This is a genomic window from Bacteroidales bacterium (assembly GCA_021648725.1).
In the GTDB taxonomy this organism is placed as follows: domain Bacteria; phylum Bacteroidota; class Bacteroidia; order Bacteroidales; family JAADGE01; genus JAADGE01.
The window spans coordinates 173,014-230,684 of record JAKISF010000001.1 but is presented as its reverse complement, the minus strand read 5'-3'; the positions used below and the strand labels follow the sequence as shown (position 1 = coordinate 230,684).

Sequence of the window (57,671 nt, the reverse complement as noted above, 5' to 3'; positions counted from 1 at the left end):
AGCAATTAAATATCTGTCGATAAAAACAGGGTAAGTAACAGGTTTTTTTAAGGTTATTACCAAAAAGCAAAAATCAATATTTGCGGCAATAATATGAGACTGTTTAGAAAGATTGGTTGATTTTCTTACCAAAAAGTTCTTCCTTTCATATATCTTTTTAATAATACCTTTTATATTATCATCCTGATATTCAAAACCTACATAATCACCAACCGCAACCGGATTTGTTGTTCTGAAGCCTTTTGTCTTGAAAATTCCTCGCAATTTACACTGAATAACTTTATTGTCATATTTAACATGATACCAACTTCCTGTTGATTTTATGATGATTCCTTTATTCATTAGGGCAAAAATAGAACTCTTTACTTAAAGTTTTGTATTTTTGAAATAAAAAATGCAAAAAACAATAAACATCAGAACAAAGCAAAAATGCGAAATGATTGATATTACTGAAGATATAAAAATGATTTTGCAAAATGCAAATATAAAAAACGGTATATTAAATGTTTATGTTCAAGGGGCAACAGCAGGGATTATGATTCAGGAAAATTGGGATTATTCCGTTCAAGAAGATGTTTTGGATTTATTGGAAAACCTAATTCCGAAAGGAGTTTGGAAACACGATGCACAAGACGGAAACGGAGATTCTCATTTAAAATCTGGTTTAATTGGTCCGAGCGAATGTATTCCCGTAATTAACGGAGAACTCGGCTTATCAACTTGGCAAAACATTTTTTTATGCGAATTTGACGGTCCGAGAATTTCAAGAAGTATTGTCGTAACAATTTTGAAAGTTTAATTTTTCCCTTTCAGCATAGGAACAAAAACAAACTTCCCGAAACTTTCTTTTTTAAATTTATGCTCATTAATTTTTGTAACTTTAATCATGTCTTGTGTATGACGAGGACCTATGGGAGCAACTAAAATACCTCCTGTATTCAGTTGTTTTAAAAGCTCTTCGGGAATTTTTTCGGCACCTGCCGTAATTAATATTTTATCAAAAGGAGCATAAGTCGGAAGTCCTTTGTAACCGTCTCCGTAGTAACAATAAGGATTATAATTGAGTTTTTTTAGAATAATTTGTGATGATAAAAACAGTTCTCTTTGTCTTTCAATGGTGAATAATTTTACGCCTAATTCTGACAAAACAGCCGCTTGGTAGCCTGAGCCTGTTCCTACTTCTAAAACCTTATTGCCTTTTTCAATGTTAAGCAAACTTGTTTGAAAAGCAACGGTGTAAGGTTGTGAAATTGTTTGGTCGGCAGCAATCGGAAATGCGTTGTCCTGATATGCTCTTTCTTCAAAACCTTTTGCCATAAACAGATGTCTCGGAACATTCATAATTGCATCTAAAACTTCTTGATTTTTTATGCCTTTATTTTTTAAGGTTTCAACAAGCCTTTTCCTTAAACCTTTATGTTTGTATGAATCAGTCATTTGAATATTTATGAAATTTTGCATAAAAGTAATTCTTTTTTTAAAACTTTATTATTTTAATGATTTCAATTTCTAATAACCCAAAATATGAAGTTCAAAAGGTTTTGCTTGAGCATCAAAAATCATTTTGTCTGTAACAAAAAGCAAACATGCAAACGAAACCGATTTCCTATACCGTAACCGATAAGTTTATAAAACAACAATGAAAAATAAAATAAACAGCAGGACAAGAAAGAGATTTAATTATGAAAACCCTATATTTGTACAAAAATGAATTATTAACAAAAGAAAAAGTTGCATTCGTGACTTGAATTCTGCAAATCAAAATATCAAAAAATGAAAAAAATAACATTCCTCTCAATTGCAATATTTTTTGCAAGTACGTTTTTTGCACAAGTAAAAACCGACAAAGCAACATTCAAATCTTATGAACCCGGTTATTATCAAAATTCAATTCTTAAAGATGTAAGGCACATTAATGAAAATTTGGAGAGAAAAGAAATTGATAAAAGGTTTCAAATGGACCAATCAAATTATAATATTCCGAACAAAGTCAGTAATTACAAAAGAGAATGGGCAAAGCCCGTTATTTCACAAGGCAATGCCGGTTCTTGCTGGGCATATTCAACAATTTCTTTTTTAGAATCGGAAGTTTACCGAGTTAATAAAAAGAAAGTTAAACTTTCGGAGATATATACGGTTTATTGGGAATATGTTGAAAAAGCAAAAGGTTTTGTAAAAACAAGGGGCAAATCTTTATTTTCGCAAGGCTCAGAAGGAAATGCCGTTTCAAGAATATGGAAAACATACGGCACTGTCCCCTACTCTGCTTATACAGGCTTGTTACACGAAAGAAAACATCACACACACGATAAAATGTTTAACGAAATGAATTCGTATCTTCAATCTTTGAAAAAAACAAATGCATGGAACGAAGAAGAAGTTATTGCAACAATTAAAGATATAATGAATCATTACATCGGAAAACCGCCGGTTGAATTTACGGTTGAAGGGAAAAAATATACACCACAATCTTACCTTAAAGATTACATTAAAATAAATCCTGATGATTATGTGGAAATTCTTTCTTACAAACAAGAACCGTATTGGAAACAGGTAGAATATAAAGTTCCGGACAACTGGTGGCACAGTGAAGATTATTACAATATTCCTTTGGATGATTTTATGAAAATTGTTAAAAGTTCAATCAAAAAAGGTTACACAATGAGTATTGGCGGCGATGTATCGGAAGCAGGCTTTTTAAGAAGTACGCAAACAGCAATGATTCCGAAATTTGATATTCCTTCTGAATATATTGATGAAAATGCACGTCAATTTCGTTTTTCAAATAAAACAACAACCGATGACCACGGAATGCACCTTGTAGGTTATACCGAAAAAGACGGTATTACATGGTATTTAATAAAAGATTCAAGCTCGGGTTCAAGAAATAACGATGAAAATGCTCCCGAATTCGGTTATTATTTCTTTCATGAAGATTATGTAAAACTTAAGATGATGGGATTCACAATTCATAAAGATGCCGTTAGAGATATTTTAAAAAAGTTTTAAACGAAGTCAAACAATAAGTCAAGCAGAGGTCAAATAATTATCGAAAAACACAACTTTTGAGCATCGTTCTTGACAATTCCGTTAACTGTCTTTTGCTAAATCTTCTGTAATTAAGTCACACATAAGCCGCAACAAAGAAAATACAAATAAAATGCTCTCCGTTCTGATTCCCATATACAATTTCGATATCAGGCAGTTTATTAATGAACTACACTCACAAGCTGTTCATAATAAAATTGATTTTGAAATTATTTTGGCAGATGATGCTTCCGATTTAAATTTCAGAAAAATAAATATTGAAACAGATAAGTTGGAAAATGTAAAATACATTCAACTTACAAAGAATATCGGTCGTTCGGCAATCAGAAATTATTTAGCCGAACAAGCAAAATATGATTACTTACTTTTTGCTGATTGTGATTCTGAAATTCAAAATAAAGATTTTATAAAAAAATATATTTTTGATTGTAAAAATGAAGTTGTTCTGTGCGGGGGGAGAACATACAAAAAAGACAAACCGTTTTGTAATAAAGAGTATTTCAGATGGTATTACGGCACAAAACGAGAAGTTAAAAATGCCGAAGAACGCAATAAATTTCCGAATCGTTCTTTCATGACAAATAACTACATCATATCAAAATCAATACATAATTTAATTAAGTTTGATGAAAAAATAGCTGAATACGGACACGAGGATACTCTTTTCGGAACAGAACTTAAACGAAAAAACATAAAAATAAAACATATAGACAACCCACTTATTCACATTGGTTTAGAAACTTGCACCGATTTTATTTCAAAAACAAAAAACGGAATAGAAAATTTAGTTTATTTATTAAAAAGCTATGATTACCCCGAATTATTTGAAGATATTAAGTTGTTAAATATTTATAAAAAAACATCAAGTTTATCATTTTTGTTTAGGTTATACTTTAAAATCTTCAGAAAATTAACCGAAAAAAATCTTTGCGGAACACACCCTTCTCTCAAACTTTTTGATTTATATAAACTTGCGTACCTTCATAAAATCAACAGGAAAAAATAGCTTGCAATAAACATAAAATGCAACCATCCGGCAAGCTTTTTGGTCTGAATATAACAAATAAAGGAAACAAACGTTTAACAAAAAACAAGGACAAGAAATGAAAAAAGTTATTTTATTATTTGCTTTTACTGTTTTTGCATCGGGCAGTATTTTTGCCCAATGGGGAACAAACAGCGGTACGTTAAGTTCAGGAAAAGATGCGGAAGTTGTATGGGAAACCATGAATGTTGATTTGGGAGAAATCAAGCAATACAATCCTACGGAAGCAGTTTTCAAATTTACGAATAAAGGCGGAAAACCGATTATTATTACCAATGCAAAAGGTTCATGCGGCTGTACGGATATTGAGTATTCAAAAAAACCGATTTTACCGGGGCAATCAACCGAAATTATTGCAACTTATGATGCCGAAGACCTCGGCGTTTTTAACAAAACTGTTACACTTACAATGAATATTGAAAAAAGTTCGCAAGTGCTTCATTTAAAAGGCACGGTTATCAAATAGTTTTTTGATGAGAAAATCTTTATCATTACGGTTGTATTCTTGTTAGGAATATTCGCAAAAATAATAACAGCCATATTTTTAACGTATCTATAATGCGTGAAAAAGGTAAAATTACCTCATTTTGGAATAAAAATACATGATACAGGAAGTGGTTTTTATGCCCTGACTTTCGTTGTTTTTATATGAAAAGTTGCTTTTTCCGGAAGCCCCTTGCTATATTTTCGTTAAAAAAACAGTAAGCCTTTTTCTTAATCCCACAATTGCTTCCGACATTGTCATCATATAAAAAACCTGTTTTTTGTTTTTGTCAATTATATAAACTTTCTCTTTTTTGCCTATAGGAAGATGTTCGTTATTATAGTTTAAAATATCCCCGAGATAAAGACCTTGTAGTTTTTTGTCAAGCTCCGGTAAAATTATTTTTGTTTCTTTCCCTTTATATTCCTCTCCTTTCACAGAAAATAAACTCATTGCTTTGTTATTTAGAAATGCAAGTTTGTTTTCATTATTAATTGAAATAATTGCATCAGGCAGTATTTTAAGTGTTTTTTCAAAGAAGATATTGTCAGTTTCAATATCAATATACATTTCTTTCATTTCTTCTTTTGCTTGCTCAATTCTTTTTGCTGAACGCTCTTTTATATTCTCTAACTCTGAGGTTTGTTGTTCAATTAATTTTTCAAGTTCGGCAATTTTTTCATTTGCAAAATGTTCTTGCGAATGGTCGTAAGCAATTATGTTAATTGCTATTACATTGTCATTTAAATCCTTTTCTTGAAATATGCTTCCGTAAAGCCAAATTATTGTTCCTTCCGAATTTATGATACTGAATTCACCTTCATATTTTTGTCCGGTATTATTAATATTTTCAATGATATTTCTGAAAGATTGAATTTCGTCTTCATGTATAAATTCTGTAATTTCTTTTTCCAAAACATCTTCTTCGCCGAACAGAGTCAGGTTTAGAAGATTATTATTAATTTTTTTGATTTTATTATCAACAGAAAGTTCAATTTTAAATAATGTGTTGTCAACTGTTTCAATTTTTCGTTTTAAGTTCTCAATGTTTTGGTTTAACTCACTTGCATCAAAACCTAAAAAAAGAATTTTCTCGACTTTTCTGTTATCATTTTGGAGTCCGATGTATGAAGATTTAATCCAAAGGTCTTTACCTGTTTTTGTAATATGTTTTAATAATCCCTCAAAATGTTTGTTATTAATAATATCTTTACTTACGGATTCAAACCAATTTACTTCATCGGGATTAATAAATCTTGTGATACTTTCATTTTGTATTTCAGAATTTGATTTATACTCGAATAAATCAATAAATTTTCTGTTTGCAAAAAGAAGTTTTCCGTCATTTGAATATTCTGCTCTGATAAGTGCTTTATTTGTGGAATCTTGATATGCTCTAAAAGCAACACTCTGCATATCAGCGTTTTCTTGAAGCCGCTGCATGTCAGAAATTGTTTTTCTTAATTCATCTTCTTGTTTGGTCATCGCTTTTGCTTGTTCTTTTGATTCTTCAAGCAACCTACCGGTTTCAGCATTAATTTTTAAAGTTGAAATTGTAGTTGCAATACTTTCTGCAATTTGTTCGGTAAATTTTATTTCAAATTCTTCATAAATTTTAAAAGAGGCTAATTCTAAAGCACCGTGAATTACTCCTTCCTCGGTCATTATCGGAACAATTAAGATGCTTCTCGGCTTTGCTTTTCCTAATCCGGATTCAATTTCAATATATGCTTCCGAAACATTATTTAAAAAACTTGTTTTTTTCTCAATTATTGAAGCTCCGATTAAACCTTCGCCCCATTTTAATTTTTTATTTGCCAAACGTTTTCGGTCGTATGCAAAATTGGCAATTTCTTTAATGTACTTATTGCCCTCATCATTTTCTTCAATAAGATAAAAACCTGCCTGCTTTGCATCGGTGTATTTAACTAATTCACTTATTACTTTTGCGGCAAGAACTTCAATACTTTCGTTATATTCACGAAGGATTGCTCCGAAAAGTGCCAAACCTTCAGCTGTCCAGTGCCTTTGAAGATCTTCTTTTTGTCTTGCTTCATCTTCTTCTTTGGTTTTTTGAATTTCTCTGTTAAGGTTTATCAACGAAAGCCTAATTTTATCATCATCCCCGATTACATCCTCTTTAATATCAATGTTGCCTTTTCTTATTTCTTCAATTAAACCGTGAATATTATTAAAACTTTCTTTGGCAGTTTCGATGTCTTCATTTCTTTCTGCAATTAAGTTGTCGTAGGGTATTCCTGCAAAAAAACCGACAAGTGCCAAAACAATTACCGGAGAAACCAAGAGTAAAAGAATTATCGGTTTTTCTTTATTCATTTGAATAACCGAGCCTATCGATAAGGTGTAATTATTTATTATTATAATTATTATCATTATAATAATGCTGATAATAATTCCGGCTGCTGTTCCGCCTATTGTATATTTTAACTTCGTATTTGCAAGTTGTTTTGCCACTTTTATAAGATATTTATTTAATGTGCTAATTTACAAAAAAAAATATATTTATCGGTATTGCATTGTTTTTTTACGATTATAAAAAAAGAGATACTCAATATAGAATATCTCTTTTTTATAATTTAAATGCTTAAATAGTGTTATTCAGAAACTACTTCAAATTCTAATTCTACCTTTACGTCTCTGTGTAATTTAATAACTGCATTATATTTTCCTACTTCTTTAACTTCTTTTTCAACAATAGAAATTTTCTTTCTGTCAATATCAAATCCTTTTTTATTTATTGCATCAGCTAATTGAATATTAGTAACCGAACCAAAAATTTTTCCTTTAGAACTTGTTTTTGCACCTACTTTAACTTCTTTATTTTGAAGCGAATCGGCAATTGTTTGAGCATCTTGCTTTAATTTTCCTTCTTTATGTGCTCTTTGTTTTAAATTTTCTGCCAATACTTTTTTTGCAGATTTTGTAGCTTTCACAGCTATTCCTTTAGGAATTAAAAAGTTATTTGCGTATCCGTTTTTAACTTCAACAACATCATTTTTATAACCTAAATTATTTATATCTTCTTTTAAAATGATTTCCATTTTTGTCAATTTTTAAATGTAATAAAATTATTTCATTAAATCAGTTACATAAGGCAAAATTGCAAGTTGTCTTGCTCTTTTTACTGCTTTTGAAACTTTACGTTGATATTTTAAAGATGTTCCTGTTAATCTTCTCGGTAATATTTTTCCTTGCTCATTTAAAAATTGTCTGAGGAAATTAGCATCTTTATAGTCAACATATTTAATTTTATGTTTTAAAAATCTGCAATATTTTTCTTTTTTTGTATCAACCGCTACGGGTGTAAGATATCTAATGCTTTTGTCTGCCATTTTTCAGTTCTCCTTTTTTTAGTTAGTTTCTTCTTTTTTTAATTTTTTCTTTTTATCAGAATATGCAACAGCATATTTATCCATTTTAAAAGTTAAAAAACGGATAATTTTTTCATCCCTTCTGAATTCTGTTTCTAACTTGTTAACAAGAGCACCTTCGGCTTTGAACTCGATTAAGTTATAAAAACCTGTTGTTTTGTGTTTAATGGGATAAGCTAATTTTCTTAAACCCCAATTTTCTTCAACTGTAATTTCTGCACCTCCGTCGGTGAGAATTTTTTTGAATTTAGTGACCGCTTCCTTTACCTGATCATCAGATAAAACGGGAGTAATAATGAAAACGGTTTCGTACTGATTCATCATAATTCGTTAAATTTTAATTAATTTGTTTTTAAATTTTAGCCTGCAAAAGTAATGATTCTTTTTGAAGATGCAAATGTTTTGAGGATAAATTATTTAGAGAATATTTAATTCTATTCTAAAGTTATTTTGTTGCCGTTAATATTGAAAACAGGAGAGAAGTCATGAAATTCAAAACTTCTTGAACCTTCCATATTATTGTCGTGGAAGTATTTATTCAGAAAAATAATTTTTCCGTTTTCTTTATATGCGGCTCGATAAAAAACTCTGCCTGAACTTGCCATAGCAAAGTTGTCTTCATATTCGGTATAAAACAATATTTCTTCGTTTGCATATAAATATGAGATTGTTATTTGATTGTCGTAATCATTTTTATACGAAGAAGAGAAATTAATGTCATTTATATCTATTTCGGAAATATCTTTGGTTTTTTTCTTAAATAGAATAGCCTTTGGTTTTTTTGTAATATCTAAATCATAATTTTTAAACATTTGTTTTGCAGAATCTAATTGTTGTTCGGATAATTCATGATTGTAACAATTCTTTAACTCATAGCAAGATTCATAGATAGTAAATGTCTTTAAATAAGTTCCTTTTTCTAAATCATATATTCCTAAAACTACACCGGCTTTCGGGTATGTTTCCATTCCTGCATATTTACAGTCTACGGGAACATTTATCACTTCTCCTTCCGTGTCATAGAATAATTCCGTTTGTAATTCGTATATATGCTTAAATGCAACAAGTTTTTTATCAAAGTTAATATCTAAAACTTTAAATTTAATTGTTTTCACATTTGATTTGCACGAAAAAAAGTCATATCCTATGTGCTTTTGCCCAACTGATGACAATGAAATTGCCAGGAATATTAATGTATAAAAAGATTTTTTCATTTAATAAAAGTACAACTTTTTTAAATGAATTCTAAGATAATTTATTAAAAAAATATTCCGCTTGGTTTGTCGCTTATGTTTATTTGTATGTTTTTTTGTTTTATATTGTTTTTCAAATATACGATTTTTCAGGTTAAATCAGAAAGCTGAAAGGTAAAAGTTGAAAGTTATTGTTTTTTATATTTATGTTAAATATTCCTTTTGCGGGGTTGGGGTAAACTGTTATGTTTTCGGTTTCGGACAATTCTATATTGCTTGTTGTATTTTTATTTTTGTATGTTTTGTTTTGTTACTTAGCTGTTTTTTGTTTGCCTGGTTTAGTTAATTATCAGTTTTTTTGTTTGTGAAAATTGATTGCCGGTTATGGGGCTTACATCAAATGAAATGCTAATGTCAAAATAAATACTTATACATGTATCAAAAATAGTTAGAGGTTCTTTCGAAAGGTATCCATCAGTACATGTTGCAATGTTATCTAATCTTGCAGCTCCAAAATACTTTACACTGTCAATTTCAAAATACTCTTTATCACATTTATTTACGCGTTTACAAGAAAACAAAACACTAATAATTAAAAATGTGGTTATTGGTATATTTAGCTTTTTCATAATTATGGTGTTATATAAATCGATAATGTTTTATTGATAAAAGTAGTATCTTGTAGTTCTATTTTTACGGTAAATTCATGTAAACGTGTACTGTCCGGTATTTCGTTTAATAAAAGATGGAAACGTATTTGAAATAAAAAATTATAGTAAAGTAATTGATTTAGGCTAGTAGGACAGCAAATTTCCTCCTCATTATCATTATAAATAAATATATTAAATATATCATTTAAACTCTCTCCTTTTTTATAATTTTCATTAAAATCATTTGATGATGTTATCTCAATATTTTTAAAAGTATCTACCAAAATATATTCTTTACAAGGTACTTCCATACCTCTTACAAGAAACATAACATAAACTGAAAATAATTTACTTTCTGAACTATCCAATGCTGTCAACTGGGTAGTAGAAAGACCCTGATTAGTACATTCAGCAGGTTTTATTAATTTTGCAGTTGTAAAACTATACAAATCTTCAATTACCATATTTTTTTTTTCACACTTAACAACACGTTTACAAGAAAACAAAACACTAATAATTAAAAATGTGGTTATTGGTATATTTAGCTTTTTCATAATTATTGCTTTATATAGATTGGTAATGTTTTGTTGATAAAAGTAGTATCTTGTAGTTCTATTTTTACGGTAAATTCATGTAAACGTGTGCTGTCGGGTATTTCATTTAATAAAAGATGGAAATATCCCGGACTTGCCGATTTACTGTTTAAAAATTGATTTAATTTAACAGGACAATTTATACTGTCTGTATTTTCGTTATAAATAAAAATATCAAAAATATCATTTAGAATTTCTCCTTTTTTATAATCTTCCGAATAATTATTTGTAGAAGTGATTTCAATATTTTCAATTGTGTCAATAATATCTTTCCCACAATAAGTACGACCGGAAAAAAGTTTAACACTAAACGATGTATTTATAACAAAAAAACAACTTTTGCAAGTATCTGCTTGGTTTAAAGTTTCATTAAAAAGATATTTTTCAGTACATGTTGCAATTTCTTTTAATTTAGCAATTTCAAACTTTTCTATACTATCAACTTCCCAATATGTAGGTTCGTCACATTTATTTACACGCTTACAAGAAAATAATACGCTAATAAGTAAAAGTGTTGTTATTAAGATATTTAGCTTTTTCATAACCTACCTATTTTCAAGTTCAACAATTCTGTCTTTTAATTTATCATTTTCTTCTTTTAAGTCAATGATATATAAAGTAAGTTCTTCAATTTTTTGAAGCATAAGTGCTTGATTTTGGGCAAGTTTTATTCCTTCTTTTTTTACGTCTTCGGAGGTTGGGATGTTTGGGAGATGCCCGTTTTCTTTTATGTAATCTTGAAGTTGATTCAGTGGCATTAGTTTGTAGTTGTCTTTAAATACAAAATCGGGCCAAGGGTTTGTAGCTTGTACGGCAATTTCATCTGCAACCCAAAGTTTATCATGTATTTCAACTACTCCGGTATTCGTAATTTTAAACGGGACTTTATTGTTTTTTATATCCTTAATCCAAAAACCGTCTCCTGCGCTTGAAGAGCTTATAGCAGCAATAACCCAATGTTGCAAGTTGGTTTCAAAGCCGAATGCTGCTAAATCAGAATTTGTCGGTTTTTTGACTTTGATAAAAGGTGTATTCCAATAACCGCCTGAAGATTTACTTATTTCTAATTCTTTGCATAAAATTTTACCGTCTTCTCTGATAACTGCGACATAATCTTTATCTCCGTTATCGTATCTTGTCATAAAATACCAGCCGCTGTGTGTCATCCCCAATCCGAGATAATAATCGCCGAGGCTTGATTTGTTTGTTGATGCCCAAACCGTTCCGAGTTTAGTTTGTATTCTGGGGCTCCAACCGTTGTTTGTCCATGCTTCCATTTCATTATCCAAAATAATCGGTCCGTTTAGTTCGATATTTGTTAAACCTGAGCCGTCCCCGGCAAATTTCTCAGCAGTAAAAGTTCCGTCGTTCGAAAATGAAAAATTCTTTTCTGTTATTTCTCCCACTTGAACAATGTAGCCTTTATAATTTATATTTAAAGTATCATTCGCATTTTCAAAATCCCATAAATTTACATCCGTAACACTAAAACCTACATCAGAAACACTTGTGCGGCGATTTTCAAGCCTGAATACAGAATAATTGTCTGCTGTATTTCCTGCCAGAGGCTCTATTCCTCCTCCGCCTGTCTCGGTATAAGACGAAAAAATGTGAAGCGGTTTTAAAGGTATGTTTGTTCCTATTCCTACAAAATCATTTGCAAAACTAAGAAAAACAGAATTGTTTATCGAATCTCTTATCCAAGTATCCGCAGCCGTTTTTTCAGACCAGGTTAACAAACCGGCTCCGTCGGTTGTTAATACTTGTCCGCTGTCACCCTTAACATTCGGCAGTTGCCATAAAATATTTTCATCAATAGTGTCAGGTGCAATAAAACCGACATAATTGCTGTCGTCCTTATCGGTAAATTGTATATTTGCCGAAATTCCTGTTTTGGAAGTTAGTATCCTGAGAGCATCGTTTCCTTTAGGCTTAATTTCAAAAGAGGCATTCGGGTTTTCTGTTCCTATTCCGACATTATCGTCAATATTTAAGAGAAAGGTAATTCCTTGTTTTGAATTATCTCTGTTCCAAAGTTTTTCAGCATTGCTTGTGCCTTCAGATGCCATAAGGGTTCTCCATTGCAAAATCGCTTCATCATAAAACATAAACATATTTTCGGTAGTATTAAAAACAAGTAAACTGTTTGCAGGGTTTTGAACGGCAGAAATTTGTCGAGAACTTAATCTCGGTATTAAAATTCCTTTTTCTGTTGAGTTAATATCAAGCAAAGAAGAGCTTGCGGGTGCATCTGTTCCTATTCCTATTGCTCCGCCGAGATGGTAAATGTCTCCGTTTACTCGGGAACCTCGCACCGAAATATTTTGTGCATTTAAATTAAAAGCGAAAAAAACTAAAAATATTACTGCAAAAGGCATTAATCTTGTAGGGGGGGGGATTTTTTGTATTTCATATTGAGTTTTTTAAAATTAAAATGATAAAAATAATAAAATAAAATAAGTCATGAAAATTTTCATGACTTATTTAGTATATTCAAGAAAAGAAAGTTTAAACTAAACCTCCGTCTGCATTAAATCGTTCATTTTTTGCAAAGAAAAAAGATGCTTCAGTTTCTGCATTTTCGTCACTGTCGGAACCGTGAACAGCATTTTCTTGAATGTTTGTTGCATATAATTTTCTGATTGTTCCTTCTTCCGCATTTTCAGGATTTGTTGCACCAATTAGTTTTCTGTAATCTTCAACGGCATTATCTTTTTCTAATACGGCAGCTACAATAGGTCCTGAACTCATAAAATCGGTCAGTTCACCGTAAAAAGGTCTTTCTTTATGAACTTCGTAAAATTTTTCGGCTTGTGCTTTGCTCAGCTGTAAGGTTTTCATAGCTTGAATTCTGAAACCTGCATCTGTTATTTTTGCTAATATGCTTGCTGCAAATCCTTTTTTATATGCAGTAGGCTTAACCATTGTTAATGTAATGTTTCCCATTGTTCTTAATTTTTAAGTTTCCGCAAAAATAAAATAATTATTGAATAAATTTATCTTCAAAAGATAATTGATTTAACTTTGAAGTTTTAAATTAAACAAAGTGAGAGATTTTTTTAAAAATAATATAAATAAGTTTAACGAATTATTTCAGGTAAGCAAAAAGATTGTAATTATAGGGCATCATAATCCTGACGGTGATGCCTTGGGAGGTTCTTTGGGTTTATATAATACATTGTTGAATACGAAACATGGTGTTTCTGTAATTATGCCTTCGAAACCGACAGATTTTTTATTGTGGATGCCGAATTCGGAAGAAATAATTGTTTTTAATGAGAAAGAGGAAGATGCAACAGTAAAATTGAATGATGCCGATATTATTTTTTGCATTGATTTTAACGAAGCAAGCAGAACGGAACGAGCAGAAGATATATTGAGAGACGCAAAAGGCATAAAAATTTTAATTGATCATCATCCCGGACCGCAGGTTGATGCAGAATTCATACTTTCTGATACATCGGTAAGTTCGGCTTCCGAACTTGTTTATGAGTTTATTAATAATACAGTTTTAAAAGATTTTTTCGAAAAAGATGCTGCAACATGTATTTATACAGGAATAATGACTGACACTTTAAATTTTTCAGTAAATTCTTCAAGGCAGGAAACATTTAAAATAGCAGGAAAATTGTTGTCATTCGGAATTGATAAAGATTTTATTTATGATAAAGTATATAATAATTTTTCAATTAATCGTTTAAAACTTGTGGGTTACCTTCTTTATAAAAAGATGGAAGTTATTGAAAAACACAATATTGCATACATTGTTTTCACAAAAGAAGAGCAGCAAAAATTTAACTTTACTGAGGGCGACCATGAAGGAATCGTGAATATGCCTTTATCGGTTTCAGGAATAAGGGCTTCGGTTATTGCAATTGAGCATGATAATTTTATCAAATTGTCTTTGCGTTCAAAAGGTGATGTTGATGTTAATAAGTTATCACGAAAATACTTTAACGGAGGAGGACATAAAAATGCTGCAGGAGGAAAGATTTATAAGCCAATTGAAAAGGCAGAAACTTATTTAAATAAATCAATCGATGAATTCTATTCTTAAAATAAAAGCACTGCTATTTTTATTAATTATTGTTTTTTCGGCATGTAAGCCGGAAGATGCTACAAAGCAACCCGTTAATAATAAAAATCGAGTTGAAGATACTTTAATAAAAGCAAATCGTTTTTTGTTGGAAAGAGACAAAGAGCTGATAGATAGTTATGTAAAAAGAAGAGGGTGGAAGATGCAAACTGCAGAATCCGGTTTGTGGTATGATATTTATAAAAAAACGGCAGGACAAAAAATAAAAGCCGGAGATATAATAAAATATAATTACAGTATTGAATTGCTTGACGGAACTTTATGTTACAGTTCGGATTCTACCGGTTCGGCACAGGTTAAAATAGGTCAAACCGGAAAAGAGAGCGGTTTAGAAAAAGGTTTTTTAATGATGCGAACAGGAGAAAAGGCACATTTTATTTTACCTCCGCACATGGCACACGGGCTAATAGGAGATATGGAGAGGATTCCTTCACGCTCAACAATTGTTTATGATGTTGAGGTTTTGGAATTGATTGATTTTTAGCCGATTGAGATTATGGCATTAATTTTGAATATTCTTATATTGAATATTTAAAATCAAACGCTATGAAACTATTTAAATTCAAATTACTTTTAGTTATTTTTGCTTTACCTTTGATGTCGTGCATTAATGAAATTGTGCCGCCTGCAAGTGAGCAGGAAATTATTTCGGAGATTTCAAGAACATGGACGGGAGATATGAATGAAGACGGATTTCCTTATCAAGAATTTACAGCTACAATAACTGCTGATACCGGAAATTCAAGCCAAATATTAATATCAAATTTTCATAATTCGGGTAAAGTTGTTTCTGCAACAGTAAGTGTGGATTTGATGATTACTATCCCGGAGCAAACAGCAGGAACGCAAACATTTAAAGGAACAGGCGAAATTTCAAATGATTATTCACAAATTTCATGGGATTATACAATTGAAACTGCCGAAGGCACCGTTCAGGTTACCGGAACTTATACATACGGAAGTCCTGTATAAAATATTTTCAGATAATATTAATTCAAAGAAATTGCCGGTTTAAAATTTACCGGCTTTTCTTATTTTAACAATCGTATAATCAGTATTTCGGCAAGTAAAAAGAATAATGCAAAAATTAAAAACATTTTCCACAATTGCTTTCCTATGCTTTGCTCTTTAATTATTTCAGAAAAAAGTTCTTCATTTTCATCCGTTACGGAAAAACTTGATAAAGAATTTTCGTTAATTGCATTTTTTATTTCAGAACTTGTATAATATGCTAAATCTGACTCGGCTCTGTTGTAATTAAATGAAAGCCCTTTAATATCTTTATTGTCAGATGAAACTGTATAATGTCCTGCTTTTTGAATGCTGTTATTTAAAAATAATTTTATTTTTGAATTATCGGTTATGAAAACTTGAGGAATAATATCAAATGTTCTTTTTTTATTAATAATATGCAGGGCTTGTTCTTTATTTTCAAGTTGATTGTTAAATTTAACAACTTCGTCTTTACCTATCGTATAATAAATTTTATTGCTTGTGTTTTTATAAAAAGCCATATTATAAATCATAGGTGCCCAAATTGGATGAAATACCAAATTCCCCGCTTTTTTATCTGCTGTTTGTGAAAATACATAAACTTTTCCTGCACCGTATTCGGAAGAACTTATTAATTTATCGTTTTTTTCTGAGAAAAGTATTGTTTCCTCATCGGTAAATGTTTGTTTGCTGAATTTTACTCTTCTTAAAATGTAAGGTAAATCAAGATTTTTTTCTTTCTTTTTAAATACATTTCGGAATATATCGGCATTATAGTTAATACGTCCCGCATAAATTTTTGAAGTATCAATTCCCGTAATATAGTTAAGATTTAACTTGTTAAACAACTCATTGTAAGATTGTATGTCTGAGTTAATCCCCGGAAAAATAATGCATGTTCCTCCGTCGGATATGTACATGTATGTTGCTTGAATTAAATTCGGGGAAAGTTTATTTATTTCATCATTTATTACTACATCGTAGTTGTTTAATTTTTCAAAATCAGTTGTTTTTTCAGTTTTGTAAATAATTTTGACTTCAGGAATATCGGAAAAGACATCTTCTATATACTTATTCCTTGTTTTATTGCTGATAATCAATATATCAATTTGTTTTTCAATATTAAAATTAAAGAAAAAATTATTATCATAAGTAACAGGAAAATCAGTTATCTCAACTCTTCCGTTAATAATACCGGTTTTATTGTTTGTGAAACTTAATGTTTTTGTAATTGATTCATTCGGTTCAATATTATAACTTCCGGTTGCTTTTAATGTATCGTTTAAAAACAGGTTTAACGGCATCTCTTGAAAAGCTTCATCCGATTTATTAGTAATTTTTATATTTATTTCATCAGTTTGAAAAAGCGGTCTGCTTGGTGAATTGAACCATACCGAATCTATAAATAAATTGTTTGTGTTTTCGGTTTCTAAGGGAATAAAAACATAATTGATGTTGCTGTCATTTTGCAGTTTATTTATGTCTGTGCTTGTTTTCTGGAAGTCGGAAATTATATATGCTCTTTTTATATTTTCTTCAAAATCAGCATTAAAAAAGTCTGAGATTTTATTTGTAATATTGCTTATAGTTTTAACCGCAGGAGATATTTTTATGTCTTGAATAAATTCTTTTACTTGTTCTTTTGAAACAAAATGTTGGTGTTTTTGTTCGAAATCGTTTGTAATAAAATAGAAGTTTGTGTTTTCAGGATAAGCATCTGCAATTTGTAAAGCTTTCTTTTTTGCAATTTCTGATATTTTTCCGTATTTGCTTTCTGCTTCGGTGCTGAAAGAATTATCGATATATATTCCTATTTCATTTATTTGTGCAGATTTTTGCTGGCTTCCTGAAGGTATATAAGGTTGGGCAAAGGCAAAAACTAATGATATAATTGCTAAAATTCTCATTAACAAAACAAGCAAGTGTTTTAATGTAGATTTTGATTTAGTTTCTTGTTTAATATCTTTTAAAAATTGGACATTGCTGAAAAAAACAGTTTTATATGTTCGAAAATTAAACAGATGTATAATAATCGGAATAAGAACGGCAAAAAGTGCAAATAAAAATGTCGGATACAGAAAGTTCATAAATATTCAATAAATCAAAAAACCAAAAATAGAAAAAAAAATGAAGCCTTGTATAATTAAATTCTTAATGTAAACTTCAAATTGAATCTTCTTCCCGTAAGTTTAACAGGAACAGGATAACTGTTATTTACATTATTTGCGGCAACTGATGTATTCGGCACAACATGTATCCACCGATATGATATTGTATTTTGAATGTCCAGCATATTAAATATTTCAACAGTTAACCATAAAGATTTAATATTTTTTAAGAATTTGTTTGTATAAATTTTATCTTCTTTTATCAGAACAGCTGATGCTCCTAAATCAACTCTGTGATAAGGTGCAGATCTTGATATGGCTTTTCTTTCAATATTTTTCGGAAAACCAAAGGGAAAAGAAGAACCGTAAACAAGGTTCAGATGAGCTTTAAAATTTTCATTGCCGGGAACATAATCTTGGATAAATAAATTTGCGGTAAATCTTTGGTCTGTCGGTCTGGGAATGTAATATAATGTATCTGCTCCGTTTGAAACTGTATTTACCATTTCTTCGGTTTTTAAAACTGACATACTGAACCAAGAATCAAGACCGGGAACAAAATCGCCCATAAGTTTTGTGTCGATTCCGGCTACATAACCGGAAGTTCTAACATCTGCATAATATCTTACCCTCACATTATCCATTTCAAACGGAATGATATTTTTAAGGTCTTTATAATATATTTCGGTAAATAATTTCATGTTTCTGCCCAATGCCTTAAATTTGAAATTATATCCGAATACATAATGAACCGATTTTTGGGCACTTTTATCTTTAACAACTTGTCCGCTAAAATCACGAATTTCTTTATAAAAAACAGGTTGATTAAATATACCCGATGAAAATCGAAAAACATGTTTGTTTTTATTAAATGATTTTGCCGCAACTGCAATTCTGGGGCTTAATAAAAATTCTTCTGAAAATGTGCTGTAATTTGCTCTTATTCCTCCTACAAATTCGTATTGAAAACGAAAAGATTCAAAATTTAATTTGTCTTGAATGTAAGCTGTAAATCTTTGGTTGATAATTTCATTTTCAGCTTTTATATTTTCAGAAACTAAAAGATTGTCAGAATTAACAGGCATTGAATAACTTGCAGAGTCTTCCAAGTTCCATTCATCAATTTTATCATTGATGTTTTCATATTTATAAATTAAACCCCAGTTAAAATAATGCTTTTCTGTTTTGTAATATCCGGTTTGCATTGTGCTGAAACTCAATATATTCAGGTAGTTTCTTGCATGCCTCATGTATGCACCGTTTCCGAGGTTTAAAATGCTGTCACCTGCTGTTTCTGAACCTATATCTTTATTCAGTTCATTTAAACTGTAAAAACCTATAATGTCAAAAGTCTCAGATTCGTAGGCATTGAATCCTGAAAAACTTAATGTAAAATTTAAATCTTTATGAGGATGGTAATTAACCGATATTGCCTCAGTATTAGAAAAAAATCTGTCACTTTCTTGCCCGAAATATGATATATATAACGATTTTAAACTTTGAATTGAACCAAAATTAGTTGTTCCGCTTGTAGGTATAAAGTGAAAATTATTATCCGAAATATTTGCTAAAAAGTTTATACTGAATTTTGAGTTAAAGTAATAAGTCCAAAATGTTTGAAAATCTATAAAGTTCGGATTATATTCGCCTTCGGTTTCCAAGGTGTTAAGCATATACCTTGTTGTTTTGTACCTAAAACCGCTTATATGACTGAATTTTTTATTTTTTGAAATATCTTGGTAATGAGCTGATGCTCCCAGTAAGCTTATTGAAGTTGTAAATTCTCTTTTTTTTGCTTGTTTATATGTGATGTCAAGCACAGACGACATTTTGCCTCCGTATTTAGATTCAAACCCGCCTGATGAAAACTTTGCATCACTTACTAATTTCGGATTAATGAAACTTAAACCTTCTTGTTGTCCCGATCTAACTAATTGAGGTCTGTATATCTCAATTCCGTTAACATAAACCAGGTTTTCGTCAAAACTTCCTCCTCTTACTGAATATTTTGAACTTAATTCATTTCTTGAGCCTGTAACTCCCATTCCTATTTTGGAGAGAATACTTTCAATTCCTCCGGAAACGGAAGGCAAAATATCTGCTATTTTAGAATCTACGGTAACAATCCCCGAAGCATTTATTTTCTCGGCTTCAATAATAACAACACCTATTTGGTCAGAAGTTCCTAATTTAATATTAATAACAATTTGATTGTCATTTTTCGGAATATTAACAATAATCGGTTCAAAATCCGGTTGTTTAAAATATAATTTATTATATGAAGAAGGAATGTCTATTGAATATTCACCGGAAGCATTCGAATAAGTTTCATATTTATTATCTTCAGTAAAAATACTTATAAAAGGTAAAATTTTATTATTCTCGTCTGTAACTATTCCTTTAATATTGATTGTCTGTGCATTTACAAAAATCGGCAATAAAAAAAGTAACAGAAAACTGAATTTCTTCATCAAAAATTTCAAATTAAATTTGGTTTTTGTATTAAACTGTTATAATTTTAAAATATTGCAAAAATAATGTTAAAAACTGATATATTTTGATTCAACAGAAAGAAATTATTTTAGACAGGTATAAAAGAGGTTTTCATTTAATAACTCATATTATTGAAAAGGAACTTCACAATTTTTCAGGTAACGGTTTATTGAATGTTTTCATTAAACATACATCAGCAGGTTTAATGCTTAATGAAAATGCTGATCCGTCTGTTCGTGTTGATTTTGAGAATATCTTGAACAGAATGATTCCTGAGAACGAAGATTATTACACACATATTTTTGAAGGTTCGGATGATATGCCGTCTCATGTAAAATCAGCATTAACAGGTAGTTCTGTTACAATTCCGATTACCGACGGACAATTAAATTTAGGAACTTGGCAAGGAATTTATTTATGTGAATTCAGAAACAGGGGAGGAAACAGAAAATTAGTTATTACAATTTATTCGTAGTTATTTATTTAATAAATTATGCTTGCATAATAAATCTTTTTTTTTAATTTAGCATTGCTTATCAAAACAGTTGACATGTATTTACAACAAATAATTAAACAATTTGAGGATAAAGAACCGATTCTGAATCCTGATTTAACCAATGAAAATCATCTGATTAAGATTCAAGAGCTTGCTGATAATTTGTACAGCGAAACAAAAATTATTGAAGAAATTAAAGCTTTAGAGGAAGAAATGATAAAGGAAAAAAATGCTTATTCATTAATTTCTCATTCTGCAATAAAAATTACCAAGTCTAAACAAATTCTTTCCGAGACAAAAGATAAAATCCATCTTACAATTATTTTTGCAGTTTATAAAGAACACTACAGAATTCTTACAAAAGAAGAACATGAACACGGCGAAGATTTTTTGATGAGAAAAATCAAGCAAATGGAAGATTTAACCGGAGATTTTGAGAATATTTCATGGGATATGATTATTGTTGATGACGGTTGCCCTGAAAACAGCGGTAAAATTGCCGAAAAAATTTTAAAAGACAGATATAAAGGAAATAATGTTGAAGTTTTATATTTACAAGATGCCATTAACAGCAAAAATCCTGTCGTAAAAAATATAAAAACAACCGATGACAGCAGAAAAGGAGGCTCCGTTGAATACGGAATGTGGTATGCTGCAAATAAAAATATTAAAAATCATATTATTATTTATACCGATGCCGATTTATCAACACATTTAGGGCAATGCGGTTTGTTAGTTGACGGAATTGTTAACGATAAAAAGAACGTTGCAATTGCATCTCGAAGAGAACCTGAATCAGTAGTCTTAAAAACAGGCAACCGAAATGTAAGAGGAAAATTGTTTATTTATTTTTGGAAACGAATGCTTCGCAGATTAAATTATATTGTAGATACACAATGTGGTTTTAAAGCATTCAAAGCAGAAATTGTAAACAAAATTATTTTAGATACAATAGAAAAGAAATTTGCATTTGACATAGAACTTCTGTTAAAAACAGATATTTTAAAACGAGAGTCCATTAAAAAAGTTCCTATTGCATGGATTGACAGTGCAAAAGAATCAACAACAACAGATTTACAACCTTACTTAGATATGTTAAAAGCAATTACAAAAATGTATCATAAATATGTTACTGCAAATGCAGGATCACATTTGTACGCTTATTTTGTAAAATCTCTGACAGAAGAGCAATGGAATATACTGGAAAATCATGTTCCGGAAGGAATTCAAATTAAATCACCGGTTCATTACGACATTTATTCAGAAACAACAGTAGATGATTTTAAAAAAATAATTGAACGATATTCAAAAACCGAAAATAAATAATTATCAAATAAAATAGATATAAAACTATGGTAGATTTTTCATTAACAAAAGAACAACAAGAATTAATAGAAAAGCATAAAGATTTTGCCGAAAGAGTAATAGTGCCGGTAAGAGCAAAATATGATGTGTCCGGAGAATTTCCTTGGGAAGTAGTGAAAAAGGCTTATGATGAAGGATTAATAAATTCACAAATCTCGAAAGAATTCGGCGGAGAAGGACTGAATATTTTTGATGCTTCATTAGGTTCGGAAGAATTAGGAGCAGTATGTGCAGGGATCGGAATAAGTATTGATGCAAATATGCTCGCATTAACTCCGTGGGTAGTTTCGGCAAATGACGAACAACTCAAAAGATTTATGGGTCGTTTAAATGAAGAAAAAGGAGCAGCAGCTTATTGCTTGACAGAACCGAATGCAGGCTCGGATGTTGCCGGAATAAAATCTAACGCAATAAAAAAAGGAGATAAATATATTCTTAACGGACATAAGCGTTTCATTACCAACGGAGAAGCAGCCACATACTTAACCGTATTTGCTCAAGCCGATCCCGAAAGAGGAGCAAGAAGTTTATCATGTTTTGTAGTTCCTACAGATTTACCCGGAGTTGAAATATTACCTCGTTTAGACAAAATGGGACAAAGAGGTTCCGTGCAAAACGAAATTAAATTTCATAATGTTGAAGTTCCGGTTGAAAATCTTATAGGAAGAGAAGGAGAAGGTTTTCTTATAGGAATGAAAACTTTTGACAGAACAAGAACCGGTGTTGCTGCCTTAAGTGTAGGAATTGCCAGATCTGCTTATGAAATCTCAAAAGAATGGGCAAAAAACAGAATCCAGTTCGGAAAACCCGTAACGGCAAACCAAGGTGTATCATTTATGCTTGCTGAAATGGCTACAAAAGTTGAACTTGCAAGATTAATGACATGGAAAGCTGCTTGGTATTACGAGCAAGGCTTAAAAACTCCGGGAACTTATTCGGCAATGGCAAAATATTTTGCTTCAGATGTTGCAATGGAAGTTACAACGGATGCTGTTCAGGTTATGGGCGGCGACGGTTATTCAAGGGAATTCGGTGTTGAAAAAATGATGCGTGATGCAAAATTATGTCAAATATATGAAGGAACAAACCAAGTGCAACGTTTGGTAATTTCTAAGGGCATATTAAAGTAATTTTATATCAATTGTCTTTATTAAAATTCAGTATAAATACTATATAGTTGTTAATTTATGTCTGATTTAATTACAATATTAGTTGAAGAACACAATTCATTAAAATTGTTATTGTCAGAGGTTTACGATTATATTTCTTCCGAGAAGAAAAAAATTGAGTTTGTTAAAAAACTAAAAACAATTCTTGTTGCACATATTGATAAAGAAGATAAAGAATTGTATCCTTTTTTGAATAAAGAAGCAGAAACAGATGAAAGTTTAAAAAGAAAATTAGCATCCTTTGCAAAAGATTGGAAAGAAATATCAATTTTTGCAAATAATTATTTTGAGAGATATTGCGAAAATAATTTTGATGCGAATTTTACTGCTGATACCGCAAAGCTATTATCAACATTAAGGCAACGAATGATTAAAGAGGAAGTAAGTTTGTTCAGCGAATACAGAAAAAGGATGTAGAATTAAAGCCGGTTTAAACCGGCTTTTTTTAATAATAACCTGTTTGCCGCATATAAAATATAAATTGCTTGTATAAAGAACAAATATACTTAATTTTGCTGTATAACTCGTAAAAATAATACATTGAGCAACAATATTACATTATCGGAATTAAACCGAAGAATTAGCCAAAACATCAAAGAAAATTTTTCCGACAGATTTTTTATTGTTGCCGAAATAAGCGAATTAAACGAAAGCAGAGGGCATGCCTATCTTGAATTGGTCGAAAAAGATGAAGAGGAAGTTCTGAGAGCAAAAGCAAGAGCTACTATTTGGGCAAGAACATACAGAATGCTGAAACCTTATTTTGAAACATCAACAGGGCATAAATTTGAAGCCGGTTTAAAAGTATTAATTGTTGTTACTGTTGAATTTCATGAAGTTTACGGTTTTAGCCTTAACATAAAAGACATTGACCCCAATTATACGGTCGGAGATATTGAACGAAAACGACTTTTAATTATAAAAAAGTTAGAGGAAGAAGGTGTTATTAATATGAATAAGGAATTGGAGTTCCCGGTTGTTCCTCAAAAAATTGCCGTAATTTCTTCAGAAACAGCTGCCGGTTACGGAGATTTTATTGACCAATTAGAAAACAATGATTACGGTTTTAAATATTATACAAAATTATTTCCTGCGGCCATGCAAGGAGAAGAAACCGAGAATTCAATAATTAAAGCCCTTGATAAAATTTATGATTTTGATGATATTTTTGATATTGTCGTAATTATAAGAGGCGGGGGCTCAAAATCTGATTTAAGTTGGTTTGATTCTTATCAACTTGCATTAAATATTTCTCAATTTTCATTGCCGGTTTTAACCGGAATAGGACATGACAGAGATGAAACCATAACAGATTTGGTTGCTCATATAAGTTTAAAAACACCTACAGCAGTTGCCGGTTTTATTATTGATGCAACAGTTGAATTTTACAATTACATTAATCAACTTGCTGAGGATTTTTCTCACAGAATTAAAGAAATTATATCTGAAAATAAGAGCGAGTTAGAATATTTAATTTCAAATTTCAAACCTACCGTTAAAGAAATACTTTTGAAGAAAGATGCTGAATTGAATCTTAAAAAAACCGATTTGAAGAATTTGACAAAAATAATTATTCAAAATAAGAACCATATATTATTGCAATATCCGTTAAGTTTAAAAAATATCATTGAAACCGGCATTAATAACAAAAAACAAAAGGTTGAAATGTTGCGAATGAATTTTAGGAATGCTTCTAAAAATAATATTATTAAAGAAAAACATAAGTTGAAGGTGTTTGAGCAAAAAAATAAATATTTAAACCCTTCAGGAATATTAAAAAGAGGCTACAGTATAACATCTGTAAACGGGAAACTTATTAAATCTGTAAAAGATGTAAAAAAAGGTGATTTAGCAGAAACAAAAATGATTGACGGTAATTTTAAATCAAAAGTTGAAAATTAATTAGTAATTTTGAAATTTTAGCAGTAAAACAAAACTCTGATGAGACGATATCCGATTTTAGTAAGACTTACAGTAATTCTGTTATTTACTATTCTTCTAATATATTCATTAATAGCAGCTAAGCACATACTTTATCCTTTAGCATTATCTGCATTATTTTCTTATTTATTATACCCTATTGCATCTTTTTTAGAAAACAAAGCAAGATTTCCGCGTTTTTTAGCCGTTTTAATCTCAGTTTTAATATTTCTGGCAGTAATTACCGGTGCAATAAACTTGTTAATTAACCAAATTCAAAAATTTGCACAAGACGATACAATAAAAGAACAAGCAATTGAAAACTTTTTAGCAATTCAGTCTTTTATTGAAGGAAAATACCAAGTTGCAACAGATGATCAAAATACTTGGATTCTTGAAAGCATCAGAAACTTCTTTGAAACCGGCGGGCAAGTAAAAAGTATAATAATGAAAGCTGCCGGCACAATTGAAGCAATGTTATTTATTCCTATTTTTACTTTTTTTATGCTTTTTTTCAGAGACAGAGCCGAACGTTTTGCTCATAAATTAGCTCAAAAAAGACATTCGGAATTAGCAGAAAAACTGATAAAACAAATTTCAAAAGTTACCATTAAATACGTTACGGGAGTTACAACCGTTGTTATTATCCTTGCAATTGTTCATTCAACAGCTCTCTCAATAATAGGGATAAAATATGCAGTAGTTCTCGGTATTATTACTGCGTGTTTTTCATTTATTCCGTATTTCGGTACAATCGTAAGCGGTATTTTACCTTTGCTTTTTACATTAGTTGCACAAGATAATCCATATTTGGCATTAGCCGTTGCTATTTATTACAGTATTATTTCATTAATTGACCATAACATTTTAACCCCGAGCATTGTCGGCGGAAAAGTTCATTTAAATCCGTTTATCACAATTTTGAGCATAATAATAGGTGCAACAATATGGGGAATACCGGGAATGATTATTGTAGTTCCGTTTATGGCTGTATTAAAAATAGTTTGTGATAATGTTGAAAGCCTTAAACCATTCGGTTATATATTAGGTGTAGATAAACATGGTTTGTCAATTAAAAAAATTACAAGCTTTTTTATCGGAAAAAAAGAAAAAAAGAAAATTTGAATAAAGTTAGAGCATAGAAAATGTCAATTGTCGTAATTATAGTTTCTGTTATTGTATTATTAGTTTTACTGTTGGTATTTACTTTCGGGTTTTTTATGGGCTTAAGTCGTAAAAAGAAAGATTTAAAATTAATTGAAAAAGAACAGAAAATTCAAAAAGAAACACAAAAAAGTATTATTCAACATTTTCTTTATGAAAACAAAGAAGTTGAAGAAGAATACAATGATGAATCTGATATTTTTCCCGTAAAAATTATTAACAGAGGTTATAGAAGATTAAAGAAATTTCTGAAATTTAAAAGACTAATTACGGAAATAAAAGAGCTCGATACAGTTCGTTATATAAGGAAGTATTTTTTAAGTTATATAGGAATTGCAGTTTTAGTATTCGGGTTCGGATATTTTGTTAAATACGCAGTTAATTCGGCATATATTAATATTGCCGGCAGATTTTTTATTGCTGTAATTATCAGCTCAGCACTTATAGTTTTATCGCATTTCATAAGAAAGAGGTATAAAACATTCAGTTCTATTCTTATGGGAGGTGCTTTCGGTTCTTTGTATATTACTTTTACAATTTCTTTTTACAATTACAACATCTTTTCCACACTGCAAGTTTTCTCAATTTATTTTTTGCTGACATTATTTTCCGTAAGCATCTCTTTGTTTTATAACAGGTTTGAATTATTGCTTTTAGCGGTAGTTGCAGGTTTTGCAGCTCCTTTTATTGCCGGAATAGATTACAATAACTTTATTGTAATATTAATTTATATTTTACTGTTAGATGTTGCAAGTTTAATAATCGCATTTTTTAATAAAAACATACTTACAAGGTTCATTCCTGCTGTTTTCAGCGGTGTTTATTTGATACTTTGGGTGTATAAATCTTTTCAGGCAAGTTTTTTTGAAGAATTTGCCGTAGGATTTATTATCTCTATTTTTATTTATATTGTACTGACAATAACCACAATAGCATACAGTATAAAAAAAAGTGTGCAAAATTTTATTCCGATAGAACTATCATTACCTCTGGTGGTTAATCTTATTTTCTATTCGGTAGGAATGTACATGATGAATGTTCTTAACCCTGAATATAAGGGTGTTTTTACGGCATTTATTGCAGTTATCAATATATTATTCTTAATATTTGTTTTAATTGTAAAGAATAAAGTTTCTAAAAGTTTAATATACCTGTTCGGTATAATAAGTTTGTTATTTATAACGCTTATACCTCCGGTTCAACTTGTGGGAAAAACAATGACCATAGTTTGGGCTGTCGAAACAGTTCTGTTGCTTTGGTTTTCGATGAAACTGAATATTAAAATGTTGAAATTTGCATCAATGTTTTTAATTTTTGGCTTAATTACAAGTTTTATTTTCGATGTTGTTGAAAATTATTTGGCAATTTCCCATAATGCACCCGAAAAAGCACTGCTGTTAAATAAAAGTTTTATATCAGGTATAATGACAAGCCTTGGCTTAGGTATTAATTTTATAATTTTAAGCAGGTCAAAAGATAAATTCTTAATAAAACCCGTAAAAATGAGTTTTTTTCGGTTCTTTATTTTTATTGTTGCCGTAGGTGCGTTTTATGTATCCGTTAATACAGAGATTCTTTACAGACTGACCAGAATGGTGCAAGATGCAAATTTATTAAATATGTATATGGGTATTTATAATTTTGCATTTATTCTTTTGGCAGTAGTTGTTATTATTTTTATTAAAAATAAAACAGTTAAAATAATTAGTGCAATAATTGCATTGCTTTCAGTTGCATTTTATTTTAGTGTGTATCTGTACGAGATAATTAAAGTAAGAGAGCATTTATTGATGAATGTTTCAATTTCAATGAATCAATTTATTATGCATACAATTCTTATAGCATCTTTACTTTTTATTCTTTATTTTTCATATATTAACGTAAAAAATATAAGTGAAAGAATGCAAAATATTTTCCAATGGCTTGTGTCACTGTTGTTTATTGCTGTTCTGAGCACTGAAATTGATCATTTGTCTGTTATTTACAATAATCATATAGGAACACCTGTAAGCTCAATAATAAATAATGCACATTACTTTTATTATTCGTTATTTTGGATGTTTTCCGCATTAGCTGTTTCAGTTGCATCTTTGATTTTTAAAGATAAAAAATTAATAAGAATTTCAATGTTTATTGCGGTTGTTACGGGTTTAAAAATATTTATTTATGATTATACGAATATTGATAACGGACAAAGAACGGTAAGCTTAATTTTTGTCGGATTTATACTTTTATTTATTGCTTTTGTAAGGCAAAGATTATTTGAGAAAAAAGAAATTAATAAACACTTGCTTAATGAAAATTTATAACATTATTATTTTTTGTAGTCAAAAAGATTTAAATATTATCAGATGAAGAAATTTATTACAACTTTAATATTATTTTTTACAATTTTTACCGCTGTTGCACAAGATTATAGTTGGAAAGCAGAAATCGGAGACGTGAAAAAAGCAGGATATTATAAAATTTTTTTAAGTCCGGATATTACATCTCAATTAAATCACTCATTCCCCGACATCAGAGTTCTCGATTCCGAAAAAAGTGAAATTCAATACATTCTGAAAAAAGAAAAAACAGTATTTGACAGAAAGAAAAGAACCGAACTGAAAATTCTGAAAAATAAATACAAAAAATATAAACATTATACCGAAGTTCAAATTGAAAATAAAGGAAAAGAAAACATTTCAAATCTTACTTTTAAAATAGTAAACACGCATAATCCTATTTTCTTAAAACTATACGGAAGCGAAGATTTAAACACTTGGTTTGTTATAAAAGATAATTTTCCGGCTGTTCCTGAAATTACTCATGCTGATTCTACTGAAATTAAAATAATGGATTTGCCTGAAAGTCAATTTAATTACTACAAAATATTATTTTATGATTATGATGATAAACCGATTGAACTTTCAAATATTTATTTTCATGATTTAACAAATATCAGAGCAGAATATATACAGTTGAACTCTCCTAAAATTACACAAAAAGATACTTTGAATAAAAGCATTATTACGCTTGAATTTCAAAAACCTGAATTTATAGATATGATTTCTTTCGGAATAAAAGGACCTGAGTTTTATTTGCGAAAAGTTTTTATGAGCAAGAAAGATACTTCATCTGTTCCGTATTCAGGTGAAGATTTTTACGACCAATTTAATAAAGAATTTTATATAGGTTCCCTTAAAAGTAACAGAGTTTTACTTTGGGATTATAAAGCAAAAAAAATTGAATTTATTGTTGATAATAAAGATAACCAACCTTTAACTTTTTATAAAGCAAATTCATACCAATTAAAAAACTATCTTATTACATATTTGAGTCCCGATGAAGAATACAGCATAATATACGGAAGCAAAACAGCAAACTTTCCCAGTTATGATTTACCCTATTTTAAAGATACTATTCCGGATATTCTTCCGGAAACTCCTGTTTATAATATTAAGAAAATTCCGGGTACAGCAAATGAAATTAATACAATCTGGGACTTTCCTGTTCAATATTTATGGTATTCAATAGGTTTTATAGGAATAGTTTTGTTGTTAATCAGTTTGAAATTGTTACGAGAGAAATTTGGTAAAACAAAAAAAACAGAATAACTTTATCAGTTATAAAAAATTGTTTCTGAGATTCTGAAACAAAATAAATAATTAAAAATATAAGATTATGAAAAAAATAGTTCTTTTATCAGTGTTTTTATATGCGATTTCATTTTTTGCAAGTTCGCAAATATACAGCATAAGCGACGGAACCGGTGTCGTAAATGATATGGCAAGACCGTGTATAAGCATTACATTTGAACCGAGTGCAAAAGATGCCGCAAAAGCTTGGAAAGATTTTTTAAAAAAGAAATATGATTTTAAGTTGAAAAGTGATAAAAAAGATGATTTGAAAGCCGAAGAAGCTATGTTTCCCGCAGTTACATCACGAACCATGGACTTTTTTACAAAATTTGAAAAAAATAAAGACGATAATACAACTACAATGAATGTTTTTATTTCATACGGTTACGACATATTTTTAAATAAAGCCGATAATCCGAGCGAACATTCTGCCTTAATGACAATTATGAAAGAATTTTCCTTAGAGTTTCTAAGAGAACATTATAATAAAGGATTGGAAGAATTAAATGCAGCACTTGCTAAAATTGAAAAAAACAAAAGCAAAACAATTAGCGAAAATGAAAACTTAGCAAATACTATTGAAAAAAACAAACAAACAATTATTGATTTAACGAAGGAAAACGAAGAAAAAACTGCCTTAATTGAAACAAACAAAAAAACAATTGAAACTCTTAAAGAAGATGTTATAAAAAAGAAAGAAGAAATTCAAAAAATGAATAATGTAATAAACGGTATAAAATAAAATACTTATATTTGCTAATTAACTTTTTATAAAATTCTAAATTTTAAAAATATGAAAAAACTATTATTTTTATTTGTGCTTGCTGTTTTTGCTTTCTCAAGTGCAAATGCACAAAAAGGATTGTCATTCGGACTAAGAGCAATACCTGTAATTAACTGGACAACAGTAACTGATAATGACTCTGTCAATTCTTATGATACCGACGGAGCAAAAATGGGAATAGGATTCGGACCCTCTGTTCGTTATAAATTTTCCGATAATTTTAATGTTGATATTTCGGGTATATTTTCTTGGGAGAAATTCGGATTAACTCAAAAAAATGATGAATTTAACCCTACTCCGATTATCAGCGTTGAAAATAATATTAAATATCAAAACCTATATTTACCTTTAAATTTTAACGGACAATTTGACGTAGGAGGTGATTTTCAAGCATTAATTAATTTCGGTGTAGCACCTGCAATAAAATTGTCTTCGACGAGACAAGTTACAGATTTACAACATCCGAATGACCCTAATTTTAATGTTACTGACTATAAACCTTTTAAATCGTTAACATTTATTGATTTCTATTTAACCGCAGGTGCAGGTGTTGTTTATAATATTGAGGATAACTTGCATTTGTCGTTAACAATTCAATATAATAACGGACTGTTAGACGGCTGGTTAGACAATAAAGTTGAAACCCCTGACATTATTCAAGATCTTACATTAAAGCATAAAAACGTTGCTTTCAGTTTCGGGTTTTATATAGATTTATAGTATTTAGAAGATTAATAAAAAACGCTTTCACATTTCGGAAGCGTTTTTTTATTCTTGATTTTTCCGGTATCTTTATAAAAAAATGATTATGAAGTATTATATTGTATTTCTTCTCATCCCGTTTTCTGTACTTTCAAATGCACAATCTGATGAAGAAAAATTTGAATTAATTAATAAGTCTGATAATAAGGCAGAACTAATATTTGACAACAAATTACCCGGAGGAATTATGTTTCGTGCTGATTTATTCAGGAATTGGCAAATATATAAAGAAGAAAATGCCATAATTTTACATTTTCCGATTAAAAAAAGACTTGCAAACCGGATTTACATATTTTCTGATTCTGTTATTGTTAAAAAGAAGGAAAATGTCTTAAAAAGATATACAGACACGTTAAAAACAATCGGATACAGAACTAATGTTATGTATTTTGAAAACGACTCAGGGTATATGGATGCAAAAGAAATTTTTGATACAACTGAATATATTTTTAATAATGTAAAAGCAGAAGTTATTCAGCAAGGTACAAGATGCAATGATACCGGAAATAACAGCGTTAAACTAATATACAAAAGCGGAACCGTCCTCTTTAATAATATGAATAATATAAAAATATTTGAAACTGATATTAATAAAGACGGAAAAAATGAAATATATATCATTAATTTTTCATGTTGCGACGGCAAACTGAAAATATATAAAATTGAATAGTACTCTTGTTTTACATCAATAATAATAACTTAAAACTCAATAAATTAATTTAAAATTTGTATAATTGCATACAGAATTGATTTTTTGAAAACTTATGAGTAAACCAAAAAAATTCGGTGCATTCGCAGGCGTATTTACCCCTTCCGTATTAACAATTCTCGGAGTTATTATGTATATGCGACTCGGCTGGGTTGTCGGAAATGCAGGTTTAATTACGGCATTAATTATTATAGTAATCTCGCATGTAATTTCTTTAACAACAGGACTCAGTATATCCTCTGTTGCAACAGATAAAAAAATTAAAACCGGGGGAATTTATTATATTTTATCCAGAAGCCTTGGCTTTCCGATGGGCGGAGCAATCGGTATTGCACTGTTTATCGGTACTGCTCTCGGAATATCTTTATACCTTGTAGGTTTTGCCGAAAGTTTATTAGCCGTAAAAGAAGTCAGCAAATTTTTAAATTTAAATCCTGAAGATACAAACAGTTTACGAATTATTGCTTCCGCTTCACTACTTTTGCTTGTTACAATTGCATTTATCAGCACATCATTAGCAATAAAATCTCAATATTTTATTCTCGGTGCAATAGCACTTTCTTTAATCTCAATTGCAATAGGTTTTTTTACGAAAACAGAATTTGCTCCCGATTCAATCTCTTTCTCTCCGCCAAAAGACGGTGTCAGTATGCAAGTTGTTTTCGGTGTATTCTTTCCGGCAGTAACAGGTTTTACCGCAGGTGTTGCCATGTCGGGCGATTTAAAAGATCCTAAAAAAGGAATACCGGTCGGTACAATGTCTGCAATAATAGTCGGATTTGTAATTTATATTTTACTTGCTGTTTCATTTGCCGTTTTTGTAAACAGCGATTTATTGATGAACGATTACAATTTCTTATTAAAAATTGCATATTTTTCTCCTCTTGTCCTTGCCGGAATTTGGGGAGCAACTCTTTCATCAGCATTAGGAGGTATTCTCGGAGGTCCCAGAATTTTGCAGGCAATTTCAAAAGATAAAATAACACCCAAAATATTTGCAAAAGGTTACGGGGCATCAAACGAGCCACGTAATGCCCTGATATTCATATTTTTAATTGCAGAGGGAGGAATACTTATAGGAGATTTGAATGTAATTGCAGGTGTTGTTTCAATGTTTTATTTGGCTTCTTACGGTTTTATAAATTTAGCTTTCTTCTTAGAAAATTGGGCAAGCACAGATTTCCGCCCCAGCTTTAAAGTAAAAGGTGTTATCGGACTAATCGGATTTATTGCAAGTTTTGCAGTAATGGCACAACTCGGTATGCTTTCAATGATTGCATCATTAGTAATTATGTTCGGCTTGTTTGCATGGCTTAACCGAAAACAATTAAAATCAGAATCCGGAGATGTTTGGCAATCGGTATGGTTATCAGTTGTAAGAAAAGCATTACACAGTTTAGATAAAAAAACTTTAGAATACAGAAATTGGCAACCGAATATAATTCTTTTCAGCGGCGGAAAAGGGCAAAGACCGTATTTAATGGAATTCGGAAAAAATTTAGTAGGAAAATACGGTTTACTTTCAAATTTTGATTTGCATGAATCTGAAAATAAAAAGTATCTTTTCCCTAAACATTTACAAGCACAGTTTGATGACGAAATTGAAGGAAAAGGAATTTTTACCAGAAGACAAACCTGCAGTGATATTTATTCCGGAATAGAAACAATTATAAGTACTTACGGATTCTCAGGTATTGAGCCGAATACCGTGTTAATGGGCTGGATGAGGCAAAGTAAAAACCCTGTTCGGTTTTCTCAAATGATTAGTCGAATTCAAGAACTTGATGTAAATATTTTGCTTGTAGATTATGATAAAAGATACGGGTACGGAAACCATAAAACCATTGATATTTGGTGGAGAGGCTCAGGAAATAACGGAAATTTAGCGTTGAATTTGGTTAAATTTTTATGGGCTTCGGAAGATTGGGCAGGTGCAAAACTTCGCTTATTGGTCGGAAATCCGATTAATGAAAAGGCGGCAAAAATAAGAAAGCATGCCGAGCAGGTTCTCAGCAATATGAGAATTGAAGCTGAAATAAAAATAATTAATAATCAAATTGAACAAAAGTCTTTTTATGAACTAATAAGAACGGAATCTTTAAAAACTGACTTAATTATACTCGGAATGCCCGAAGTAAAAGAAGGCAAAGAGAAAGAATTTGTAGAGCAAACAAATAAGTTGATGCTTGACATAGGAACTGTGGTATTAATTAAAGCATCATCACAATTTAAAGACCAAAATATAGGCATAAAAAGAGAAAAAGAAAATACAGGAATTGACTTATTAAACAATAATAAGGCACAAAAAAAACTGCTGTTGCCTGAAAATCCGATTGCAAGTGAGAAAGTTGCATTATTAAGCAAAAAACTTACAACTTTAAATAATGATGTTTTTGAAGAACAAAAGAAATTAATTTTTGAAAGACATAATAGGCTGACTGACAGCATAATTGAAGAGACAAAGGTTTTAACAGATGATAAACTGAAGAACCTTTTCAAAAATGATGCTTCTGTATTTGAGAAGAAGTTGGTTGCTGCAACAGATATGTTTTTGAAAAAAACTCAGAACTTTGTTAAGCTCTATTCCTCGGTTAAAGATGAAGTTGAAAGTTCCGAAAGTTCATATCAAAAACTTATTAACGGAACAGAGCAAGTTTTGCAAAATATTCCTGAAACTTATATATACACTTATTCGGAAGATGATTTGAAATATAATGAAAACGACAGCGAAGAAATTAAGCAATTTAAGAAAAAGAAAAGACAGCAATTAAAACGAAGTTCAAAACCGGTTCAATATAAAGTTAAGTACAAAAAAATAGTTGACGGTTATTTACCCGGCAATTATTTGTCTTTACATTATTCGGCAGATGAAAAAACGGGTACAATTACAATTCAAATAATTATTGAAACACAGAAATTTATTAAGGCGGTAAGAAACAGCCTACTAAAACTTCAAACTTATGCAAGAGAAAACACTTTAAGTGAGGAATTAGTTCAAAAAGAAATCCTGACTATAAACTCCGGAATTGAAGAAATAAATAAAATAAAGCTTGAGTCGGAATCATACATATACAACTTTATTCAAAACGGAACAACAGAAATAATTAACAAGATTAGTGAAGATTTAATCGGTTTTAATTCAAACAGCAAAATAAAATCAGATTTTTCAAGAAAGAAAATTGAAGATTTGAAAGAAAACTTGAAAAACAGCACAGAATTTTTGTTGCGAAATGAAGAATTGTTACACAACCATCGGAATTTAGAATTAAATTTAATCGATTTTGAAAACAAGTTATATCGTATTTCAAGAAAATCCCTTGCGTCTGTTGAAGAATTTATTACCGCACAAGTATTATCAAAAATACAAAATACAAAATCATATTTGTTATCATATATAAAGAAAATTGAAAAAGACCCAAAGGCAGAATTTGTATTTGAAAAATTTTCTGAAATAGATTCAAAAGAAGAAATATTCAAAAACTTCAAGCAAATATTTGATTCAAAATTGGAAAAATTAAAATATTTGGCTGATAAATTTCCTGAAAAAGTAAGATTGCTCAGCAATGAATCTTTTAACGACATTATTGAAAATCAATTTAATGAACTCGAAACCGTAGAACTTTTTGCTTCCGCATTAATTAATTATATTATCCATACTGAGTTTAATACACCTCTATTGGCTATGGCGGAAGAACTTCCTGAGGATATTGTAAGTTTAGAAAATTCAAGCCGAAATATTCTCAGAATAATACTTTTCAGCTTTTTTGATTCAGACGGAAAAATTATTAACAAAGAAGAAAACTCAGCAAAAAAAATTATTGCTTTTATTAAGGAAAAAATACAAGAACTTGATAAACTTGAAAAAGAAACAAAATTAAAAATCCAAAATATTAACAGAAGTATTGATGAGCGTTTAAGCGAAATTTCTAATAAATTAACGGTTTATTCTTTAATTAAGCAATCCGGTACAATTAAAAGATTTTCAAGTTCAAAATCGAAAAAAACAGGAAAACTAAGAAATAAATTAAAAGCTGCAAAAATTGCAACAGGCAAGCAAATTAATCAAATTTGGTACAGGCACAGCGATGCAATTATTTTTAAGAAAAAATTGTTGAACGGAAAATCTGAAACAGAATCAAATGTAAATAAATCATTAAATTTTATTGAAAATGTTTCTGTGAAAAACGAGGTTTTGAATAAATTACCGTTTTATTATCAGCAATTATTCTTAAGACTAAATAATTACAACAAAGATTTTTTTACCGGAAGAATAAAAGAACTGCAAGAAGTTGAAAAAGCAATAAAACGTTATAAGTCTTCATTCAACGGTGCAATTTTAATTACGGGAGAGCAATATTCCGGAAAAACATTTTTAACACAATATGCTATTAATAAATTTTTGCCAAAATCCCCGGTTTATACTATAAAACCTCCGGTTGAAGGTTCTGTAAGTATAAAAACATTTAAAACAAAATTAGCCCTTGCATTTGACGCTAAAGGTTCGTATGAACATAAATTTACAAAAATACAAACCGGAAGTGTTATTGTTTTTGACGAAATTGAACTTTGGTGGGAAAAATCAAGCGAAGGTTTTGATGTTATTAAAGAAATTATAAACTTAATTGAAGAATACGGTCACAAATTTTTATTTATTCTGAATATTAACTCGTTTGCATATAAACTTATTAAGCAAATAGAAAATATTGAGAATTTGTTCTTAAATATTATTGAATGTAAACCGTTTAATGCCAAACAATTAAAAGATGCCGTTTTGTTCAGGCATAATTCAGGCTCAATTCAATTTAAGTTGAAAAACAGAATGCAGGAAGATATGAGGCAATCTGATTATGCTAAATTATTTGCTAAATATTTTAATCTCACAAAAGGTAATATCGGTTCAACTTTATTTTCTTGGACAGCAAATATAGAAGACTATAAAAATAACATCCTTCAAATTAAAACAGTGAGATTTGAGAATAAAGATTTTTTAAATGATTTTGACAATGATATTTATTTATTATTTATTCAATTTATGCTTCATAAACGATTAACTGTCCCTAAATTAGCAAGAGTAATGATGACAGATGAGATTGCTGCGGAAAAACAAATTTCATTTCTGAAACGTTCCGGAATAGTTACGGAAGAAGCAAAAGGCATATTTGAAATCAATAAATTCCTGTACATCCATATCAAACAAAAGTTAGAAGAATTGGAGATGATATAATGTTTGAATTTTTAACTGCCGGAAGTAAAATTTAATCTGTTTTTATTCGTTTTTTAATTTTTCCTGAATTTAATCGCATTTTAAAAACGCCCCAAAGAGCTTCACTGAAAATTCCTCCGCTCATTTTAGAGCTTCCTTCTGTTCTGTCGGTAAAAATAATAGGAACTTCGGTAACTTTGTATCTTAACTTTACAGAACGATATTTCATTTCAATTTGAAACCCGTAACCTTTCATTTTAATGTCATCAATACCAATATTTTCCAGAACTTCTTTTTTATAACAAACAAAACCGGCTGTTGTGTCTTTTATTTTCATTCCCGTAATAATTCTGACATACATTGAAGCATAATACGACATTAAAATACGTCCGAGAGGCCAGTTAACAACACTGATGCCTCTAATATATCTTGAACCGACTGCTACGTCGAATCCTTTATTCTTGCAAGCATCATATAAGTTAAGTAAATCGTGGGGAGGATGTGAAAAATCTGCATCCATTTCAAAAATAAAATCATATCCTTTTTCAATTGCCCAATGAAATGCCGTTATATAAGCAGTTCCTAAACCGAGTTTTCCTTCTCTTTCAATTATAAATAACCTGTCGGAGAATTCTTTTTGTAGAGCTTTTACAATATCAGCAGTTCCGTCAGGCGAACCGTCATCAACAATTAAAATATGAAATATTTTTTCAAAAGAAAATACTTTTCTGATAATATTTTCAATATTTTCTTTCTCGTTATAGGTTGGTATTATTACAATACTGTCAGACACAATTTAGGGTTTAATTTAAAAATCTAATTTATTAAATGTTTTTTTCTTTTTTATAAAGTAATCAAAAACGATACTCCGTTTATAAATTTCTTTATGTTTTTTATTCGTATTCTTTTCTCTCTTCTTTAAAGTTGCTCTAATTTTACCGTAAAAACTGAAATGTGCTTTTATTACCGCAAAAAAGAAACCAAATTTCAAGCCTACAAGATAAATAAATCCTGATAAACCGTCAAGTATTAAACGAGAAAAAATAATCGGCAATATTTTCCTTTTCGGTAAATTTTTCAATAATAACAACAAATTATTTCTGTAATTCAGAAATATTTTATGTGGATTATTATTAGACAAGGTTCCTCCTCCGACATGATAAACAACACTTTCGGGATTTACAATAATTTTATATCCTTTATTTTTTAATCGCCAACACAAATCAATTTCTTCCATGTGGGCAAAGAAATCATTATCTAAACCTCCGGTTTCAATAAATAATTTTGCTCTTACAAACATTGCCGCACCGCTTGCCCAAAAAATTTCAGAAGTTTTATCATATTGCCCGGTATCTTCTTCAATTGTTCCGATTATTCTGCCTCTGCAAAACGGATAACCGTATTTGTCGATAAAACCGCCTGATGCCCCGGCATATTCAAAACTGCATTGTTTTTCATAAGATCTGATTTTCGGCATTGCAGCAGCAATCGTATCATCATTATCCATCATTTTAATAATCGGCTCTATCCAATTCTTTGTAACTTCAAGGTCTGAGTTTAGTAATACAAAATATTCAGCATCAATTTGTTCCAAAGCTTTATTATAACCACCGGTAAATCCGTAATTCTTATCAAACAAAATTAATTGAATTTCCGAATATGAATTTTGCACAAAAGAAACTGAATTGTCTGTTGAACCGTTATCTGCAACAATAATAGTGATATCTTCACCTTGTGAATATTTTACAACAGAAGGTAAAAACTTTTCTAAATATTTTTTACCGTTCCAGTTAAGTATTACAATGGCTATTTTTATTTTTTCCACTTATTACTTTTTATAAAGCGTAAATCTTTGCAAGTCAATATCAATTTTTTGAAAAGCAGAATCAGATAAACAGTGTTTTTCACTTAAAAAGTAATCACTTTCTGTTTTATTTGAAATACTTATTTTCCCGTATCTTTGCAAATAAGCATGTAAAGACCAATTTGAATATGTTTCTTTGCAAATCAAAATATTTTCATGTTCAGGAACAACCTTAACAATTTTATAAACATCGTGTAAAACCTCAAAATCTCTACCCGGTTTGCCTGCAAATATAAAAACCATAACAATACTTACAACTAACAATCCGTAAGAAAAAGGTAAAAAGAATCTTTTCTTAAAAAATGAAACAAAATTCGGATAAATAGTTATTAAATTTTCCAAAAAATAACCGATTGATAATGCTAAAAAAGGTAAAGCCGGAACAATATAGAAATTCCGTTGTTTTAAACTTATCATAATCGGAAGAATAGCTGACAGAGCAATCAGAAAAAAGAAAAGACTATTTTTTAAGACTAATTTATTAATCTTAATTTTTATCTTTTTAATTTTTGAAATAATTAACAAACTTGTTATTAAAACAACCGGTACAATCATTTCTTTTAACATACTTCCCAGTATAAAGAATCTACTGTTTACGGTTCTTGCATTTTGAATGCTTCCGATTACTTGTTCGTTAAAATATTGGAACAAACTATTTTTTGCTTCTTCAGAAAAAACAAACATAAAAAACACAGGTAAAATGGTAAACAATATCAACAAAATAGAGTCGACAAACATTCTTTTAAAAGTAATCCTTTTGAAAACAGCCCAATAAAAGAAAATCATTGCCCAAATAAATAATGCAGGAAATCCTTTGCTCAAAAAAGCGGCAAAAAGAAAAACTCCGGAAAGAAAAATCATTTTTATCCTATTCTTCTCAAAACTTTTTATAAGAAAAAATGCTGAAAACAAAATAAAAACAGTCATCGTATTTTCTAACATATTATTTGCATAAGTCCAGCTTACTAACGGGAAAGACAACCATACAAAAAGACTGATAATTGTAACATTATTTACTTTCTTCTTTGAGAATTCCTTCTGTATTAATACAATAGCAAGGATTGCAAAAAACCCGGTTAATAAAGAATAAAATCTTTCTACAAAAATACTGTCACCAAAAAGCTGAAAACCTATTGAATTTAAATACAATGCAAGAGGTGGATGCCCTTTAAAGTTTGTCATTAATGTGTCAGAGAAATACATTTGCCAAAATGTTCCCTTCCCTTCTGCCAAATTCCGTGAAATAACAGAATAAATTGCTCCGTCCATAAACATTCCGTCTGTGAATACAGCCGGAGTCAGAATCCCGATAAATAATGCGATAAAAATTAAATATTTAGGCTTAATCTTATTCATCCTGATTTTTAGACTTTTTTGTAAGAAATTAAATATTTTCATTAAAAGCATTAAATTCGATTATTATTTCATCTCTAATCCTTCTGTATTCCGATAATATTTCTTGTTCGGTTCCGGTTGCCTCATAAGGGTCTTCAAATCCTATATGCAATCTGTGTTTTACATCTCCGGTAAAAACCGGGCAAATTTCTTTTGCATTATCACACACGGTTATAACATAATCAAAACTTTCATTAATGAAATTTTCGGTGCTTTTCGGATAATTGTTGCGGATGTCAATATTAATTTCTTTCAAAACTTTAACAGCATAAGGGCTTACCTGTTCTGCAGGTTTTGTTCCGGCAGAATAAACCTCAAATTCTTTATTAAAAGACTTCAGAATACCTTCTGCCATTTGGCTGCGACAAGAATTCCCTGTACAGAGGATTAAAATTTTCACATTTTTATAATTTATTTTATAATTTTACAAAGATAGTTTTTTCGTTTTAATATTTAAATGCATCTTTACAAATGAGTACTTTCGTTATTCAACTTTTTCTGTTAGTTTTTTATATTTATAGTATGAAAGAACTCAAAAAAACTAATTTTGAGAAAATAAACAAAGATTACTGTAAACTTCAAATTTTTAACTGAAGGAATTGTATATTATGAAGCAATGATTGTCAGGAATTTGTTAATTGAAAAAAATACACTAAATAAAAACACATGAAAACAGTATTAATAACCGGAGCATCAAGCGGAATAGGAAAAGAAACAGCTTACGTATTTGCTGAAAATAAATACAACTTAGTTCTTGCGGCAAGACGAAAAGAAAACCTTGAAGTAATTAAAAAAGAAATAGAAGAAAAACAAAATGTAAAAGTTGATATTTTTGATATTGATTTATCTAAAACAGATAGTGCAGAACAGCTTTACAATCAAGTAAAAGCAGCGAATATACCGGTTGATGTTCTTATAAACAATGCCGGTTTCGGAATAAACGGGTTTTTTAAAGATATTGATATCAGCAAAGAAGAAAGTATGTTAATTTTGAACATTATAACTTTAACAAAGTTAACGAAGTTGTTTGTAAAAGATATGGTAAAAAATAAAAACGGACATATTATAAACATTGCATCAACAGCAGCATTTCAAGGAGTACCTAAATTTGCAACTTATGCTGCAAGCAAAGCTTATGTATTACATTTCTCAGAAGCAATTGCAAATGAACTGAAAAACGACAATGTAAAAGTAACGGTTATAAACCCCGGAGCAACAAAATCAGAATTTGCAGATACTGCCGGATTTAAAGGAGATGTTTTTTCAAAAGCTCCTACATCAAGAGATTTGGCAGAATTTATATTTTTATCTATGAAAAAAGGAAAAGTATCGGCAATTCACGGTTTTAAAAATAAAATGCTGGCATTTTCAACCAGAATGACACCCAGACAACTTTTAACAACCATTGCCGGAAAAATGATGGAATAATTAAAATATTAAATTCATGATTAAAGTAAACAAAAAAATATTAATAATTATTGCAGGTTTATTATGGACAGGTGTCGGAATTATGTTAATTAAAATTGCATATAAATGGTTAATTACATTTTCCGACACAGGTATAATAGCAATTTCAGGTATGGGGATTTTTGCAGGAATTATAATTGCAAAATTCGGCTTTAATAATATTGCAGAGAAAAACATTGAACGCATAAAGCAATATGAAAATAAAGTTTGTTTGTTTGCTTTTCAAAAGTGGCAATCGTATCTTTTAATAATTGTTATGATAAGTATGGGAATATTTATGAAATCAAGAGCATTTATTCCTAAAAATTTTCTGGCTTTAATGTACACAGGAATCGGTTCGGCACTTTTTTTTGCAAGTTTCAGATATTATATAAGGTTTTTTAAATGTTCAAAATAAAAAAAATATCTTTAGTTTTTATTACGGGGGCTCTGTGGTTAGCAGTAGGCATTATGCTTATTTCCAGGGTGTTGTTTTGGTTTCCCGGTTTTTCTTTACTGCAATCAATTATTGCTGCCGTTGCAAGTTTAGCTCTCGCTTTTATTAAAACTCGTTTTGTTTTTATTAAAGTTACTGATGAAAATATTAAAAGAATTATAAATATTCCCGGCATTAAAGTTTCTGTGTTTGCTTTTCATACTCTAAAATTTTATTTTTTAATTCTAATTATGATAGGTTTCGGAATATTTATGAGAAATACTGAATTTATACCTAATATCTATATATTTCCTATATATATCGGTGTCGGTTCGGCAATGATATATGCAAGTTTCATGTATTTTAAATATTCTTTTCAGAATAAGTAACTCTTTGTAAGTAACTATATTAACAATTACATTTTTTGCAAACCTCTGTCAAACAATGACCCCGATTTTATATATAGGAATTTCACAAGCATTTTTTGCCGGGCTTTTTATTGCCGTAAAAAAAAATCAAAGTATTTCAGATAAATTGTTGGCTGCTTTGCTCTTTTTAATTGCTGCCGACATGAGTTTTTCATTATTAAAAAGTGAAATCATTTTTTTTCGTGAAATCCCTCCTGTTTTGCCTATGGCATTCGGACCTTTGGTTTTTCTATATGTTAAAAGTTTAATTTCCGAAAATTTTATATTCAATTATAAATCCTTATTACATTTTATTCCTTTTGCTGCTTTTGCTTTTGCAACTGTCATATTTATTGACAAACCAATACTTCCCGGAAATAACTTCTTTGAAAACAATCAATTTCTGCCTTATCGAATAACATACGGTTTTACATTTTTTTCATTGAATACAATATATGTAATTTTTTCATTTATACTTGTTTACAAACATCAAGATAATATTAAAAACGTATTCTCTTATACTTCCGAAAAAATCACACTAAATTGGTTAAAAGTTGTATTGTTCAGTTTTTTATTTGCATACTTAACTTTGTATATAACCGGTGCTTGGTATTTAATAAAAAATAAAAGCTTCTATATCGGAAATATAAATCCTATTGAATTTTCATACATAGGATTAACATTCTTTGCTTTTGCATTCAGTTTTTTCGGGTTTAAGCAATTATCGGTTTATTCAAAAAAGAAAGCACCGGAAAAGAAACAGAAATATTCAAGTTCTAATTTGAAAAGCGAAGATGCAGATGAAATTTTGGATAAATTGCAAGCTTTAATGATTACAGAAAAACCTTATTTGGATGAAAAACTTACAATTTCTGAACTTGCCGAAATGTTAAAAATCTCGCGACATCATCTCACACAAATAATTAATGAGAAACTTAATAAAAATTTCTACACATTTATCAATGAGTACAGAATTGAGGAAGTGAAAAAAATGCTTTTTGATAATAAGAAAAAACATTATACAATTCTTGCCGTTGCCTATGAATGCGGTTTCAATTCAAAATCTACTTTCAATACCTTATTTAAAAAATACACCGGATTTACTCCCTCGGAATATAAAAAAAAGGTTCAAAACGCATAATTCGAACAAGTTTATATTCCGAATTAAGCGATTCGGACGAAATGAACTTAATAACTCCTGATATTTGTATTACTTTTTAATTAGACATAAACAATCGGTGTGTTTGATGATTTCAGTTTTTTCGGCACACCGTTTTTTCAAAATCAGTAATATGAAAATAATATTATTAACAGGTGCAACAGGCTCGGTCGGTTATGAAACTCTTAAAGAGTTGTTAAAACATACAAATAAATTTAAAATTAAAGTTTTAGAGTTAAAAAATAAGAAGTCTGTTAAAAAGTTAAAACCTTATAAAAATAAAGTTGAAATAATTTTCGGAAATATCATAAATGAAAAAGATACAGAAAAAGCAGTAAACGGTTCAGATGTAATAATTCATACAGCTGCATTAATCCCTCCTAAAGCTGATAAATTTACAGAGCTTGCCAAAAAAATTAATATCGGAGGAACAAAAAATATTGTAAATGCTGTTAATAAGCTTAATCCCGAAGCTTTTGTAATTTACACATCTTCAATATCGGTTTACGGCGACAGAATTAAAAATCCTGAAATTAAAGTTTTTGATTCCCTATCCCCCGCTCCAAAAGACTATTATGCCGAAACAAAAATTAAAGCAGAAAGTTATCTGAAAATAAACACCAAAAATTATACAATATTCAGACTTTCAGCTGTAATGAATCCAAAAATGAAGTTAGATCCTTTATTTTTTCACATGCCTCTAAAAACACAACTTGAAATTGTTACTTCAAGAGATGTTGCTTTTGCTCTTGTTAATGCCGTTGAAAAGAAAGATTATTTAAACGAGCAAATTTTCAATCTCGGAGGCGGAAATAAGTGCAGAATTTCTTATGAAGATTTCTTGAAGGAAAACTTTAAATTGTTCGGTTTAAACAATATGAAATTCCCTAAATATGCTTTCGCAGAAAAAAACTTTCATTGCGGATATTATAAAGATACAGAAATTTTAAATGATATACTTAATTTTCAAAGAGATTCAATTGATGATTATTTAAAGCAAGTGTCCGAAAAAATAAATCCTTCTAAAAAGATACTTTCTAAATTATTTAAAAAAAATATTCAAAAAAAACTACTGACGAAATCTGAACCTTATGAAGCTTATTTAAACAACAATCCAGAATTAATTAATCATTTTTTCATTTATAACCCAAAATATATAAAGGTTATTTGAAATCTTAAGGCAAAATATTATGAACAATAACCTTTTAAAACCGGTTTTTATTTTTATTATTTCAATTTCTTTTTTTCATGCTTATTCACAAAAAAACTACTCTGATATAACAGGAGTTTGGCTAACACCCAAAAACAGATCGGCAATTAAAATTATTGAAAAAGATAACATCTGTTACGGACAAATTGTTTGGCAAAAAGAACCGAATGACCAAAACGGTAATCCTAAAAAGGATATTAATAACCCTAATCCTAAATTAAGACATAAACCGTTAACAGGTTTGGTAATTATGAAAAACCTGAAATACGAAAAAAATGAAAATTGTTTAAAGGGTACTATATACAACCCCGAAAGCGGAAATACATATAAGATAAAAGTCGAACTTTTAAATCCTGAAACCTTAAAAGTAAGAGGATATATAGGATTCTCATTTATCGGAAAAACATCTGTTTGGAAAAAGAAGATAGAAGATATTTAGGTCTTTATTCTTAATTTTATACCTTTGAACAAAAAAAATGAACCGATTTGATAATATAGCCAAAGAATGGGATGCTGAACCGAGAAGACTGCTGTTGGCAGAAAACATTTATAAAGCAATTAAAAATAAAGTTAAATTATCAAAAACAATGTCGGTTTTAGACATCGGAACCGGAACCGGTTTATTGCTTATGCACTTTATTACGCAAGTAAAACAAATAACAGGCATTGATAACTCAAAAGGAATGTTAGATATGCTTGTTGAAAAAGCAAAAAAAGCAAATGTAAACAATGTTGATACAATTATTTTTAATGCCGACAAAGATATTTTAAACGGAAAGCAATATGATTTAGCCGTATCAAGCATGACTTTTCATCATTTTATGCAACCCGAACAATTTCTGAATCAAGTTTATGATAGTTTAAACCCGGGAGGAATTATTTGTATTGCTGATTTAGAAACCGAAGACGGCTCATTTCATGATGATAATGCACTTGCAGGTGTTAAACATTTTGGTTTCGATAAAAATGTATTTAATATTTGGCTTCAAAATGCAAATTTCAAAAATACCAATGTTGAAACAATTTTTAAAATTGACAGACAAGGAAATAAATATCCTGTTTTTCTTGCATACGGGGAAAAAAGCATTCAGTAATTCAATAATTTACAGCTTTGCCCCCAAAAATTAAACATCCTTTAATAAAATAAGAAAAAATAAAATTCGTTATATCGGTATTCATAATATTAAACTATTATTTATAATACCAAAAAATGAAAAAAATTATTTTGCTGTTAACAGCCGTTGTAATATCTACCGGCTTATTTGCTCAAAAATATACACTGAGCGGATATATAATTGATGAATCAAGCGGTGAAAACATTATAGGAGCAACAGTTTATGATGCCGAAAACTTGAAAATAGGAACGATAACAAATGTTTACGGTTTTTTTAGTCTTACATTAAAAAAAGGAAAAGTAAAATTAGGTTCCGGATTTATCGGATTCGCAGATAATTTTCAAGAAATTAATCTTACAAAAGACTCCGTTATCACAATTTTGTTAAAACCGAATACTGAAATTGATGAAGTTATCATTACCGGTAAACAAAACAACATAAAATCGAGCCAAATGAGCTCAATTGATATTCTGATTAATGCCGTCAGAAAACTTCCCGTTTTATTCGGCGAAACTGATGTATTAAAAACTATTCAACTGATGCCCGGTGTTCAATCAGGTTCTGAAGGTACAAGCGGTGTTTACGTTAGAGGCGGAGGTCCTGACCAAAATCTTATTCTTTTAGACGGTGTTCCTGTCTATAACGTAAATCATTTGTTCGGGTTTTTCTCTGTTTTTAACGGATATGCCGTAAACGACATTACACTTATTAAAGGAGGTTTCCCTGCAAGATACGGCGGAAGACTGTCATCTGTTATCGACATAAGAATGAAAGAGGGTAATATGAAAGAATTCTCGGGTGAAGCCTCTGTCAGTCTAATTGCATCTAAATTTTCATTTGAAGGACCTATAACCAAAGACAAAACATCATTTATTATTTCAGCACGCAGAACATATTTAGATGTATTGGCTGCACCATTTATGAAACTTTTTTCTTCTTTCAGCCCGGGAACGGATAAGTTTTGGGGAGGATATTTTTTTTATGACATTAATGCAAAGATAAATCATAAATTTTCTGATAAAGACAGACTTTTTTTAAGCATTTATTCCGGAAAAGATAAAGCTTATGTAAAAACAAGTGAAGATTACAGTTATAATAACGAAGTCAACAAATACAAATCAGATTTTGATTTACACTGGGGAAACATAACTTCGGCACTGAGGTGGAATCATATATATGCACCTAAATTATTCGGCAACACAACTGCTACATACAGCAGGTACAACTTTACGACAGCAATTTCGGAAGAATCTGATTTTACGTCGTGGACAAATCCTGACGATGCAACAGTTTACCATAGTGAATGGCAAATAAAATATTTATCGGGTATTGAAGACTATGCAATAAAGTCTGATTTTGATTATTTACCTTCTCATGCTCACAAAATTAAATTCGGAGCAAACGCAATATTCCATACTTTTAAACCGGGTATTTCGGCATTAAGATTTTCCGATCAAGAAAACAATCAAAATATTGATACAACATACGGCAGTAAAAATATTTATGCACAAGAATATTCCGTTTATGCCGAAGATGATATAAAAATCGGAAATAAACTAAAATTTAATATCGGAGGAAGAATTTCAGGTTTATCAGTTCAGGATACTTTCTATTATTCTATAGAACCCAGAATTTCAGCACGTTTTTTATTGTCGGATAATTGGTCGGTAAAAGCTGCATATTCTCAAATGACTCAATATTTACATTTCTTAACAAACAGCACAATCGGGTTGCCTACCGACCTTTGGTTGCCTGCAACAAAACTTGTTCCTCCGCAACATTCCGTTCAGTATGCATTCGGAACAGTTTTTTCATTACCTCACGATTTAAATATTACGATTGAAGGATATTATAAAGAAATGAGTAACTTAATTGAATATAAAGAGGGTGCAAGTTTTTTTGAAAGTCCGAAGAAGGTGAGCTTGCCGGAATCGGCTGGGAAAATAAAATTGAAATCGGAGAAGGAAATTCATACGGAGCAGAGTTCATGCTCAGCAAAAATATCGGAAATCTCACAGGTTGGTTAGCATATACTTGGTCTAAAACAAATCGTCAATTTGAAAATATTTCATTCGGTGAAGTTTTTCCCTACAGATATGACAGGCGGCATGATGCAAGTATTGCCGTAACCTATAAAATTAATGAAAAGATTGATGTCGGTGCAACTTGGGTGTACGGTACAGGTATTTCAGTTACTCTTGCTCAACAAAGATATTTACCCCTAAATATGGTTGACATATATATAGAAAATCAACAATATGCTGATGATAATTTCTATTATTATGACGGAGGAATTGTCGAATACTACGGCAAAAGAAATAATTATAAGCTGCCGGCATATCACAGGTTAGATTTAAGCATAAATTTCTCAAAACCCGTAAAGCACGGAATAAGAACATGGAATGTAAGTGTTTACAATGCATATAACAGAAAAAATGCTTTTTATGTAGATTTTTCGGGAGGAACATTAGGTCAATATTACAATTCAACACAAAGGCAACTTATAAAATACAGTTTGTTTCCTTTTATTCCTTCAGTAAGTTATATTTATAAATTTAAATAAGCCGGTAAAATGAAAACTAATATATATATAAATCTTTTTTCGATAATACTTACAATCAGTATCTTTTCTTGCAGCGAACCTATTGATATAAATGTTGATGAAGTTGATAAAAAAATTGTTCTGAATGGATTTATTAACCCCGACAGCACCGTTAAAGTTAATCTTTCAAAAAGCATCGGAATTTTACAAAAAGACAAAGAAGTTGAATTTTTAAAAAATGCTGATGTAAAGCTTTTTGAAAATAATATTTTAATTGAAGAATTACAATATGACACAAACGGATATTACACAGGAGTAACTTTTCCGAAAATAGGAAAAACATATAAAATAACTGCCGATTATCCTTCTCTCACATCAGTTGATGCAAACACCTTAATTTTAAATCCTGTGTCTGTAACTTCTGTTAACTCTTCCCCGCAATTTATAAGCAGAGTTGAAACATGGTACGACAGCAATACAGGGCAACAGTTTGATACAACAATTTTTACTTTAGACAGGATGAATATTGAACTTACTTTTACAGACCCTGCCGAAGAAGAAAATTATTATTTAATAACTTTTACTGCACTTATCCCGCAGTTCGGATATTTTCCGCCGGATTATAATGAAGTTTACCTCGGAGAAAAAATGGTAAGTTTAGATTATAATATGAACAATTCAAGTTGGCAGAACTATTTACACATGAATAATTTTAACGGATATATTTTATCGGATGAATTATTTAACGGAAACTCACATACATTAAATGCCGATATTTATTTATACGGAGATTCATCGCCTGAAACTGTTTATATTAATTTTCACAGAATAAATAAAGAATTTTATCAATTTGTAATTTCTTATTCAAAATATGAAGAAACAGAATACAATCCGTTAGCCGAACCGGTTAATATCAAAACAAACATAAATAACGGTTTCGGTTTCTTCTCCTCATATTCAACGGCAAAAGATTCAGTTATTATTGAATATGCTGACCTTTATTGAGTTGTGACTTATTTTAAAGTTATTATTAAAACATTTTTTTTAACTTTATTTAACAATTATTTTTTAAACTACTTTTTTTAAATAACTTTGTAATTAATAAATATATTTATTAATAATTTTAAATTTTTATTGTTATGAAAAGACGTTATTTATCTGTCATCGCTTTAGCATTTGTTTTCGGAATTGCTACAATTTTCACATCTTGTAAAAGCGAAGAAGAAGCTAATGCTGATGCAGAAGCAGCTGCTGCTGAAATTGAAAACCTATTCAATGATGCATTAAATGATTTAAGCGAAGAAATAGAAGTTGCTGTTGATTCTGTTAATACAACTCTTGAAGAAGCAACAGACGTAATGGAAGAAGCAACAGACGCTGTAGAAGATGCTGCAGAAGAAGTTGAAGTTAAATAAGACAATTTTTCTTTTTTAATAAAAAAACATATCTCTTTTGAGATATGTTTTTTTATTTTAATGTATCAAGTATTTCGTTTCTTAGTGTTTCCGTTTCTTCCCTTTCGTTTTTATCCATTTGTGTGAATCTTATTAAACCCATTGTTTTTATAAATAATCTGTGAACTTTAAAAGCAATTATACTTATAAACGGAATTGTAACAAAGTAAATTAAAGCAACATACCATATTTTAGAAATAATTAAAATCGCTGCTGCCTGTATTAAATAAACAATAGGAAAAATAAATAAAAAGAAAACATATACAACTGAACTTTCAAATTGCCTGTCTTTTATTTTTTTTGTAATTAAACGAGGCAAAGGATATGTTAATAAATTATTAATAACACCGTAAATAAAAAAAGGTGTACCTGCAAGCAACAAAATAAATCGTAACAAAAAGTTATTATTCTTTGCTTTTTTTCTGACAACCCAATCTTTTAAATTATTCTTTTTAAGAAACTCTCCGTATTTTTTAACCTTCTGCATTAATTCATTAAACTTATTAGCATCAGAATCTTTTAAATCATCAATTTTCTTAATTGTTTCTTGGTCGGCTTTTAACTTATTTTCAGAATTTGGGTTTAATGATAATGTATTCAACATCTGATACTCATTTATATCTCTTAATAAATCATATTCGTCATGAAAATCTAAATCTTGAATATGAATAACTTGTTCTTTTACTTTTTTGTAAAGAACTTCCGTAAAACTTACAATTGTTCTTGCAGCATCCTTTTTATAATCCTCTTTGTAAGAAGCAACGCTTATCGGCTTACCATACTTTACTACTAATTTCGATTTAAAATTCCAATAATTTGAATAGTAAATACCTGTCGGAATAATTTGCACACCTGCTTTAAAGTCATGTTTTTCTTCAAGCATAAATGCTATTCGTTGAATCCCTTTTTTTAATCTTCTTACGTGTTTTTTATTAATGTGTTGAGCTTCCGGAAAAATTACCACTTGTCTGTTATGTTCCAAAACCTCCATTGTTTTTTCATATATAATTTCATTAAGTTTTAACTTTTCTTTTCCGTCTCTTATTCTGAAAACAGGTAAAATCTTAAAGAAATATAAAATTTTTGCAATTGCAGGCTTTTGAAAAATATCGGAGCGTGCTAAAAAAACAGGTTGAATTTTTTGACTGAAAATAATTGCCAAAGCATCCATAAGTGCATTTTGGTGGTTGGGTGCAATAAATATGGGTTTGTTTTTCGGAATATTTTCAACACCTATATATGTAACCTTTTTGTAAAAAACAAAGTCGTGAACGAATCTTCCGTAAACTTTTAAGATTGAATATAATAATGATTGTTTTTCAACTTTTCCTAACTTCATGGTAAAATATTTATCTGCAAAAATGTTTTAAATTACAGTTAATTGCAAATTTTTATATAACGAATCCCGTTTAATGAAATTAATTTGAATAAATTAAAATGGGCGAAACTTCTTTATACCAAAGAAATAATGAGTGAGCAACCGGAATATTTGTTTAATTCTAAAACCCATTGTTATTACAAAAATTAGAAAAGAATTAAGCGAAAGTAAAACAAAACTGCCCCGGCATTAAATCCCTAAAATTCAGCGAAGAAAAAAGATACTTCAATTTCTGTATTTTCACTACTGTCGATACTGTAAACTTGTTTTGAAATTAGAACCTTTTATCATGGACAACTATTTAGACACCCATTTCCTGGCATCTTCAATATTTGTAAAGACTTTTATCTCATATTTGGTCTTTTTATTCTGTTTTACTTTTATGTCAATCTTTTTTAATAAATTTTTATCATTTACGACAATTGCACTTTTTTCCCTGTTAATTTTGCCTTTATTTTCTTTGAAAATTTCAATTATATTTTGAAGAAATTGTTTATCGGTATTTTTATCAAAAGAACTTAAATCCGTAACAAGATTAAAATTTCTGTTAAAATCAGGGTCTTTAAATTCACTATGTTTCAGTTTTGTATATTCGTCAGTATTAATATTTTTTGATAAAGTTTCAATTATAATAACTTCATTTGGATAAATTCTATATGTACTTTTCATAAAAAATTGCAATTTAATTTGTTATCCAAAATTATAAATTTTTTTCATATAAAAAAATGGCACTTAACCTTATTAACAGATAAGGGCTATACAGTATTTTGTAAAATAACATATTCTCTTTTTCTTAGTTTTATTTATCAATATTGTTTATTTTTACAATAAATTAAGAAAAATGAAACGAGCAATCTTTCCGGGATCTTTTGATCCTTTTACAATCGGGCATGAATCAATAGTCATAAGAGCTTTGGCTTTATTTGATGAAATTATTATTGCAATTGGCTATAATTCAACAAAAAAAGGCTTTTTTACCGTTGAAAACAGAATCAAAATTATTAAGGAGATTTTTAAATATAATAACAAAATAAAAGTTGAAGCATATAATAAACTTACAGTTGAGTTCTGCAAAGAAAATAAGATTAACTTTATATTAAGAGGCTTGCGAACTGCCTCTGATTTTGAATATGAAAGAGCAATTGCTCAAATGAACCACTATATGGCAAAAAATATTGAAACAGTATTCTTATTAACCGAAGCAAAACACACACCTGTCAGTTCTACAATTTTAAGAGAAATATTAAAACATAACGGAAATATTTGTCAGTTTATTCCTAAATGTATTGATTTAAAGGAATATATGTAATAAATATTTATACATTCAGGATATACTAAAACCGTAATTCAGCAATAACCAACTTCAAACTAAAATTCATTTGCAAAAAACTTCAAGAAGTTGTATATTTATATTTAAATGATTAAGAAAGCAAAATATTACTACAAGCTTAAAAATAAGCAAGTTAAATGCACTTTATGTCCGCATAATTGTATTATTAATGAAGGCAAATACGGAATATGTAAAGTAAGAAAGAATGCAGGAGGTAAATTAATAAGTGAAAATTATGCACAAATTTCAGCAATTCATTCAGATCCTATCGAAAAAAAACCGCTGTATCATTTTTATCCCGGAAAAAATATTTTATCAATAGGAAGTCTCGGCTGTAATTTGAAATGTAATTTCTGTCAAAACAGCAATATTTCACAAACAAAAGTAACTGATTTTAACAATTCAAAAATAATATATCCTGAACACATAATTAAAGAAGCAAAAAGAACAAGAAATAATATAGGAATTGCATACACATACAATGAACCTACTGTTTGGTATGAATTTATGTATGATACGGCAAAAAAAGCTCATAAAGCAAAACTTAAAAATGTAATTGTTTCAAACGGTTATATCAACAAAAAACCCCTAAATAAAATTATCAAATACATTGATGCATTTAATATTGACATTAAGGCATTTACCGAAACTTTTTATAAAGAACAAACAGGCTCATCCTTAAAACCGGTTCTCGAAACCGTAAAAATAATTGCAAATCATAAAAAACATTTAGAATTAACAAATTTAATTATCCCTACATTAAATGATGACGAATCAATTTTTGAAGAAATGATTAATGAGCTTGTAAAAATAGCAGGTAAAAATTTAATCTTGCATATTTCGAGGTATTATCCTTCTTATAATATGGATATTGAACATACACCAAAAGAAACAATGATTAAGCTTTATAATATTGCAAAAAAACACCTTAATTATGTTTATCTCGGTAATATTATTTCAGAAGAAGGAAGTAACACAATCTGTCGAGTTTGCAATGAGCGTCTTATTTCTCGCGATAAGTATTACACACGAATCTCGAATATCAGTAAAAACAGATGTATGAACTGCAATACAAAAATTCCGATAATAAACTAATTCAGAATTAACTAAAGTATATCATGAAAATCAGGAAAGCTGCCGTTTCGGGAAAATTTTATCCGTCTTATGTAAACGAACTTAACAAACTATTAGAACAAATAGTTAAGTCTGAAAAAAAACATATCAATATTGATTTATCAAAAAACAAAATTATAGGTGCTTTAGTTCCGCATGCCGGTTACATTTATTCGGCATATCAAGCAGTTCATTTTTTTGAAATATTAAAACAAAGCAAACAAAAATTTGACACATTTGTTATCGTAAATCCGAACCACACAGGCTACGGGGCAAAAATTGCTCTTGATAAAAATGATGCTTGGGAAAGTCCTTTCGGAATAGTGAAAATTGATAATGAATTTGCAGAACTTACAAAATTTGATTTTTCTTCAGATGCACATAAACATGAACATTCAGGAGAAGTAATATTACCGATGCTGCAATATTTTTTAGATTATGAGTTTAAAATTTTGCCGATTACAATGTCCGAACAAAACTTTTATAATGCTCAATTAATTGCAAGTCGAATTCATTTTGCATCTTTAAAACTAAATCGGAAAATTTGTTTTATTGCATCTTCCGATTTTTCTCATTTTGTAAACCATGAATTCGGAAAAAAACAAGATGAGAAAGTAATTAATCAAATATTGAAATTTAATTCAGAAGAAATTATTAATACCGTAAATAAAAATAATATTTCAATGTGCGGTTACGGTCCTTCGGCATCTCTTACCGAGTTTGCAAAAATTGTTTCAAACAATCCGAAAGCCGAACTTCTTAAATTCGGACATTCCGGAGAAGTCCGCCAATCTGATGAAGTTGTGGATTATGCTTCAATTTTGGTTTTTGAAGACAAATAAAAATTATATTTGCAATATGTTTCCGAAGCTTAATCTTCCCGAATACCAAATAAAATTTAAAGAAACCGAAAAAGGACTTTCCGGTTTTGACATAATTCGAAAAAAATACATTCTATTAACTCCCGAAGAATATGTAAGGCAACAATTTATTCATTATTTAATTGAAAAGAAACAATATCCGAAAGGATTATTAGCCGTAGAAAAACAATTAAAAATTTACGATACAACAAAACGAACCGACATAGTTTTATACGACAAACAAGGCAATGTAAGTATAATTGTAGAATGTAAAGCCCCGAAAGTTAAAATATCACAGGATGCTTTTGACCAAATTGCCCGATATAATATGAATTTTAAAGCAAAATATTTGATTGTAACAAACGGCATAACTCACTATTGCTGTAAACCGAATTATAATGATAATTCTTATATTTTTTTAAAAAATATTCCGGATTACGAAATAATTATGAATAATTAAAAAACATGAAAATAAAAGATATAACTAACTATTTAGAAACACTTGCACCGCTCTCATTTCAAGAACCTTATGACAATGCAGGTTTAATAACCGGAAATAAAAATAATGACCTTAAAGGAGTAATAATTACACTTGATACTGTTGAAGATGTTGTTGAAGAAGCAATAAAAAAAGAAGCAAATCTGATAATTTCGCATCATCCGATTATTTTCAAAGGATTAAAAAAAATTACCGGAAAAAATTATGTTGAACGAACAATAATTAAAGCAATAAAAAATGATATTGCAATTTATGCCGTTCATACAAATTTGGATAATGTAAATTCAGGAGTAAATGCAATGCTTTGCAAAAAATTAAACTTGAAAAATTACAAAATACTAAGACCTGTAAATAATCACCTCAGAAAATTAATAACATTCGTTCCCGAAGAACATGCCGAAAAAGTAAGAACAGAAATCTTTAATGCAGGAGCAGGACATATCGGCAATTACGACAATTGCAGCTTTAACAGTTCGGGGCAAGGAACTTTCAGAGCCGGAGATAATACAAACCCATTTGTCGGGAAGAAAAATAAAATACATTTTGAAAATGAGATTAAAATTGAAACTATTTACCCGAAACATCTCGAAAATCAAATTCTAAACGCATTATTCCTGTCGCACCCTTATGAAGAAGTTGCGTATGATCTTTATTCGCTTGAAAATAAATATAATAATGCAGGAGCAGGAATGATAGGAGAACTCAGCAAACCCGAAGATGCTTTAAGTTTTCTTAAAAGAATTAAAACGACGCTCAATACCGGAACTGTTAAGCATACAAAATTAACAGGAAACAAAATTAAAAAAGTTGCACTTTGCGGCGGTTCCGGAAGTTTTTTATTAAAAGATGCAATAGCCGAAAAAGCTGATATTTTTATAAGCGGAGATTTTAAATATCACGAATTTTTTGATACTGAAAATAAAATAATTATTGCAGATGCCGGACATTATGAAACAGAACAATTCACAAAAGAATTAATTTTTGATGTGCTTGTGAAAAAATTTAATAACTTTGCGTGTTTTTTATCAGAAATAAATACAAATCCAATTAACTATTTATAGACAATGGCTGACAAGACTAAGCAAACAGAAGAACAAAAACTGAAATTGTTGTTTAAATTACAAACAATTGATTCAACAATGGATAATATAAAAACTTTAAGAGGTGAATTACCTCTGCAAGTTAAAGAACTTGAAGATGATATTGTAGGTTTAGATACAAGAGTAAGTAAAATTAAAGAAGAACTTGAAAAATTAAACCATTCAATATCAGACCGAAAGAATCAAATTATTGAATCGGAAGAAAAAATTAAAAAATACGAAAAGCAACAAGCAACCGTAAAAAATAACCGCGAATTTGATTCATTAAATAAAGAAATTGAATTTCAAAAATTAGAAGTTGAATTAAGCGAAAAAAGAATAAAAGAATATAAAGAGAAAATTAAACTTGAAAAAGAAAAAACAAAAGAAGTAAAAGAAATTGTTAAAGACAAAAAAGCAGAATTAAAAGAAAAGAAAGGAGAACTTGGAGCAATTACCGGCGAAACAAAAATTGAAGAAGATAAATTAATTAAAGAATCGGAAAAAATAATTTCTAAAATCGATGAAAGACTTACAAAATCTTATACTCGAATAAGAAACAATGTAAGAAACGGTCTTGCAATTGCTCCTATCGACAGAGGTGCTTGCGGAGGTTGCCACAATAAAATCCCGCCACAAAAACAACTTGACATCGCAACAAGAAAAAAGATTATTTTTTGTGAACATTGCGGAAGAATTATAGTTGACTCGGTTCTTGCTGATGAAATTAAATAACTATTCTTTAAAGATATAAAACATTACCCGAAAATTTAATTTAAAATTTTCGGGTTAATTTTATTCCGAAATTAAAATCCCTATGCAAAAAAAAAACATACTAATACTTTTATTGTTAATATCTGCTTTCACTTTCAAAAGTGCTGCCCAAAAAAAAACACCTCCTGAAAAACCGAAACTGATAGTCAGTATTGTTGTAGAAGGCATGAGGTATGATTACCTGTATAAATATTGGGATAAATTCAGCGAAGGGGGCTTTAAAAAACTCGTTAACAAAGGTATGTTTTACAGAAATGCCGAATATGAATATCTTTACACAAAATCATCCTCCGGCTATGCAACATTGGTTACCGGCTCAAACC

At 29.7% G+C, this 57,671-nt stretch carries 57 protein-coding genes (2 of these 57 only partly in view); 37 read left to right on the top strand and 20 right to left on the bottom strand.

All coding sequences use genetic code 11. The features are described from left to right. Positions 1 to 342, bottom strand: partial view of a ribosome small subunit-dependent GTPase A gene (gene rsgA / locus L3J35_00950; GenBank protein ID MCF6364748.1) — the beginning only. 597 nt of this gene lie to the left of the window's left edge; 342 of the gene's 939 nt are visible here — the first part of the coding sequence; its start codon is at positions 340 to 342; the stop codon falls past the left edge of the window. A 52-nt stretch (positions 343 to 394) separates the two neighbouring features. On the opposite strand from rsgA, the gene L3J35_00945 reads away from it, so the two are divergent. After that, positions 395 to 799 carry a secondary thiamine-phosphate synthase enzyme YjbQ gene (locus tag L3J35_00945; GenBank protein ID MCF6364747.1) on the top strand — a complete coding sequence of 135 codons (405 nt, stop codon included), beginning with the start codon at positions 395 to 397 and terminating at the stop codon, positions 797 to 799. Here L3J35_00945 and L3J35_00940 read toward each other — a convergent pair. Then, positions 796 to 1,461 (bottom strand): protein-L-isoaspartate(D-aspartate) O-methyltransferase, encoded by a 666-nt coding sequence (locus L3J35_00940; GenBank protein ID MCF6364746.1) that lies wholly within the window; start codon positions 1,459 to 1,461, stop codon positions 796 to 798. The two genes, L3J35_00945 and L3J35_00940, sit on opposite strands and share 4 nt — an antisense overlap. A gap of 312 nt (positions 1,462 to 1,773) precedes the next feature. Here L3J35_00940 and L3J35_00935 point away from each other — a divergent pair, with 312 nt between their 5' ends. From L3J35_00935 to L3J35_00925, 3 genes are all read left to right on the top strand, one after another. Beyond that, positions 1,774 to 3,009, top strand: coding sequence for a hypothetical protein (locus L3J35_00935; GenBank protein ID MCF6364745.1), 1,236 nt, complete (start codon positions 1,774 to 1,776; stop codon positions 3,007 to 3,009). Between the two features lie 151 nt (positions 3,010 to 3,160). Next, complete coding sequence (locus L3J35_00930) at positions 3,161 to 4,054, top strand: glycosyltransferase (GenBank protein ID MCF6364744.1); 894 nt, start codon at positions 3,161 to 3,163, stop codon at positions 4,052 to 4,054. Positions 4,055 to 4,151: 97 nt separating this feature from the next. Next, positions 4,152 to 4,559, top strand: a complete 408-nt coding sequence (locus L3J35_00925; protein ID MCF6364743.1) for a DUF1573 domain-containing protein — start codon at positions 4,152 to 4,154, stop codon at positions 4,557 to 4,559. Between the two features lie 213 nt (positions 4,560 to 4,772). Here L3J35_00925 and L3J35_00920 read toward each other — a convergent pair whose 3' ends face one another. The 10 genes from L3J35_00920 to L3J35_00875 all read right to left on the bottom strand — a co-directional run bounded on the left by L3J35_00920 (position 4,773) and on the right by L3J35_00875 (position 13,351). Continuing rightward, a complete protein-coding gene (locus L3J35_00920; protein ID MCF6364742.1) occupies positions 4,773 to 7,052 on the bottom strand; it encodes a PAS domain-containing protein in 2,280 nt (759 codons plus the stop codon). Positions 7,053 to 7,192: 140 nt separating this feature from the next. Continuing rightward, positions 7,193 to 7,639, bottom strand: a complete 447-nt coding sequence (rplI, locus tag L3J35_00915) for a 50S ribosomal protein L9 (protein MCF6364741.1) — start codon at positions 7,637 to 7,639, stop codon at positions 7,193 to 7,195. 27 nt (positions 7,640 to 7,666) lie between these two features. Further along, the gene (rpsR, locus tag L3J35_00910; protein ID MCF6364740.1) at positions 7,667 to 7,930 is read right to left on the bottom strand and encodes a 30S ribosomal protein S18; all 264 of its coding nucleotides are present in this window, start codon (positions 7,928 to 7,930) and stop codon (positions 7,667 to 7,669) included. Between the two features lie 18 nt (positions 7,931 to 7,948). After that, positions 7,949 to 8,290 (bottom strand): 30S ribosomal protein S6, encoded by a 342-nt coding sequence (gene rpsF, locus L3J35_00905; protein MCF6364739.1) that lies wholly within the window; start codon positions 8,288 to 8,290, stop codon positions 7,949 to 7,951. Positions 8,291 to 8,403: 113 nt separating this feature from the next. Beyond that, positions 8,404 to 9,183, bottom strand: a complete 780-nt coding sequence (locus L3J35_00900; GenBank protein ID MCF6364738.1) for a hypothetical protein — start codon at positions 9,181 to 9,183, stop codon at positions 8,404 to 8,406. Between the two features lie 317 nt (positions 9,184 to 9,500). Then, positions 9,501 to 9,791: a hypothetical protein gene (locus L3J35_00895; protein MCF6364737.1), complete on the bottom strand. Its 291-nt coding sequence runs from the start codon at positions 9,789 to 9,791 to the stop codon at positions 9,501 to 9,503. A gap of 2 nt (positions 9,792 to 9,793) precedes the next feature. Further along, entirely contained in the window at positions 9,794 to 10,366 is a 573-nt protein-coding gene (locus L3J35_00890; protein ID MCF6364736.1) for a hypothetical protein, read from the bottom strand. A gap of 2 nt (positions 10,367 to 10,368) precedes the next feature. Continuing rightward, positions 10,369 to 10,947 carry a hypothetical protein gene (locus L3J35_00885; GenBank protein ID MCF6364735.1) on the bottom strand — a complete coding sequence of 193 codons (579 nt, stop codon included), beginning with the start codon at positions 10,945 to 10,947 and terminating at the stop codon, positions 10,369 to 10,371. A 3-nt stretch (positions 10,948 to 10,950) separates the two neighbouring features. Further along, positions 10,951 to 12,783 carry a hypothetical protein gene (locus L3J35_00880; protein ID MCF6364734.1) on the bottom strand — a complete coding sequence of 611 codons (1,833 nt, stop codon included), beginning with the start codon at positions 12,781 to 12,783 and terminating at the stop codon, positions 10,951 to 10,953. A gap of 130 nt (positions 12,784 to 12,913) precedes the next feature. Beyond that, positions 12,914 to 13,351 (bottom strand): nucleoside-diphosphate kinase, encoded by a 438-nt coding sequence (locus L3J35_00875; GenBank protein ID MCF6364733.1) that lies wholly within the window; start codon positions 13,349 to 13,351, stop codon positions 12,914 to 12,916. A 100-nt stretch (positions 13,352 to 13,451) separates the two neighbouring features. On the opposite strand from L3J35_00875, the gene L3J35_00870 reads away from it, so the two are divergent. The 3 genes from L3J35_00870 (at position 13,452) to L3J35_00860 (ending at position 15,473) form a co-directional block, all read left to right on the top strand. After that, entirely contained in the window at positions 13,452 to 14,462 is a 1,011-nt protein-coding gene (locus tag L3J35_00870) for a bifunctional oligoribonuclease/PAP phosphatase NrnA (GenBank protein ID MCF6364732.1), read from the top strand. Continuing rightward, the gene (locus L3J35_00865) at positions 14,446 to 14,985 is read left to right on the top strand and encodes an FKBP-type peptidyl-prolyl cis-trans isomerase (protein MCF6364731.1); all 540 of its coding nucleotides are present in this window, start codon (positions 14,446 to 14,448) and stop codon (positions 14,983 to 14,985) included. The genes L3J35_00870 and L3J35_00865 overlap by 17 nt, the downstream gene beginning before the upstream one ends. Before the next feature lie 62 nt (positions 14,986 to 15,047). Then, positions 15,048 to 15,473, top strand: coding sequence for a hypothetical protein (locus L3J35_00860; protein MCF6364730.1), 426 nt, complete (start codon positions 15,048 to 15,050; stop codon positions 15,471 to 15,473). 59 nt (positions 15,474 to 15,532) lie between these two features. Here the strand turns inward: L3J35_00860 and L3J35_00855 are convergent, their stop codons facing one another. Together L3J35_00855 and L3J35_00850 are read right to left on the bottom strand one after the other, a co-directional pair. Further along, on the bottom strand, positions 15,533 to 17,581 hold the full coding sequence (locus tag L3J35_00855) for a BatA domain-containing protein (GenBank protein MCF6364729.1): 2,049 nt from the start codon (positions 17,579 to 17,581) through the stop codon (positions 15,533 to 15,535). 56 nt (positions 17,582 to 17,637) lie between these two features. Then, positions 17,638 to 20,073 carry a TonB-dependent receptor gene (locus L3J35_00850; protein ID MCF6364728.1) on the bottom strand — a complete coding sequence of 812 codons (2,436 nt, stop codon included), beginning with the start codon at positions 20,071 to 20,073 and terminating at the stop codon, positions 17,638 to 17,640. A gap of 86 nt (positions 20,074 to 20,159) precedes the next feature. Here L3J35_00850 and L3J35_00845 point away from each other — a divergent pair, with 86 nt between their 5' ends. The 12 genes from L3J35_00845 (at position 20,160) to L3J35_00790 (ending at position 37,308) form a co-directional block, all read left to right on the top strand. After that, positions 20,160 to 20,570 (top strand): secondary thiamine-phosphate synthase enzyme YjbQ, encoded by a 411-nt coding sequence (locus L3J35_00845; GenBank protein ID MCF6364727.1) that lies wholly within the window; start codon positions 20,160 to 20,162, stop codon positions 20,568 to 20,570. Between the two features lie 75 nt (positions 20,571 to 20,645). Further along, on the top strand, positions 20,646 to 21,917 hold the full coding sequence (locus L3J35_00840; GenBank protein MCF6364726.1) for a glycosyltransferase: 1,272 nt from the start codon (positions 20,646 to 20,648) through the stop codon (positions 21,915 to 21,917). Positions 21,918 to 21,943: 26 nt separating this feature from the next. After that, positions 21,944 to 23,086 (top strand): acyl-CoA dehydrogenase family protein, encoded by a 1,143-nt coding sequence (locus L3J35_00835; GenBank protein ID MCF6364725.1) that lies wholly within the window; start codon positions 21,944 to 21,946, stop codon positions 23,084 to 23,086. A gap of 57 nt (positions 23,087 to 23,143) precedes the next feature. Then, positions 23,144 to 23,542, top strand: coding sequence for a hemerythrin domain-containing protein (locus L3J35_00830; GenBank protein MCF6364724.1), 399 nt, complete (start codon positions 23,144 to 23,146; stop codon positions 23,540 to 23,542). Positions 23,543 to 23,665: 123 nt separating this feature from the next. Next, a complete protein-coding gene (gene xseA, locus L3J35_00825) occupies positions 23,666 to 25,027 on the top strand; it encodes an exodeoxyribonuclease VII large subunit (GenBank protein ID MCF6364723.1) in 1,362 nt (453 codons plus the stop codon). A gap of 39 nt (positions 25,028 to 25,066) precedes the next feature. Continuing rightward, positions 25,067 to 26,170, top strand: coding sequence for an AI-2E family transporter (locus L3J35_00820; protein ID MCF6364722.1), 1,104 nt, complete (start codon positions 25,067 to 25,069; stop codon positions 26,168 to 26,170). Positions 26,171 to 26,190: 20 nt separating this feature from the next. Then, the gene (locus tag L3J35_00815) at positions 26,191 to 28,518 is read left to right on the top strand and encodes a DUF2339 domain-containing protein (protein MCF6364721.1); all 2,328 of its coding nucleotides are present in this window, start codon (positions 26,191 to 26,193) and stop codon (positions 28,516 to 28,518) included. Between the two features lie 42 nt (positions 28,519 to 28,560). Then, positions 28,561 to 29,805, top strand: coding sequence for a hypothetical protein (locus L3J35_00810; GenBank protein MCF6364720.1), 1,245 nt, complete (start codon positions 28,561 to 28,563; stop codon positions 29,803 to 29,805). A gap of 67 nt (positions 29,806 to 29,872) precedes the next feature. Continuing rightward, on the top strand, positions 29,873 to 30,571 hold the full coding sequence (locus L3J35_00805; protein ID MCF6364719.1) for a hypothetical protein: 699 nt from the start codon (positions 29,873 to 29,875) through the stop codon (positions 30,569 to 30,571). A gap of 51 nt (positions 30,572 to 30,622) precedes the next feature. Continuing rightward, on the top strand, positions 30,623 to 31,333 hold the full coding sequence (locus tag L3J35_00800) for an outer membrane beta-barrel protein (protein ID MCF6364718.1): 711 nt from the start codon (positions 30,623 to 30,625) through the stop codon (positions 31,331 to 31,333). An 88-nt stretch (positions 31,334 to 31,421) separates the two neighbouring features. Further along, on the top strand, positions 31,422 to 32,045 hold the full coding sequence (locus L3J35_00795) for a hypothetical protein (protein ID MCF6364717.1): 624 nt from the start codon (positions 31,422 to 31,424) through the stop codon (positions 32,043 to 32,045). 94 nt (positions 32,046 to 32,139) lie between these two features. After that, positions 32,140 to 37,308, top strand: a complete 5,169-nt coding sequence (locus L3J35_00790) for a hypothetical protein (GenBank protein ID MCF6364716.1) — start codon at positions 32,140 to 32,142, stop codon at positions 37,306 to 37,308. Positions 37,309 to 37,339: 31 nt separating this feature from the next. On the opposite strand, the gene L3J35_00785 is transcribed toward L3J35_00790, so the two are convergent. The 4 genes from L3J35_00785 to L3J35_00770 are packed head-to-tail and all read right to left on the bottom strand — an operon-like array spanning position 37,340 to position 40,946. Continuing rightward, positions 37,340 to 38,083 carry a polyprenol monophosphomannose synthase gene (locus L3J35_00785; GenBank protein ID MCF6364715.1) on the bottom strand — a complete coding sequence of 248 codons (744 nt, stop codon included), beginning with the start codon at positions 38,081 to 38,083 and terminating at the stop codon, positions 37,340 to 37,342. Positions 38,084 to 38,095: 12 nt separating this feature from the next. Further along, a complete protein-coding gene (locus L3J35_00780) occupies positions 38,096 to 39,103 on the bottom strand; it encodes a glycosyltransferase family 2 protein (GenBank protein MCF6364714.1) in 1,008 nt (335 codons plus the stop codon). 12 nt (positions 39,104 to 39,115) lie between these two features. Continuing rightward, positions 39,116 to 40,507 (bottom strand): glycosyltransferase family 39 protein, encoded by a 1,392-nt coding sequence (locus L3J35_00775; GenBank protein MCF6364713.1) that lies wholly within the window; start codon positions 40,505 to 40,507, stop codon positions 39,116 to 39,118. 28 nt (positions 40,508 to 40,535) lie between these two features. Then, complete coding sequence (locus L3J35_00770; protein ID MCF6364712.1) at positions 40,536 to 40,946, bottom strand: arsenate reductase ArsC; 411 nt, start codon at positions 40,944 to 40,946, stop codon at positions 40,536 to 40,538. Positions 40,947 to 41,212: 266 nt separating this feature from the next. Between L3J35_00770 and L3J35_00765 the strand changes: the two genes are divergently transcribed. The 11 genes from L3J35_00765 to L3J35_00715 all read left to right on the top strand — a co-directional run bounded on the left by L3J35_00765 (position 41,213) and on the right by L3J35_00715 (position 50,276). Next, the gene (locus L3J35_00765) at positions 41,213 to 41,974 is read left to right on the top strand and encodes an SDR family oxidoreductase (protein MCF6364711.1); all 762 of its coding nucleotides are present in this window, start codon (positions 41,213 to 41,215) and stop codon (positions 41,972 to 41,974) included. A gap of 16 nt (positions 41,975 to 41,990) precedes the next feature. Further along, complete coding sequence (locus L3J35_00760) at positions 41,991 to 42,410, top strand: hypothetical protein (protein MCF6364710.1); 420 nt, start codon at positions 41,991 to 41,993, stop codon at positions 42,408 to 42,410. Beyond that, complete coding sequence (locus L3J35_00755; GenBank protein MCF6364709.1) at positions 42,398 to 42,817, top strand: hypothetical protein; 420 nt, start codon at positions 42,398 to 42,400, stop codon at positions 42,815 to 42,817. Before L3J35_00760 ends, L3J35_00755 begins: the two co-directional genes overlap by 13 nt. 55 nt (positions 42,818 to 42,872) lie before the next feature. Further along, positions 42,873 to 43,976 carry an AraC family transcriptional regulator gene (locus tag L3J35_00750; protein ID MCF6364708.1) on the top strand — a complete coding sequence of 368 codons (1,104 nt, stop codon included), beginning with the start codon at positions 42,873 to 42,875 and terminating at the stop codon, positions 43,974 to 43,976. A 151-nt stretch (positions 43,977 to 44,127) separates the two neighbouring features. Continuing rightward, positions 44,128 to 45,165, top strand: a complete 1,038-nt coding sequence (locus L3J35_00745) for an NAD(P)-dependent oxidoreductase (protein MCF6364707.1) — start codon at positions 44,128 to 44,130, stop codon at positions 45,163 to 45,165. A 19-nt stretch (positions 45,166 to 45,184) separates the two neighbouring features. Then, positions 45,185 to 45,643 (top strand): DUF2147 domain-containing protein, encoded by a 459-nt coding sequence (locus tag L3J35_00740; GenBank protein ID MCF6364706.1) that lies wholly within the window; start codon positions 45,185 to 45,187, stop codon positions 45,641 to 45,643. Positions 45,644 to 45,680: 37 nt separating this feature from the next. Further along, positions 45,681 to 46,298, top strand: a complete 618-nt coding sequence (locus L3J35_00735; protein MCF6364705.1) for a class I SAM-dependent methyltransferase — start codon at positions 45,681 to 45,683, stop codon at positions 46,296 to 46,298. A 116-nt stretch (positions 46,299 to 46,414) separates the two neighbouring features. After that, positions 46,415 to 48,346 (top strand): TonB-dependent receptor, encoded by a 1,932-nt coding sequence (locus tag L3J35_00730; protein MCF6364704.1) that lies wholly within the window; start codon positions 46,415 to 46,417, stop codon positions 48,344 to 48,346. Continuing rightward, a complete protein-coding gene (locus L3J35_00725) occupies positions 48,307 to 48,882 on the top strand; it encodes a hypothetical protein (protein MCF6364703.1) in 576 nt (191 codons plus the stop codon). The genes L3J35_00730 and L3J35_00725 overlap by 40 nt, the downstream gene beginning before the upstream one ends. Before the next feature lie 9 nt (positions 48,883 to 48,891). Next, positions 48,892 to 49,866, top strand: coding sequence for a DUF4249 domain-containing protein (locus L3J35_00720; protein ID MCF6364702.1), 975 nt, complete (start codon positions 48,892 to 48,894; stop codon positions 49,864 to 49,866). Between the two features lie 134 nt (positions 49,867 to 50,000). Next, entirely contained in the window at positions 50,001 to 50,276 is a 276-nt protein-coding gene (locus L3J35_00715) for a hypothetical protein (protein MCF6364701.1), read from the top strand. 52 nt (positions 50,277 to 50,328) lie between these two features. On the opposite strand, the gene L3J35_00710 is transcribed toward L3J35_00715, so the two are convergent. Together L3J35_00710 and L3J35_00705 are read right to left on the bottom strand one after the other, a co-directional pair. Beyond that, positions 50,329 to 51,654, bottom strand: a complete 1,326-nt coding sequence (locus L3J35_00710; GenBank protein MCF6364700.1) for a 1-acyl-sn-glycerol-3-phosphate acyltransferase — start codon at positions 51,652 to 51,654, stop codon at positions 50,329 to 50,331. Positions 51,655 to 51,990: 336 nt separating this feature from the next. Continuing rightward, positions 51,991 to 52,362, bottom strand: coding sequence for an STAS/SEC14 domain-containing protein (locus L3J35_00705; protein ID MCF6364699.1), 372 nt, complete (start codon positions 52,360 to 52,362; stop codon positions 51,991 to 51,993). Between the two features lie 172 nt (positions 52,363 to 52,534). On the opposite strand from L3J35_00705, the gene coaD reads away from it, so the two are divergent. The 7 genes from coaD to L3J35_00670 all read left to right on the top strand — a co-directional run. Beyond that, entirely contained in the window at positions 52,535 to 53,002 is a 468-nt protein-coding gene (gene coaD, locus L3J35_00700) for a pantetheine-phosphate adenylyltransferase (GenBank protein ID MCF6364698.1), read from the top strand. A gap of 108 nt (positions 53,003 to 53,110) precedes the next feature. Then, positions 53,111 to 54,118, top strand: coding sequence for an AmmeMemoRadiSam system radical SAM enzyme (amrS, locus tag L3J35_00695; protein ID MCF6364697.1), 1,008 nt, complete (start codon positions 53,111 to 53,113; stop codon positions 54,116 to 54,118). A 23-nt stretch (positions 54,119 to 54,141) separates the two neighbouring features. Continuing rightward, on the top strand, positions 54,142 to 54,978 hold the full coding sequence (gene amrB, locus L3J35_00690) for an AmmeMemoRadiSam system protein B (GenBank protein ID MCF6364696.1): 837 nt from the start codon (positions 54,142 to 54,144) through the stop codon (positions 54,976 to 54,978). 16 nt (positions 54,979 to 54,994) lie between these two features. Next, positions 54,995 to 55,456, top strand: coding sequence for a type I restriction enzyme HsdR N-terminal domain-containing protein (locus tag L3J35_00685; GenBank protein MCF6364695.1), 462 nt, complete (start codon positions 54,995 to 54,997; stop codon positions 55,454 to 55,456). 5 nt (positions 55,457 to 55,461) lie between these two features. Beyond that, the gene (locus tag L3J35_00680) at positions 55,462 to 56,556 is read left to right on the top strand and encodes a Nif3-like dinuclear metal center hexameric protein (protein MCF6364694.1); all 1,095 of its coding nucleotides are present in this window, start codon (positions 55,462 to 55,464) and stop codon (positions 56,554 to 56,556) included. Between the two features lie 3 nt (positions 56,557 to 56,559). Continuing rightward, a complete protein-coding gene (locus L3J35_00675) occupies positions 56,560 to 57,309 on the top strand; it encodes a C4-type zinc ribbon domain-containing protein (GenBank protein MCF6364693.1) in 750 nt (249 codons plus the stop codon). An 82-nt stretch (positions 57,310 to 57,391) separates the two neighbouring features. Further along, positions 57,392 to 57,671, top strand: the start of a protein-coding gene (locus L3J35_00670) for an alkaline phosphatase family protein (protein ID MCF6364692.1). Its footprint extends 1,352 nt past the window's final position; 280 of the gene's 1,632 nt are visible here — the first part of the coding sequence; it begins with the start codon at positions 57,392 to 57,394; its stop codon lies beyond the right edge, outside the window.

What these genes read in the sequence shown, in the direction of transcription:
- L3J35_00850 (MCF6364728.1), bottom strand. Translation starts at nt 20,073, where the DNA reads ATGAAGAAATTCAGTTTTCTGTTACTTTTTTTATTGCCGATTTTTGTA.
- rpsF (MCF6364739.1), bottom strand. Translation starts at nt 8,290, where the DNA reads ATGAATCAGTACGAAACCGTTTTCATTATTACTCCCGTTTTATCTGAT.
- L3J35_00880 (MCF6364734.1), bottom strand. Translation starts at nt 12,783, where the DNA reads ATGCCTTTTGCAGTAATATTTTTAGTTTTTTTCGCTTTTAATTTAAAT.
- L3J35_00750 (MCF6364708.1), top strand. Translation starts at nt 42,873, where the DNA reads ATGACCCCGATTTTATATATAGGAATTTCACAAGCATTTTTTGCCGGG.
- L3J35_00675 (MCF6364693.1), top strand. Translation starts at nt 56,560, where the DNA reads ATGGCTGACAAGACTAAGCAAACAGAAGAACAAAAACTGAAATTGTTG.
- L3J35_00800 (MCF6364718.1), top strand. Translation starts at nt 30,623, where the DNA reads ATGAAAAAACTATTATTTTTATTTGTGCTTGCTGTTTTTGCTTTCTCA.
- L3J35_00875 (MCF6364733.1), bottom strand. Translation starts at nt 13,351, where the DNA reads ATGGGAAACATTACATTAACAATGGTTAAGCCTACTGCATATAAAAAA.
- rplI (MCF6364741.1), bottom strand. Translation starts at nt 7,639, where the DNA reads ATGGAAATCATTTTAAAAGAAGATATAAATAATTTAGGTTATAAAAAT.
- L3J35_00805 (MCF6364719.1), top strand. Translation starts at nt 29,873, where the DNA reads ATGAAAAAAATAGTTCTTTTATCAGTGTTTTTATATGCGATTTCATTT.
- L3J35_00760 (MCF6364710.1), top strand. Translation starts at nt 41,991, where the DNA reads ATGATTAAAGTAAACAAAAAAATATTAATAATTATTGCAGGTTTATTA.
- L3J35_00820 (MCF6364722.1), top strand. Translation starts at nt 25,067, where the DNA reads ATGAGACGATATCCGATTTTAGTAAGACTTACAGTAATTCTGTTATTT.
- L3J35_00900 (MCF6364738.1), bottom strand. Translation starts at nt 9,183, where the DNA reads ATGAAAAAATCTTTTTATACATTAATATTCCTGGCAATTTCATTGTCA.
- L3J35_00775 (MCF6364713.1), bottom strand. Translation starts at nt 40,507, where the DNA reads ATGAATAAGATTAAGCCTAAATATTTAATTTTTATCGCATTATTTATC.
- L3J35_00745 (MCF6364707.1), top strand. Translation starts at nt 44,128, where the DNA reads ATGAAAATAATATTATTAACAGGTGCAACAGGCTCGGTCGGTTATGAA.
- L3J35_00685 (MCF6364695.1), top strand. Translation starts at nt 54,995, where the DNA reads ATGTTTCCGAAGCTTAATCTTCCCGAATACCAAATAAAATTTAAAGAA.
- L3J35_00795 (MCF6364717.1), top strand. Translation starts at nt 31,422, where the DNA reads ATGAAGTATTATATTGTATTTCTTCTCATCCCGTTTTCTGTACTTTCA.
- L3J35_00890 (MCF6364736.1), bottom strand. Translation starts at nt 10,366, where the DNA reads ATGAAAAAGCTAAATATACCAATAACCACATTTTTAATTATTAGTGTT.
- L3J35_00765 (MCF6364711.1), top strand. Translation starts at nt 41,213, where the DNA reads ATGAAAACAGTATTAATAACCGGAGCATCAAGCGGAATAGGAAAAGAA.
- L3J35_00855 (MCF6364729.1), bottom strand. Translation starts at nt 17,581, where the DNA reads ATGAACTTTCTGTATCCGACATTTTTATTTGCACTTTTTGCCGTTCTT.
- coaD (MCF6364698.1), top strand. Translation starts at nt 52,535, where the DNA reads ATGAAACGAGCAATCTTTCCGGGATCTTTTGATCCTTTTACAATCGGG.
- L3J35_00940 (MCF6364746.1), bottom strand. Translation starts at nt 1,461, where the DNA reads ATGCAAAATTTCATAAATATTCAAATGACTGATTCATACAAACATAAA.
- L3J35_00815 (MCF6364721.1), top strand. Translation starts at nt 26,191, where the DNA reads ATGTCAATTGTCGTAATTATAGTTTCTGTTATTGTATTATTAGTTTTA.
- L3J35_00840 (MCF6364726.1), top strand. Translation starts at nt 20,646, where the DNA reads ATGTATTTACAACAAATAATTAAACAATTTGAGGATAAAGAACCGATT.
- L3J35_00925 (MCF6364743.1), top strand. Translation starts at nt 4,152, where the DNA reads ATGAAAAAAGTTATTTTATTATTTGCTTTTACTGTTTTTGCATCGGGC.
- amrS (MCF6364697.1), top strand. Translation starts at nt 53,111, where the DNA reads ATGATTAAGAAAGCAAAATATTACTACAAGCTTAAAAATAAGCAAGTT.
- L3J35_00885 (MCF6364735.1), bottom strand. Translation starts at nt 10,947, where the DNA reads ATGAAAAAGCTAAATATCTTAATAACAACACTTTTACTTATTAGCGTA.
- L3J35_00740 (MCF6364706.1), top strand. Translation starts at nt 45,185, where the DNA reads ATGAACAATAACCTTTTAAAACCGGTTTTTATTTTTATTATTTCAATT.
- L3J35_00810 (MCF6364720.1), top strand. Translation starts at nt 28,561, where the DNA reads ATGAAGAAATTTATTACAACTTTAATATTATTTTTTACAATTTTTACC.
- L3J35_00930 (MCF6364744.1), top strand. Translation starts at nt 3,161, where the DNA reads ATGCTCTCCGTTCTGATTCCCATATACAATTTCGATATCAGGCAGTTT.
- L3J35_00735 (MCF6364705.1), top strand. Translation starts at nt 45,681, where the DNA reads ATGAACCGATTTGATAATATAGCCAAAGAATGGGATGCTGAACCGAGA.
- L3J35_00935 (MCF6364745.1), top strand. Translation starts at nt 1,774, where the DNA reads ATGAAAAAAATAACATTCCTCTCAATTGCAATATTTTTTGCAAGTACG.
- L3J35_00860 (MCF6364730.1), top strand. Translation starts at nt 15,048, where the DNA reads ATGAAACTATTTAAATTCAAATTACTTTTAGTTATTTTTGCTTTACCT.
- L3J35_00830 (MCF6364724.1), top strand. Translation starts at nt 23,144, where the DNA reads ATGTCTGATTTAATTACAATATTAGTTGAAGAACACAATTCATTAAAA.
- L3J35_00945 (MCF6364747.1), top strand. Translation starts at nt 395, where the DNA reads ATGCAAAAAACAATAAACATCAGAACAAAGCAAAAATGCGAAATGATT.
- L3J35_00790 (MCF6364716.1), top strand. Translation starts at nt 32,140, where the DNA reads ATGAGTAAACCAAAAAAATTCGGTGCATTCGCAGGCGTATTTACCCCT.
- L3J35_00680 (MCF6364694.1), top strand. Translation starts at nt 55,462, where the DNA reads ATGAAAATAAAAGATATAACTAACTATTTAGAAACACTTGCACCGCTC.
- L3J35_00755 (MCF6364709.1), top strand. Translation starts at nt 42,398, where the DNA reads ATGTTCAAAATAAAAAAAATATCTTTAGTTTTTATTACGGGGGCTCTG.
- L3J35_00725 (MCF6364703.1), top strand. Translation starts at nt 48,307, where the DNA reads ATGCTCAGCAAAAATATCGGAAATCTCACAGGTTGGTTAGCATATACT.
- L3J35_00895 (MCF6364737.1), bottom strand. Translation starts at nt 9,791, where the DNA reads ATGAAAAAGCTAAATATACCAATAACCACATTTTTAATTATTAGTGTT.
- L3J35_00720 (MCF6364702.1), top strand. Translation starts at nt 48,892, where the DNA reads ATGAAAACTAATATATATATAAATCTTTTTTCGATAATACTTACAATC.
- L3J35_00710 (MCF6364700.1), bottom strand. Translation starts at nt 51,654, where the DNA reads ATGAAGTTAGGAAAAGTTGAAAAACAATCATTATTATATTCAATCTTA.
- amrB (MCF6364696.1), top strand. Translation starts at nt 54,142, where the DNA reads ATGAAAATCAGGAAAGCTGCCGTTTCGGGAAAATTTTATCCGTCTTAT.
- L3J35_00730 (MCF6364704.1), top strand. Translation starts at nt 46,415, where the DNA reads ATGAAAAAAATTATTTTGCTGTTAACAGCCGTTGTAATATCTACCGGC.
- L3J35_00865 (MCF6364731.1), top strand. Translation starts at nt 14,446, where the DNA reads ATGAATTCTATTCTTAAAATAAAAGCACTGCTATTTTTATTAATTATT.
- L3J35_00705 (MCF6364699.1), bottom strand. Translation starts at nt 52,362, where the DNA reads ATGAAAAGTACATATAGAATTTATCCAAATGAAGTTATTATAATTGAA.
- L3J35_00835 (MCF6364725.1), top strand. Translation starts at nt 21,944, where the DNA reads ATGGTAGATTTTTCATTAACAAAAGAACAACAAGAATTAATAGAAAAG.
- L3J35_00715 (MCF6364701.1), top strand. Translation starts at nt 50,001, where the DNA reads ATGAAAAGACGTTATTTATCTGTCATCGCTTTAGCATTTGTTTTCGGA.
- rpsR (MCF6364740.1), bottom strand. Translation starts at nt 7,930, where the DNA reads ATGGCAGACAAAAGCATTAGATATCTTACACCCGTAGCGGTTGATACA.